This window comes from Streptomyces sp. MCA2 (assembly GCF_023544705.1).
Lineage (GTDB): Bacteria > Actinomycetota > Actinomycetes > Streptomycetales > Streptomycetaceae > Streptomyces > Streptomyces decoyicus.
On record NZ_JAMJFM010000005.1, the window covers coordinates 115343 to 172337 of the forward strand.

50 protein-coding genes and 5 tRNA genes (2 of these 55 cut by a window edge) are annotated in these 56995 nt (G+C 70.6%); 37 read left to right on the forward strand and 18 right to left on the reverse strand.

Annotation, left to right across the window (positions count from 1 at the left end; all coding sequences use genetic code 11):
- From ilvN to M8I34_RS05930, 5 genes are all read left to right on the forward strand, one after another.
- Positions 1-52, forward strand: the 3' portion of a protein-coding gene (gene ilvN, locus M8I34_RS05910) for an acetolactate synthase small subunit (RefSeq protein ID WP_030087741.1). Its footprint begins 473 nt before the window's first position; the window shows 52 of its 525 coding nt (coding positions 474-525); its start codon lies beyond the left edge, outside the window; its stop codon occupies positions 50-52.
- Between the two features lie 101 nt (positions 53-153).
- Positions 154-1152, forward strand: a complete 999-nt coding sequence (gene ilvC / locus M8I34_RS05915) for a ketol-acid reductoisomerase (RefSeq protein ID WP_030087743.1) — start codon at positions 154-156, stop codon at positions 1150-1152.
- A gap of 270 nt (positions 1153-1422) precedes the next feature.
- Entirely contained in the window at positions 1423-3015 is a 1593-nt protein-coding gene (gene serA, locus M8I34_RS05920) for a phosphoglycerate dehydrogenase (protein ID WP_030982180.1), read from the forward strand.
- 300 nt (positions 3016-3315) lie between these two features.
- Positions 3316-3768 (forward strand): PRC-barrel domain-containing protein, encoded by a 453-nt coding sequence (locus M8I34_RS05925; RefSeq protein ID WP_250048230.1) that lies wholly within the window; start codon positions 3316-3318, stop codon positions 3766-3768.
- Positions 3769-3856: 88 nt separating this feature from the next.
- Positions 3857-4456, forward strand: coding sequence for a TetR/AcrR family transcriptional regulator (locus M8I34_RS05930; protein ID WP_250048231.1), 600 nt, complete (start codon positions 3857-3859; stop codon positions 4454-4456).
- 60 nt (positions 4457-4516) lie between these two features.
- Here M8I34_RS05930 and M8I34_RS05935 read toward each other — a convergent pair whose 3' ends face one another.
- Complete coding sequence (locus M8I34_RS05935) at positions 4517-5866, reverse strand: CdaR family transcriptional regulator (RefSeq protein WP_250048232.1); 1350 nt, start codon at positions 5864-5866, stop codon at positions 4517-4519.
- A gap of 262 nt (positions 5867-6128) precedes the next feature.
- Between M8I34_RS05935 and M8I34_RS05940 the strand changes: the two genes are divergently transcribed.
- Together M8I34_RS05940 and pruA are read left to right on the forward strand one after the other, a co-directional pair.
- Entirely contained in the window at positions 6129-7055 is a 927-nt protein-coding gene (locus tag M8I34_RS05940) for a proline dehydrogenase family protein (protein WP_250048233.1), read from the forward strand.
- A gap of 148 nt (positions 7056-7203) precedes the next feature.
- Positions 7204-8835, forward strand: coding sequence for an L-glutamate gamma-semialdehyde dehydrogenase (pruA, locus tag M8I34_RS05945; RefSeq protein WP_030982188.1), 1632 nt, complete (start codon positions 7204-7206; stop codon positions 8833-8835).
- Between the two features lie 65 nt (positions 8836-8900).
- On the opposite strand, the gene M8I34_RS05950 is transcribed toward pruA, so the two are convergent.
- Positions 8901-9584 carry a Uma2 family endonuclease gene (locus M8I34_RS05950; RefSeq protein WP_250048234.1) on the reverse strand — a complete coding sequence of 228 codons (684 nt, stop codon included), beginning with the start codon at positions 9582-9584 and terminating at the stop codon, positions 8901-8903.
- A gap of 364 nt (positions 9585-9948) precedes the next feature.
- On the opposite strand from M8I34_RS05950, the gene M8I34_RS41220 reads away from it, so the two are divergent.
- Positions 9949-10080, forward strand: a complete 132-nt coding sequence (locus tag M8I34_RS41220; RefSeq protein WP_088800221.1) for a hypothetical protein — start codon at positions 9949-9951, stop codon at positions 10078-10080.
- Positions 10081-10241: 161 nt separating this feature from the next.
- On the opposite strand, the gene M8I34_RS05955 is transcribed toward M8I34_RS41220, so the two are convergent.
- The gene (locus M8I34_RS05955) at positions 10242-11849 is read right to left on the reverse strand and encodes a metallophosphoesterase family protein (protein ID WP_250048235.1); all 1608 of its coding nucleotides are present in this window, start codon (positions 11847-11849) and stop codon (positions 10242-10244) included.
- A 129-nt stretch (positions 11850-11978) separates the two neighbouring features.
- On the opposite strand from M8I34_RS05955, the gene M8I34_RS05960 reads away from it, so the two are divergent.
- Both M8I34_RS05960 and M8I34_RS05965 read left to right on the forward strand, forming a co-directional pair.
- Positions 11979-13019 (forward strand): 3-isopropylmalate dehydrogenase, encoded by a 1041-nt coding sequence (locus M8I34_RS05960; RefSeq protein ID WP_250048236.1) that lies wholly within the window; start codon positions 11979-11981, stop codon positions 13017-13019.
- A 374-nt stretch (positions 13020-13393) separates the two neighbouring features.
- A complete protein-coding gene (locus M8I34_RS05965) occupies positions 13394-14482 on the forward strand; it encodes a branched-chain amino acid aminotransferase (RefSeq protein WP_250048237.1) in 1089 nt (362 codons plus the stop codon).
- A 74-nt stretch (positions 14483-14556) separates the two neighbouring features.
- Here the strand turns inward: M8I34_RS05965 and M8I34_RS05970 are convergent, their stop codons facing one another.
- Entirely contained in the window at positions 14557-16002 is a 1446-nt protein-coding gene (locus tag M8I34_RS05970) for a cytosine permease (protein WP_250048238.1), read from the reverse strand.
- Positions 16003-16267: 265 nt separating this feature from the next.
- Between M8I34_RS05970 and ureA the strand changes: the two genes are divergently transcribed.
- From ureA to M8I34_RS05990, 4 genes are all read left to right on the forward strand, one after another.
- Positions 16268-16972: an urease subunit gamma gene (gene ureA, locus M8I34_RS05975; RefSeq protein WP_250048239.1), complete on the forward strand. Its 705-nt coding sequence runs from the start codon at positions 16268-16270 to the stop codon at positions 16970-16972.
- Positions 16969-18663 (forward strand): urease subunit alpha, encoded by a 1695-nt coding sequence (locus M8I34_RS05980; protein ID WP_250048240.1) that lies wholly within the window; start codon positions 16969-16971, stop codon positions 18661-18663. Before ureA ends, M8I34_RS05980 begins: the two co-directional genes overlap by 4 nt.
- Before the next feature lie 91 nt (positions 18664-18754).
- A complete protein-coding gene (locus tag M8I34_RS05985; RefSeq protein ID WP_250048241.1) occupies positions 18755-19795 on the forward strand; it encodes an agmatine/peptidylarginine deiminase in 1041 nt (346 codons plus the stop codon).
- A 35-nt stretch (positions 19796-19830) separates the two neighbouring features.
- Positions 19831-20448, forward strand: a complete 618-nt coding sequence (locus tag M8I34_RS05990; RefSeq protein ID WP_250048242.1) for a TetR/AcrR family transcriptional regulator — start codon at positions 19831-19833, stop codon at positions 20446-20448.
- A gap of 62 nt (positions 20449-20510) precedes the next feature.
- Here the strand turns inward: M8I34_RS05990 and M8I34_RS05995 are convergent, their stop codons facing one another.
- On the reverse strand, positions 20511-20858 hold the full coding sequence (locus M8I34_RS05995; protein WP_250048243.1) for a hypothetical protein: 348 nt from the start codon (positions 20856-20858) through the stop codon (positions 20511-20513).
- Between the two features lie 192 nt (positions 20859-21050).
- Between M8I34_RS05995 and M8I34_RS06000 the strand changes: the two genes are divergently transcribed.
- The 3 genes from M8I34_RS06000 to cimA all read left to right on the forward strand — a co-directional run bounded on the left by M8I34_RS06000 (position 21051) and on the right by cimA (position 25802).
- A complete protein-coding gene (locus M8I34_RS06000; protein WP_250048244.1) occupies positions 21051-22382 on the forward strand; it encodes an MFS transporter in 1332 nt (443 codons plus the stop codon).
- Between the two features lie 99 nt (positions 22383-22481).
- Positions 22482-23879 (forward strand): S28 family serine protease, encoded by a 1398-nt coding sequence (locus M8I34_RS06005; protein ID WP_250048245.1) that lies wholly within the window; start codon positions 22482-22484, stop codon positions 23877-23879.
- A 282-nt stretch (positions 23880-24161) separates the two neighbouring features.
- On the forward strand, positions 24162-25802 hold the full coding sequence (cimA, locus tag M8I34_RS06010; protein ID WP_244418554.1) for a citramalate synthase: 1641 nt from the start codon (positions 24162-24164) through the stop codon (positions 25800-25802).
- An 88-nt stretch (positions 25803-25890) separates the two neighbouring features.
- Here the strand turns inward: cimA and M8I34_RS06015 are convergent, their stop codons facing one another.
- Positions 25891-26529 carry a YceI family protein gene (locus M8I34_RS06015; protein ID WP_250048246.1) on the reverse strand — a complete coding sequence of 213 codons (639 nt, stop codon included), beginning with the start codon at positions 26527-26529 and terminating at the stop codon, positions 25891-25893.
- Positions 26530-26771: 242 nt separating this feature from the next.
- Between M8I34_RS06015 and M8I34_RS06020 the strand changes: the two genes are divergently transcribed.
- The 4 genes from M8I34_RS06020 (at position 26772) to M8I34_RS06035 (ending at position 32283) form a co-directional block, all read left to right on the forward strand.
- Positions 26772-29225: a polysaccharide lyase 8 family protein gene (locus M8I34_RS06020; protein WP_250048247.1), complete on the forward strand. Its 2454-nt coding sequence runs from the start codon at positions 26772-26774 to the stop codon at positions 29223-29225.
- A 215-nt stretch (positions 29226-29440) separates the two neighbouring features.
- Positions 29441-31024, forward strand: coding sequence for an acyl-CoA carboxylase subunit beta (locus M8I34_RS06025; RefSeq protein WP_244418551.1), 1584 nt, complete (start codon positions 29441-29443; stop codon positions 31022-31024).
- A 55-nt stretch (positions 31025-31079) separates the two neighbouring features.
- Positions 31080-31286 (forward strand): acyl-CoA carboxylase epsilon subunit, encoded by a 207-nt coding sequence (locus M8I34_RS06030; RefSeq protein WP_018087208.1) that lies wholly within the window; start codon positions 31080-31082, stop codon positions 31284-31286.
- A 340-nt stretch (positions 31287-31626) separates the two neighbouring features.
- A complete protein-coding gene (locus tag M8I34_RS06035) occupies positions 31627-32283 on the forward strand; it encodes a DUF4360 domain-containing protein (protein ID WP_030084166.1) in 657 nt (218 codons plus the stop codon).
- A gap of 49 nt (positions 32284-32332) precedes the next feature.
- On the opposite strand, the gene M8I34_RS06040 is transcribed toward M8I34_RS06035, so the two are convergent.
- The gene (locus tag M8I34_RS06040) at positions 32333-33622 is read right to left on the reverse strand and encodes an MFS transporter (RefSeq protein ID WP_250048248.1); all 1290 of its coding nucleotides are present in this window, start codon (positions 33620-33622) and stop codon (positions 32333-32335) included.
- Positions 33623-33860: 238 nt separating this feature from the next.
- Here M8I34_RS06040 and M8I34_RS06045 point away from each other — a divergent pair, with 238 nt between their 5' ends.
- Positions 33861-35633 (forward strand): dihydroxyacetone kinase family protein, encoded by a 1773-nt coding sequence (locus M8I34_RS06045; RefSeq protein WP_250048249.1) that lies wholly within the window; start codon positions 33861-33863, stop codon positions 35631-35633.
- Between the two features lie 110 nt (positions 35634-35743).
- Here the strand turns inward: M8I34_RS06045 and M8I34_RS06050 are convergent, their stop codons facing one another.
- From M8I34_RS06050 to M8I34_RS06085, 8 genes are all read right to left on the reverse strand, one after another.
- On the reverse strand, positions 35744-36322 hold the full coding sequence (locus M8I34_RS06050; RefSeq protein WP_159469791.1) for an ATP/GTP-binding protein: 579 nt from the start codon (positions 36320-36322) through the stop codon (positions 35744-35746).
- Positions 36303-36893: a DUF742 domain-containing protein gene (locus M8I34_RS06055; RefSeq protein WP_374210859.1), complete on the reverse strand. Its 591-nt coding sequence runs from the start codon at positions 36891-36893 to the stop codon at positions 36303-36305. Before M8I34_RS06055 ends, M8I34_RS06050 begins: the two co-directional genes overlap by 20 nt.
- An 84-nt stretch (positions 36894-36977) precedes the next feature.
- Positions 36978-37391 carry a roadblock/LC7 domain-containing protein gene (locus tag M8I34_RS06060; RefSeq protein WP_018087204.1) on the reverse strand — a complete coding sequence of 138 codons (414 nt, stop codon included), beginning with the start codon at positions 37389-37391 and terminating at the stop codon, positions 36978-36980.
- Between the two features lie 10 nt (positions 37392-37401).
- Positions 37402-40353 carry a nitrate- and nitrite sensing domain-containing protein gene (locus tag M8I34_RS06065; RefSeq protein ID WP_374210860.1) on the reverse strand — a complete coding sequence of 984 codons (2952 nt, stop codon included), beginning with the start codon at positions 40351-40353 and terminating at the stop codon, positions 37402-37404.
- 557 nt (positions 40354-40910) lie between these two features.
- Positions 40911-41504 carry an ATP/GTP-binding protein gene (locus tag M8I34_RS06070; RefSeq protein ID WP_244418547.1) on the reverse strand — a complete coding sequence of 198 codons (594 nt, stop codon included), beginning with the start codon at positions 41502-41504 and terminating at the stop codon, positions 40911-40913.
- Positions 41485-41895, reverse strand: coding sequence for a DUF742 domain-containing protein (locus M8I34_RS06075; protein WP_030087818.1), 411 nt, complete (start codon positions 41893-41895; stop codon positions 41485-41487). The genes M8I34_RS06070 and M8I34_RS06075 overlap by 20 nt, the downstream gene beginning before the upstream one ends.
- 103 nt (positions 41896-41998) lie before the next feature.
- Positions 41999-42412 carry a roadblock/LC7 domain-containing protein gene (locus M8I34_RS06080; protein WP_018087200.1) on the reverse strand — a complete coding sequence of 138 codons (414 nt, stop codon included), beginning with the start codon at positions 42410-42412 and terminating at the stop codon, positions 41999-42001.
- A gap of 9 nt (positions 42413-42421) precedes the next feature.
- Positions 42422-46168 (reverse strand): nitrate- and nitrite sensing domain-containing protein, encoded by a 3747-nt coding sequence (locus M8I34_RS06085; RefSeq protein WP_250048251.1) that lies wholly within the window; start codon positions 46166-46168, stop codon positions 42422-42424.
- Between the two features lie 591 nt (positions 46169-46759).
- Between M8I34_RS06085 and M8I34_RS06090 the strand changes: the two genes are divergently transcribed.
- The 9 genes from M8I34_RS06090 to M8I34_RS06130 all read left to right on the forward strand — a co-directional run bounded on the left by M8I34_RS06090 (position 46760) and on the right by M8I34_RS06130 (position 50757).
- A complete protein-coding gene (locus tag M8I34_RS06090; protein WP_250048252.1) occupies positions 46760-46951 on the forward strand; it encodes a hypothetical protein in 192 nt (63 codons plus the stop codon).
- An 82-nt stretch (positions 46952-47033) separates the two neighbouring features.
- Positions 47034-47807 (forward strand): fumarylacetoacetate hydrolase family protein, encoded by a 774-nt coding sequence (locus M8I34_RS06095; RefSeq protein ID WP_030982232.1) that lies wholly within the window; start codon positions 47034-47036, stop codon positions 47805-47807.
- A complete protein-coding gene (gene gltX, locus M8I34_RS06100) occupies positions 47800-49281 on the forward strand; it encodes a glutamate--tRNA ligase (RefSeq protein WP_250048253.1) in 1482 nt (493 codons plus the stop codon). The genes M8I34_RS06095 and gltX overlap by 8 nt, the downstream gene beginning before the upstream one ends.
- 83 nt (positions 49282-49364) lie before the next feature.
- Positions 49365-50105, forward strand: a complete 741-nt coding sequence (locus M8I34_RS06105; RefSeq protein ID WP_250048254.1) for an HAD family hydrolase — start codon at positions 49365-49367, stop codon at positions 50103-50105.
- A gap of 87 nt (positions 50106-50192) precedes the next feature.
- Positions 50193-50264: transfer RNA gene (locus M8I34_RS06110), tRNA-Gln, on the forward strand.
- Between the two features lie 57 nt (positions 50265-50321).
- Positions 50322-50394, forward strand: a tRNA-Glu gene (locus M8I34_RS06115).
- Between the two features lie 89 nt (positions 50395-50483).
- Positions 50484-50556, forward strand: a tRNA-Glu gene (locus M8I34_RS06120).
- 16 nt (positions 50557-50572) lie between these two features.
- Positions 50573-50644: transfer RNA gene (locus tag M8I34_RS06125), tRNA-Gln, on the forward strand.
- A gap of 40 nt (positions 50645-50684) precedes the next feature.
- Positions 50685-50757, forward strand: a tRNA-Glu gene (locus M8I34_RS06130).
- A gap of 44 nt (positions 50758-50801) precedes the next feature.
- On the opposite strand, the gene M8I34_RS06135 is transcribed toward M8I34_RS06130, so the two are convergent.
- Entirely contained in the window at positions 50802-51449 is a 648-nt protein-coding gene (locus M8I34_RS06135) for a MerR family transcriptional regulator (protein WP_250048255.1), read from the reverse strand.
- Positions 51450-51528: 79 nt separating this feature from the next.
- Here M8I34_RS06135 and M8I34_RS06140 point away from each other — a divergent pair, with 79 nt between their 5' ends.
- The gene (locus M8I34_RS06140) at positions 51529-52011 is read left to right on the forward strand and encodes a DUF4188 domain-containing protein (protein WP_250048256.1); all 483 of its coding nucleotides are present in this window, start codon (positions 51529-51531) and stop codon (positions 52009-52011) included.
- A 63-nt stretch (positions 52012-52074) separates the two neighbouring features.
- Here M8I34_RS06140 and ndgR read toward each other — a convergent pair whose 3' ends face one another.
- Positions 52075-52791 (reverse strand): IclR family transcriptional regulator NdgR, encoded by a 717-nt coding sequence (gene ndgR, locus M8I34_RS06145; protein WP_030982239.1) that lies wholly within the window; start codon positions 52789-52791, stop codon positions 52075-52077.
- Positions 52792-52965: 174 nt separating this feature from the next.
- On the opposite strand from ndgR, the gene leuC reads away from it, so the two are divergent.
- The 5 genes from leuC to M8I34_RS06170 all read left to right on the forward strand — a co-directional run bounded on the left by leuC (position 52966) and on the right by M8I34_RS06170 (position 56449).
- Positions 52966-54396: a 3-isopropylmalate dehydratase large subunit gene (gene leuC, locus M8I34_RS06150; RefSeq protein ID WP_250048257.1), complete on the forward strand. Its 1431-nt coding sequence runs from the start codon at positions 52966-52968 to the stop codon at positions 54394-54396.
- A 5-nt stretch (positions 54397-54401) separates the two neighbouring features.
- On the forward strand, positions 54402-54995 hold the full coding sequence (gene leuD, locus M8I34_RS06155) for a 3-isopropylmalate dehydratase small subunit (RefSeq protein ID WP_250048296.1): 594 nt from the start codon (positions 54402-54404) through the stop codon (positions 54993-54995).
- Positions 54996-55131: 136 nt separating this feature from the next.
- A complete protein-coding gene (locus tag M8I34_RS06160; RefSeq protein WP_244418538.1) occupies positions 55132-55377 on the forward strand; it encodes a hypothetical protein in 246 nt (81 codons plus the stop codon).
- Positions 55378-55502: 125 nt separating this feature from the next.
- A complete protein-coding gene (locus tag M8I34_RS06165; protein ID WP_250048258.1) occupies positions 55503-56153 on the forward strand; it encodes an HU family DNA-binding protein in 651 nt (216 codons plus the stop codon).
- Positions 56154-56245: 92 nt separating this feature from the next.
- On the forward strand, positions 56246-56449 hold the full coding sequence (locus M8I34_RS06170) for a hypothetical protein (RefSeq protein ID WP_250048259.1): 204 nt from the start codon (positions 56246-56248) through the stop codon (positions 56447-56449).
- On the opposite strand, the gene cofC is transcribed toward M8I34_RS06170, so the two are convergent.
- Positions 56430-56995: the 3' portion of a 2-phospho-L-lactate guanylyltransferase gene (cofC, locus tag M8I34_RS06175; protein WP_250048260.1), read on the reverse strand. 172 nt of this gene lie beyond the right edge of the window; only the last 566 of its 738 coding nucleotides appear in the window; its start codon lies beyond the right edge, outside the window; its stop codon occupies positions 56430-56432. The genes M8I34_RS06170 and cofC overlap by 20 nt on opposite strands.

A 56995-nucleotide genomic window follows, 5' to 3' on the forward strand; every position in this document is an offset into this window, starting at 1 on the left:
CGCCCGCTCCATCACGGACCGCTCGCTGCGGGCCCTGGACCGTTCGGCCTGACCTCGCGTTCCATCCGGACCGCATGGCGAGACCCCCCGACTTTTCCCGCCCCGCCCGACGTACTGTGTGGGCACCCCGCTAGATCCAAGGAGATACCCGAAGTGGCCGAGCTGTTCTACGACGACGATGCCGACCTGTCCATCATCCAGAACCGCAAGGTCGCGGTCATCGGCTACGGGAGCCAGGGCCACGCCCACGCGCTGTCCCTGCGCGACTCGGGTGTCGACGTGCGCGTCGGTCTGCACGAGGGCTCCAAGTCCAAGGCCAAGGCCGAGGAACAGGGCCTGCGCGTGGTGACCCCCGCGGAGGCGGCGGCCGAGGCCGACGTCATCATGATCCTGGTGCCGGACCCGATCCAGGCCAAGGTCTACGAGGAGTCCATCAAGGACCACCTGAAGGACGGCGACGCGCTGTTCTTCGGCCACGGCCTGAACATCCGCTACGGCTTCATCAAGCCCCCGGCCGGCGTGGACGTCGCCCTCGTCGCCCCCAAGGGCCCGGGTCACCTGGTCCGCCGCCAGTACGAGGAAGGCCGCGGCGTCCCGTGCATCGCGGGCGTCGAGCAGGACGCGACCGGCAACGCCTTCGCGCTCGCGCTCTCCTACGCCAAGGGCATCGGCGGCACCCGCGCCGGCGTCATCAAGACCACCTTCACCGAGGAGACCGAGACCGACCTGTTCGGTGAGCAGGCCGTCCTGTGCGGTGGCGCCTCGGCGCTGGTCAAGGCCGGCTTCGAGACCCTGGTCGAGGCGGGCTACCAGCCCGAGATCGCGTACTTCGAGTGCCTCCACGAGCTGAAGCTGATCGTGGACCTGATGTACGAGGGCGGCCTGGAGAAGATGCGCTGGTCGGTCTCCGAGACCGCCGAGTGGGGCGACTACATCACCGGCCCGCGGATCATCAACGAGAACACCAAGGCCGAGATGAAGAAGGTGCTCGCCGAGATCCAGGACGGCACCTTCGCCAACAACTGGATGGCGGAGTACAACGCCGGCCTGCCGAAGTACAACGAGTACAAGAAGGCCGACGAGGACCACCTGCTGGAGACCACCGGCAAGCAGCTGCGCAAGCTGATGAGCTGGGTGGACGACGAGGCGTAAGCCGAACGGACAGGGGGTCGCGAAGCCACTCGCGGCCCCCTCGTCCATGCCCCCGGCCACGGCCGCCGGGGCGCCTTGTCCACCGCGTAGAACCACGCACGGGTGATCCTTCCGCACTGGCACAGGACGCGCCCCCCACCGCCACTACACTGCCAATCACAAGCGCGTCAGGCTCACAGCGTCGTGCGTCTTCCACGCGGCTTTCCCCCTTCACCGCCTTCGGCCGTCGGGACGGCCGTCCGCGAAGGACTAGTGAGGACTGAAGACCACGTGAGCCCGAAACCTGTCGTACTGATCGCCGAAGAGCTGTCGCCCGCCACCGTCGACGCCCTCGGTCCGGACTTCGAGATCCGGCACTGCAACGGCGCGGACCGCGCCGAGCTGCTGCCCGCGATCGCCGATGTCGACGCCGTCCTCGTGCGCAGCGCGACGAAGATCGACGCTGAGGCCATCGCCGCCGCCAAGAAGCTGAGGGTCGTCGCCCGTGCGGGCGTGGGCCTGGACAATGTCGATGTCTCCGCCGCCACCAAGGCCGGCGTGATGGTCGTCAACGCCCCGACCTCCAACATCGTCACCGCCGCCGAGCTCGCCTGCGGTCTGCTGGTCGCCACGGCCCGCAACATCCCGCAGGCGAACACCGCCCTGAAGAACGGCGAGTGGAAGCGCAGCAAGTACACCGGCGTCGAGCTCAGCGAGAAGACCCTCGGTGTGGTCGGCCTCGGCCGGATCGGCGTTCTGGTCGCCCAGCGGATGTCGGCCTTCGGCATGAAGGTCGTCGCCTACGACCCCTACGTCCAGCCGGCCCGTGCCGCGCAGATGGGCGTCAAGCTGCTGACCCTGGACGAGCTGCTGGAGGTCTCGGACTTCATCACCGTGCACCTCCCCAAGACGCCCGAGACCGTCGGTCTCATCGGCGACGAGGCGCTGCACAAGGTCAAGCCGTCGGTCCGGATCGTCAACGCCGCGCGTGGCGGGATCGTCGACGAGGCGGCGCTGGCCACCGCGCTGAAGGAGGGCCGGGTGGCCGGCGCGGGCCTCGACGTCTACGCGACCGAGCCCTGCACCGACTCGCCGCTCTTCGAGTACGACCAGGTCGTCGCCACCCCGCACCTCGGTGCGTCGACGGGTGAGGCGCAGGAGAAGGCCGGTATCTCGGTCGCCAAGTCGGTGCGGCTGGCGCTGGCCGGCGAGCTGGTGCCGGACGCGGTCAACGTGCAGGGCGGTGTGATCGCCGAGGACGTCAAGCCGGGTCTGCCGCTGGCCGAGCGCCTCGGCCGGATCTTCACCGCGCTGGCCGGCGAGGTCGCCCTGCGCCTCGACGTCGAGGTGTACGGCGAGATCACCCAGCACGACGTCAAGGTGCTCGAACTCTCCGCGCTCAAGGGCGTGTTCGAGGACGTCGTGGACGAGACGGTGTCCTATGTCAACGCCCCGCTGTTCGCGCAGGAGCGCGGCGTGGAGGTGCGGCTGACGACCAGCAGCGAGTCGCCCGAGCACCGCAATGTGGTGACCGTGCGCGGCACCCTCGCGGGCGGCGACGAGGTGTCGATCTCCGGCACGCTGTCGGGCCACAAGAACACCCAGAAGATCGTCGCGGTCGGTGACCACTCCATCGACCTGTCGCTCGCGGACCACATGGCCTTCATGCGCTACAGCGACCGCCCCGGTGTCGTCGGCACCGTCGGCCGGATCCTGGGCGAGGCCGGCATCAACATCGGCGGGATGCAGGTTTCCCGGGCCGATGTCGGTGGCGAGGCGCTGGTTGCGCTGACCGTCGACGACACGATTCCGCCGAACGTGCTCGCCGAGATCGCCGAGGAGATCGGCGCGACCTCGGTGCGTGCGGTGAACCTCGGCGACTGAGTCGCAGGATTCGCAGGTCAACGGGCCCGGACCCCGCCTCGGCGGAGTCCGGGCCCGTTCGCGTGCCCGCATCGTACGCACGCCGTCGCGGTCCGCGACTCCGCGTCCGGGGAGGTCTCACGCGTCCGCCGTTCACCCGAATGGCGTATCGGGTGGTGAGGTCGTGGGGGCCGTCGGCACCGCCGTGGGACCGCCGGAGCCGCCCGCTGCCGGTCGTCCCGAGTCGCTGGGGAGATGCCCGCGTCGCGCAATGGGAACTGTGCGTGCCCCCCGCCGGTGCGTGCGGAAGGAGAAGTCGCCATGAATGCACCCCTGGGTGAGCCCCCGCGGAGCCTGACCGGTCTGTATGTGGTCGATGCGGACGGCGCGAAGGTGGGCAGGGTCCAGCAGGTCTACCGGGACGATGCCACCAACGACCCCGAGTGGATCACGGTGCGCACCGGGCTGTTCGGGATGAAGGAGACGTTCATTCCGCTCGCCGGGGTCCGTCGGACCGGCGACGAACTGCATGTTCCGCACGACAAGGAGACCATCAAGGCGGCGCCGCGGATCGACGCCGACGGCCATCTCGACCCCTCCGAGGAAACCGAGCTCTACCGCCACTACGGGATGGCCCGGCCGGGTGCGCCGCACCCCGGGGAGGCACCGGACCCCGGCGGGGAGTCCGGCACCGGCGGTACGCCTCACCCCGGCTCCGGAGGTACGCCGGGCCCCGGAGGCACGTCCGGCACCGGAGGGATGCCGCTCGGATAGGGCCAGGGGCACCCGGGCCGTCGGAAGGTGTACGCCCGTCTAATACGGATGTCTGGTACGAGCGTATGTGCGGAGATAGGCTGCCCCCATGGGACACCGTGAAGACCTTCTGGAGGGCGCCAAGCGCTGCCTCCTGGAGAAGGGGTATGCGCGCACCACCGCTCGCGACATCGTGGCCGCATCCGGCGCCAACCTCGCCTCCATCGGATACCACTACGGCTCCAAGGACGCCCTGATGCGCCAGGCGATCATCGCGTCCAGCGAGGAGTGGGGCGCGAGTGTGGCCCAGGTGCCGGCCGCCGGCGGCGGGGCGGAGGCGGGCGACGCGGATCCGCTGGAGCGGTTCGCCGCGGTCTGGGACGCGGTCCTCCAGCGGATCGCCGCGGAACGGGAGTTCATCGCCGCGCAGGTCGAGGTGCTGGGGCTGCTGCCGCGCGACGCGGCACTGCGCGAGGCGATCGGCGAGGTGCTCCCGGAGGGCGGCGAGGGGCTCGTCGCGGTCTTCGAAGGGGTGCCGGACACCGAGGTCGACCCGGAGGCGGCGCGCATCGTCGGCTCCTTCTACCAGGCCCTGCTCACCGGCCTGATGGTCCAGTCGCTGCTCACGCCGGACGCCATGCCCTCCGGCCGGGACCTGGCGACCGCACTGCGCCGGGTCACCGCGGGCGAGGTGCTGGACGCGAAGTAGCGGCCGTGCCCGCGCGCGGAGCCGGACACTCCGCCGCCGGGAGCGGTGCGCCCGACTCCCTCACAGCCGCGCCGCCTTGAGCGCCATGTGCAGCAGCAGCCGGTGCTCGCCGTCGGCGAGGTCGAGGCCGGTCAGCTTCTCCACCCGGCCCAGGCGGTAGTAGAGCGTCTGGCGGTGGATGCCCAGGGCCTGTGCGGTGCGGCTCGCCTGGCCCGCGCAGTCCAGGAACACCTCCGCGGTGCGCGCGAGTTCGGCGTGCGCGGGGGCGAGCAGCGGGCCGACGGCCGGGTCGGGTGCGGTGCCCGGCAGAGCGGTCAGCATGCGGTACGGGCCGAGGGCGTCCCACTGGGTGATCGGGCCCAGCCGGGGCTCGGCGCGGGCCGCGCGGGCCGCGTCCAGCGCTTCTCGCCAGGTGGCCGGGAGGTCGGTCAACTCCGTGGTGCCGACGCCGATTCCGGCGGCGCCCGGCCGCAGCGGCGAGGGGTGCCCGCGCGAGGCGCCGCGCGGGACGCGGCCCTCGGCCGGCGCCGCGCCCGCACGCGGGGAGCGCAGCAGATGCTCGGCCACCGCATGGGCCGGGGTGAGCGCACCGGCCGAGCGCAGCCGCACCAGCGCGGCCAGGGCGGGCACGGCGGCGGACGACGGACGGCCGCCGGCCCCGGAGCGGCCCTGGTGTCCGTTGCCGTGCTGCGCGGCGTTGTCCGCCTCGTCCGCCCCCTCCGCCGGGGGCGCCGGAGAGCCCGCCGGCAGTGCGCACGCCGCCAGCAGGCCCGGCAGGCTGGGCAGCGGCGCCACGTCGGTGTCCGAGGTGTCCCAGGGCAGCACCGCGACCACGGTGAGCGGGACGCCCGGGGTGAAGCGCAGGGTGTCCCGCAGCGCCTCGTGCAGCGCGGCCGCCGTGGCCGCCCGCCCGGCGGGCTGCGAGACCAGCAACTCCCGCAGCAGATCGCCGAGTTCGGACCCGGCACGGGCCTCGTCGGCGAGCAGCGCGCCGATCCGGGCGGCGGTCTCCATCGCCTGTGCGATCCGCGGGTCGGCCGGCGCGCCGCGGCCGCCCAGTTCGAGGTCGGTCAGATGCCCGTCGTCCAGCAGCCAGACATAGCCGTGCACGATGCCCCGGTGGCGTACGGGCAGGCAGATGCGGCCCTTGAAGACCCCCGCCGCCGGGTCCGGGGGAATGCGCAGCGCCGTCCTGGCGCGGGCGATCCCGAACGCCTCGAACCAGGCCCGTACCGCCGCCGACGAGCGGCGCTGGAGGATCGAGCGGGTCCGCACGGGGTCCATGACCTCGTCGTCGTCGCCCTCGTGCGCGCCGAAGGCAATCAGTCCGAAATCCCGGTCCTCCAGCGTCGCCGGTGCGCCGAGCGCCGCCGAGATCTCGTCCACGAGCTGTTGGTAATCGCCCCGCATCCGCCGCCCGGCTCCTCTCCTGTCGTCACACCACCGGCACCGTCAGTACCTCGGGCACCTCTCACACCACTGTCACCACTGGCACGGTCGTCACTCCCTCATTCTCATACATCTGTCTGAGATCCCGACCACGAAGGCGTGACAGCTGTCGATGGCCGGGAAGTGGCGCGATCCTTAAGTTTCAGGTGGCTCAATATTGCCGACGCGTTCGCCCCGTCCGGCGTCCGCCCGGTACTTGTCACCCTGAATCGTGGAGGTGCCCATGCTGGGTCCCGTGCTTCTCGCCGCAGCGCGCAGCGACAGCATCCGCCGCCTCGTCGCGGCCGCGCCGGTCACCCGCCCCGTGGTGAACCGGTTCGTCGCCGGCGAGCGCCTGGACGAGTCCATGGCGGCCGTACGGTCCCTTGCCGCGCGTGGCCTGGAGGTCACCCTCGACCATCTCGGCGAGGACATCACCGACCCGGCCGAAGCGCTGCGCAACCGCGATGCCTATCTCCAGCTGGCCGCGGCACTCAAGGAGCACGGGCTCGGCGTCAAGGCCGAGATGTCGGTCAAGCTGTCCGCTTTCGGGCAGGCACTGGCCGGCGGCCACGAGCTGGCGCTGAAGAACGTCACTCCGGTGGTCGAAGCCGCCGCCGAGGCCGGTACGACCGTGACCCTCGACATGGAGGACCACACCACGGTCGACTCCACCCTCGCCATCCTCGCCGACCTGCGGGAGCGTTTCCCCCAGACGGGCGCGGTGCTCCAGTCCTACCTCTTCCGTACCGAGGACGACTGCCGTGCGCTCGCCGGGGAAGGCTCCCGGGTGCGGCTGGTCAAGGGTGCGTACAAGGAGCCCGCGACCGTCGCCTTCCAGGACAAGCAGGAGGTCGACAAGGCCTATGTGCGCTGCCTGAAGATCCTGATGGGCGGCGAGGGCTACCCCATGATCGGGTCGCACGACCCGCGGATGGTGGCCATCGCCCAGGAGCTGGCGCACCGCAACGGGCGCAAGCCGGCCGACTACGAATTCCAGATGCTGTACGGCATCCGGGAGGCCGAGCAGGAGCGTCTGGTGGCGGATGGGCACCGTATGCGGGTGTACATCCCCTATGGCACCGACTGGTACGGATACTTCATGCGCCGGCTCGCCGAGCGCCCCGCGAACCTCGGGTTCTTCCTGAGGTCGCTGGCGACCCGCGGCTGATCGCCCCCGTGGGGGCGGACACGGGTGGATGCTGGAAGCCCGGGACGCGTCCCGGACGGCACCGCCCGCGGCCGCCCACCCGACGCGGCCGCGGCCGCACCACCGACGTACGAAAACGACGATCGAGATCGAAGGAGACACGGCCGCTATGGACGCTGTGACCCAGGTCCCCGTGCCGGTGAACGAGCCGGTCCACACCTACGCCCCCGGCAGCCCGGAGCGTTCCCGCCTGGAGGCCAAGCTCAAGGAGCTGGCCGGCAACCCGATCGAGCTGCCGATGACCATCGGCGGCGAGCGCCGGATGGGCGGCGGCGAGCGTTTCGACGTCGTGCAGCCGCACAACCACGCCTCCCGGCTCGGTACGTACGCCAACGCCACGGTCAAGGACGGCCAGGACGCGGTCGACGCCGCGCTGGCCGCCGCCCCGGCCTGGCGCGCGCTGTCCTTCGACGACCGCGCCGCGATCATCCTCAAGGCCGCCGACCTGCTCTCCGGCCCCTGGCGCGAGACGCTGGCCGCCGCCACCATGCTCGGCCAGTCCAAGACCGCCCAGCAGGCCGAGATCGACACTCCCTGTGAGCTCATCGACTTCTGGCGCTTCAATGTGCACTTCGCGCGCCAGATCCTCGCCGAGCAGCCCCCGGCGAACTCCCCGGGCGTGTGGAACCGCTCGGACCACCGCCCCCTAGAGGGCTTCGTCTACGCGATCACGCCCTTCAACTTCACCGCGATCGCCGGCAACCTCCCGACCGCTCCCGCCCTCATGGGCAACGTGGTCGTCTGGAAGCCGTCCCCGACGCAGACCCTCGCCGCCGTGCTGCTGATGGAGCTGCTGGAGGAGGCCGGGCTGCCCAAGGGCGTCATCAACCTGGTCACCGGTGACGGCAAGGACGTCTCCGAGGTGGCGCTGACCCACCCCGACCTGGCGGGCATCCACTTCACCGGTTCGACCAAGACCTTCCAGCACCTGTGGAAGACGGTCGGCATCAACATCGAGAACTACAAGACCTACCCCCGGCTCGTCGGCGAGACCGGTGGCAAGGACTTCATCGTCGCCCACCCGTCGGCCGACCGCGCCGTGCTGAAGACCGCCATGACCCGTGGCGCCTTCGAGTTCCAGGGCCAGAAGTGCTCCGCGGCCTCCCGCGCGTACGTCCCGGCCTCGCTGTGGAACAGCGGCCTCAAGGAGGAGTTCGCCGCCGAGGTCGACTCCCTGTCCGTGGGCGACGTCTCGGACCTGTCGAACTTCATGTCCGCCGTCATCGACGAGCGCTCCTTCGCCAAGAACAAGGCGGCGATCGACCGCGCCAAGGCCGACCCGACCGTCGAGGTCGTGGCCGGCGGCACGTACGACGACAGCGAGGGCTACTTCGTCCGCCCGACGGTCCTGGTCTCCACCGACCCGGAGAACGAGATCTTCAAGGACGAGTACTTCGGCCCGATCCTCGGCGTCTACGTGTACGACGACGCCGACTACGACGCGATGCTCACCCAGATGGAGTCCGCCTCGGCGTACGGCCTGACCGGCTGTGTCATCGCCCAGGACCGTGCCGAGGCGGCCCGCACCTGCGAGCTGCTGCGCTTCGCGGCCGGCAACTTCTACATCAATGACAAGCCGACCGGCGCCGTCGTCGGCCAGCAGCCCTTCGGCGGCGGCCGCGCGTCCGGCACCAACGACAAGGCCGGCGCCAAGCAGAACCTGATGCGCTGGACCTCGACCCGCTCCATCAAGGAGACCCTGGTCCCGCCGACGGACTACCGCTACCCGCACATGGGCTGACGGCCCGCGCGTACACCGACGGCCCGGCTCCCCTCTCCCCAGGGGCGCCGGGCCGTCGGCGTTCTTCAGGCGCCCCGCGTGGGGCCGGTGATGGCCTCGCCGATGGTGAAGCCCTTGGCGGGGCCGTCGGGGATGATCACTTCCGTGCCGTACGGCACGCGGTGGCTCTCGGCGTAGACCGCCTTGTCGGGCAGGGGCGATGCCAGCACGGTGACGGTGCCCTGACCGTCGTAGTCGTCGAGGATGACGTAGACGGGGATTCCGGCCTCGGCGTGGGCGCGGCGCTTACGGACGCGGTCGCGCTTCTTGCAGTCATGACCGGGGGAGACCACCTCGGCGACGAGTGCCACGCAGCGGACATCGAGGCCGATGCCGTCCTCTGCGACGAATTCGGTGTCGTCCGCCGAGGCGATGATGGCGTCTTCGAGGGCGACGACGACGTCCGGAATCCAGACCTTGCGGCCGTGGATGATGTTCGTGTCATTGGTAACGGCATAGGCACTCGACTGCTTGTCGAGGTACTGGGTCAGTAGCCGGCGCAGTTGAAAGCTGATGCGGCTGTGACTGTGGCGACCGGTGGGCGACACCTCGATGGACCCCTCGATGATCTCGGCGTGGAAGCCCTCGGGGAGTTCCATGGCTTTCCATGCCTGCCACAGGACTTCGTCCAGCTCGGGTCCGGGGGTCGTGTCCTCCGGGGTCGTGATCTCCGGCATCGTCACGGGCGCCTCCTGCGCGAGCGCGGTCATGGTGCAGCACCTCCTCCTAAGTGTGGGCGGGCTTGGCCTCGTGGCACAAGCGACACCGCCACGCTAGGGAGCGCCGAGGGGCCCATGACCGGGCAGATATCCGGGGATCACTCGTTCGAGCACACGCCCGCCGCCTGCCCGCCGTCTCAGATAGTAGGAAGCCCAAGTAATTGTGCAGACATCACGGCCGAGCTGTCCTAGCGTTGTAGGAGCCGAACGTAACGCTCCATCGAGCGCTTGCGGACGCGGCCCGGTGCGCAAGCGCAGGTGACCCCTGCCGTGCCGAGGCCCCCGCTCTTTCCGGCCGCTTCTGGATCGACGCATCCCATTTCTTCTCGGGGCTCTGGCATAGGAGACGTGAATCATGGCTGAGACTGCCGTCCGCAGGACCCGTCACTCCGCCCGTACGACCAGCGACGCCGACCGCAGGAACGCCGCCGCCGCCCTCCAGCGCGCCCTCGACCGCCGTGACAACGGCGGCTCCACCGGGCACTGAGATGATGCGCGCGCGAGCCGGGTCGGTGCTGTCGCGGCCGGTGTCCATGTCCTGCCGCTGCTGCTGGCGGATCCGGCTGTCCGTGGCCCGGTGGATCTATCTCCCGTAAGCGTCCAGGGGCGCCCGGAGTCCGGGCGCCCTTGAAGTGATCGTCCCCTGGCTCACTGCTCGGGCGAGCGGGTCACCTCGAAGTGGTCGATGCGCTCACCGGACTCGGCGAGGGCGGTGACCTTCATCCGCGGGCGGTGGCCCGGCGCGACCTCGACGGCGATGAACGAGTAACCGGTGTAGCGGACCCGGGACCACTCCACGGTGTCCTTGGCCTTCGCCTTGCCCTTGGTCCAGTGGTAGGTCTCGACATGGTCGAGGTCCTTGACGTGGCCCTCGTAGCTGTCCGGTACGGGGAAGTCGTAGAGGGCCCGGCCCGCGCCGCCGGCGGTCACGTACACGATGCCCTCGCGCGTGGTGTCGACGCTCTCGCCGATCGGCATCTTCTTGCTGACCCGCCCGCTCTTGAGGGCGTCGGTCCGCTCGTAGACGTGGTTGTGGCCGTTGATGACCAGGTCCACCTGGTGCTTCTCGAACAGCGGCAGCCAGGCGTCGCGCACCCCGCCGTCGGAAGCGTGCGAGTTGGTGGTGGAGAAGGCGCAGTGGTGGAAGAAGACGACGAGGAAGTCGATGCCCTCGGCGGCGCGCAGCTCCCCCAGCCTGCGGTCCAGCCAACGGGTCTGCTTGCCGCCCGTGTAGCCCTGGTTGGCGGGGATCTCGTACGAGACGTCGTTGGCGTCCAGCGCGACGACCGCGACATTGCCGTAGGTGAACGAGTAGACGCCGGGGGCGTTTTGGGCGTCCGGGCCGTTCCCGGGCAGCGTCCAGCGGGCGTTCTGGCCGCCGTAGCCGTTGGGGGAGTACCAGGCCTCCATATCGTGGTTGCCGGTGGTCACCATCCACGGCACGGACTTGGCCACCGACTCGGTCTGCGCGAGGAACTGGTCCCAGACGCGGGCGTCGTAGGCGTCGTGCTCGGAGCCGTCGCCATCGGTGTCCGCGTAGCAGATGTCGCCCGCGTGCAGGTGGAACGACGGGTTCTGGCCCAGGATCAACTGGTCGTTGGCCAGGGCGTGGTAGCTCACGCCCTGGTCGCCGAAGGCGGTGAAGACGAACTTCTCGGCGCGGGCCGGGGCGGTACGGAAGGTGCCGAGGGTGGAGAAGTGGCGCGGGTCGGCCGGGTCGAAGCCGTCGTGGCCGACGCCGTAGTAGTACGTCGTCCCCGGGCGCAGCCCGTCCAGCGCGGCGTGCAGGTAGTACTGCTGCACGGCCGGCAGCTTCGCGGACAGCGACGGGGTGTGCAGATCGCGGACCTCGGCCTCGATCTTGCGCCCCAGGTCCCACGGCTTGAGGCCCACCCTCAGATACGGCCGCCGGACCGCGAACGGCACCTGCCAGCTCACCCGCATCTGGCGCTTCGGGTCGGCGCCGAAGGCCAGATGGCGGCCGAACGGCGCGACCAGCGCACCGTCGACGGTGGCAGCGGCGGACGAGGCCAGCAGGGTGGGGGAGGCGGCCTGGCCCGAACCGGCCAGCAGTCCGGAGCCCGCGACCACGCCCGCGGTCGCGGCCGAGGTGCGCAGCAGACCGCGGCGGCTCAGCTTCGTACGGAGGTAGTCATGCTGCTCGGGCATGCTCATCCGGGCCGCCAGCTGCTCCGGTATGCCGACGCGCGGGGTGTGGGAGGACTGGGGGACGTCCCCCCGGCTGTTTCCAGTCATGCCGCCGAATGTCGCAGCACCACCCGACCGCGGCGGGGACACCGGGTGAACGGCAGCTGACCGGCTTCCCATGTGTCCGTATGGCGGACGTTACGTGTCAATCAATGGGACGGAGAGTAGGGTCCAACCATGTCTCGCAGCATTCGCCTCGCAGTGATCCCCGGTGACGGTATCGGCCAGGAAGTCGTGGCCCAGGGCCTCAAGGTCCTGACCGCGGTCCTCCCGCAGGACGTCAAGCTGGAAACCAAGGAGTACGACCTCGGTGCCCGGCGATGGCATGCGACCGGTGAGACCCTGCCCGACGAGGAGCTGGAGTCGCTCAAGCAGCACGACGCGATCCTGCTCGGCGCGATCGGCGACCCGTCCGTACCCTCCGGTGTGCTGGAGCGCGGTCTGCTGCTCAAGCTCCGCTTCGCCTTCGACCACTTCGTGAACCTTCGCCCGTCGAAGCTCTTCCCGAACACCGCCACGCCGCTCGCCGGCCGCCCGGACATCGACTTCCTCGTCGTCCGCGAGGGCACCGAGGGCCCGTACACCGGCAACGGCGGCAGCCTGCGCACCGGCACCCCCGCCGAGGTCGCCACCGAGGTCAGCCTCAACACCGCCTATGGTGTCGAGCGCGTGGTCCGGGACGCGTACGAGCGGGCCAACGCCCGCCCGCGCAAGAAGCTGACGCTGGTGCACAAGAACAATGTGCTGGTGTACGCGGGCCACATGTGGAAGAACATCTTCGACAAGGTCGGCCAGGAGTACCCCGAGGTCACCACCGACTACCTGCACGTCGACGCCGCGACGATCTTCTTCGTCACCCAGCCCGAGCGGTTCGACGTGATCGTCACCGACAACCTCTTCGGCGACATCCTCACCGACCTCGCCGCGGCCGTCACCGGCGGTATCGGCCTGGCCGCCTCCGGGAACATCAACCCGACCGGCGCGTTCCCCTCGATGTTCGAGCCGGTGCACGGCTCCGCACCGGACATCGCGGGCACCGGCAAGGCCGACCCGACGGCGACGATCCTCTCCGTGGCCCTGCTGCTGCGCCACCTCGGCTTCGAGCCGCAGGCCGCCCGTATCGAGCAGGCCGCCGCCGCCGACCTGGAGGCCAGGGACGGCTCGGCGCGCAGCACGGACGAGATCGGCGACGCGCTCGCCGCACGCGTAGCGGGCTGACGCCCAGCAGCCGTACCCACACCACGGACAGCGCCGGGCCACTCCAGGCCCGGCGCTGTCCTTGTCGGTCCGCTCTGGGCCCGGCACCCGGTGAGGTGCGACCATCGGGCACGGACCGCGTACGCGGTTTCCGGCAGTGGAGGGCCACAAGCGATAATCGGACGTGGCATCGCCGCCCGCGAGGAAACTCGGACGTCCCAGTAACGACCGGTACGTTCAAGAAATCGTGCGCGGTCGCCACAAACCGCACCGGTGCCGCATGGTGGGGGCCGACCCCATACCCCCGGCCGGAGGGCTGGGCCGGTGAACGCTCTCCCAGCAAGCGCTGGGAGGGTGCCCCAGGTCTCGGAACACGCAGTGAAGGACACGGATTCATGACGACGCCAACGATCGAGCTCAAGCCCTCCTCGCATCCGCTCTCCGACGCGGAGCGGGAGCAGATCCTGGCCGCCCCCGGCTTCGGCCGCCACTTCACCGACCACATGGTGACGGTCAAGTGGACGGAGGGCCGCGGCTGGCACGACGGCCAGCTGGTGCCGTACGGGCCGCTCTCCCTCGACCCGGCGACCAACGTCCTGCACTACGCGCAGGAGATCTTCGAGGGCCTCAAGGCCTACCGGCAGCCCGACGGCTCCGTCGCCTCGTTCCGCCCCGACGCCAACGCCCGGCGCTTCCAGGCCTCCGCCCGCCGGCTGGCCATGCCCGAGCTGCCCGTCGAGACCTTCATCGAGGCGTGCGACCTGCTGGTCCAGCAGGACAAGGACTGGGTGCCCGCGCACGGCGGCGAGGAGTCGCTCTACCTGCGCCCGTTCATGATCGCGACCGAGGTCGGCCTGGGTGTGAAGCCCGCCAACGAGTACCTCTTCGTGGTCATCGCCTCGCCCGCCGGCGCGTACTTCGCCGGTGGCGTCAAGCCCGTCTCCATCTGGCTGTCCGAGGACCGGGTGCGCGCCGTTCCCGGCGGTATGGGCGACGCCAAGACCGGCGGCAACTACGCCGCGTCGCTGCTCGCGCAGGCCGAGGCCGCCGCGCACGGCTGCGACCAGGTCGCCTACCTCGACGCCGTGGAGCACAAGTGGGTCGAGGAGCTCGGCGGCATGAACCTGTACTTCGTGTACGGGGACAAGATCGTCACCCCCACGCTGACCGGCTCGCTGCTGGCCGGCGTCACCCGTGACTCCCTGCTGTCGGTCGCCCGCGACCTGGGCTACGAGTCGGAGGAGGCCCGGGTCTCCATCGACCAGTGGAAGACCGACACGGAGAACGGCACGCTCACCGAGGTCTTCGCCTGCGGCACGGCCGCCGTGATCACCCCGGTCGGCACGGTCAAGAGCGCGGGCGGCGAGTGGGCCCAGTCCGGCGGCGAGCCCGGCAAGGTCACGCTGAAGCTGCGGGACGCGCTGCTCGACATCCAGCGCGGCATCGCCGAGGACCAGCACGGCTGGATGCACCCGCTGGGCTGACCCGGGCTCCCGGTATCTGACCGAGGCCGCCACCGACGCGCTGTCGGGGCGGCCTCGGCCGTGTCCGGGCGGGCTCAGCCGACCTCCGCGGGAGCCTCCGCCGGGGGAGCGGGCGGTGCGGCGCGCAGGGCCGCGACCGGGCGCGGGTCCCGGGCGGTGAGGGCCAGGTAGGTGACGCCGCCGACGGCCGCCGCGAGCAGGAAGCTGACGTCGATGCCGCCGGTCACAGGGAGCAGCGGCCCCCGGTAGAAGGGCGTGTCCACGCCCAGCAGGCCGACCACCGAACCCAGTGCCCAGGCGACGGCGGCCTGGACGTTCCAGCCCGACCGGTACCAGTACACGCCGCCGCGGGTGCCGCGGTTGTAGACCTGGAGGGACTCCGGGTCGTACGCGCCGCGGCAACGGGCGAAGCCGATCACGGTGATCACTGCCCAGGGCGTGCCGACGGCCGTCATCAGCAGCACGAACGAGGTCATCGCGTCCTGCGCGGCCCACAGGAAGTGGCCGGCGTAGACCAGCGTGGTCGCGAGCCCGGCGACGACGTAGGTGGCCTGGGTACGGGTGGCGCGCGGCAGGATCGCGTCCAGGTCGAGGCCCATGCTGTAGAGCATCAGGCCGGCGTTGCCGACCGAGCCGGCCGAGGCGTTGAGCAGCAGCAGCGCCAGGTACCAGAACGGGGCGCCGGCCACCAGCGGGCCCGCGTAGTCCTCGCCCGCGCCGACGGCGAGCGCGGTGAACGTGCCGAAGAGCTGCGGCACCAGGAGGCCGACGACCAGGCCCAGACAGGTCGCGCCGAAGACCTTCCTGGAGCTGTGCCGGTGCGGGGAGATGTAGCGGCTGTAGTCGCCGAGCAGGGTGATGAACGCGATGGGGCCGCTGAGGCCCGCGGAGACGGCGGCCAGCAGCCAGGTCTGCCAGAAGCCGCCGAGCAGGTAGCTGCTGCCGTGCGGCGGGGCCGTGGTGAAGGTGCCCGCGTACGCGACGATGCCGACGGCCAGCAGGAGGGTCAGGCCGACGGCGAGCACTTTGCTCAGCCGCAGCAGCACCCGGTAGCCGTAGACCGCGCCGAGGGCGGTGGTGCCCGCCAGCAGGGCGTAGACCAGCGCGTACGTCCCACCGTTCGACGGCAGTCCGGTCAGGCGGTGCAGGCAGCCGACGACCGCGTCGCCGCCGACCCACAGGGTCAGCGCGGTGTAGCCCAGCGACAGCAGCAGGCCGATGACCGAGCCGATCAGTCGGCCGCGCACGCCGAAGTGGGCGCCGCTGCTGGTGGAGAGGTTGGTGGCGCTGCGCAGCGAGACCAGCGCGAGCGGCGCGGTCAGCAGCGTGCCGACGGCGGTGCCCGCCACCAGGGAGGTCACCGAGGGCCAGAAGCCGAGCCCGAAGGAGACCGGGAGCCAGCCGAAGATCACCACGCCGAGGGCGAGGTTCGACCCGAGCAGGATCGAGATCAGGTCGCGAGGGCCGCTGGTGCGTTCCTCGTCCGGGATGGTGTCGACTCCGCGTTGTTCGATCGGCATGAGGGCTCCCCTGAGAGGCCGGACAACAGTGTGTGAGCAGCGCTCCGTGTGCAGTGCTCCGTGCTGTGGTGGGTGCGCTTCGCGTGGTGCTCGCGTGGTGCTCGCGTGGTGCTCGCGAGGCGAGATCATTTAGAGCGGCGTTCTATTCGCCGCATATTTAGAGCAGCGCTCAATGTCGCTCATCCCCCTGGCCCTGGTCAATGCTTTCCTCTCGACCATTTTCATGGTTAGAGTGGCGCTCTAATCGACCTGGAGGAGTGGCGGGATGCGGTTGACCCCGACGGAACGCGACCGGCTGCTGCTGTTCGGCGCGGCCGAGCTGGCGCGGACGCGCCGGGCCCGCGGACTGAAGCTGAATGTGCCCGAAGCGACCGCGTTGATCGCGGACACAGTCTGCGAGGCGGCGCGGGACGGGCGCCGCCTCGCTCAGGCCATCGAGGCGGCCCGCGGTGTGCTCGGCCCGGACGACGTGCTGCCGGGCGTGGCCGAGGTCGTGACCGAGGTGCACGTGGAAGCCGTCTTCGACGACGGCTCCCGGCTCGCGGTGGTCACCGACCCGATCGGCGCCGGCCCGTCGGCCGCCGGGGACGACGCGACACCCGCGCCCGGCGCGGTGCTCCCGGGCCCGGCCGGCCCGGAGCCCGCGCCCACGGTCCGCCTGACCGTGCGCAACACCGCGACGGTGCCGGTCAGCGTCACCTCGCACTTCCACTTCTTCGAGGTCAACCCCCGGCTGGACTTCGACCGCGCCGCCGCGTACGGCATGCGGCTGTGTGTCCCGGCCGGCTCGTCGGTGCGGTTCGACCCCGGCGGCGCCTCGGAGATCGGTCTGGTCCCGATCGGCGGCGACCGGATCGCGATCGGCTTCGCCGGTCTGGTGGACGGCCCGCTGGACGCACCGGGCGCGAAGACCGAAGCGCTGCGGCGGGCCGCCGCCTGCGGCTACCTGGGAGCGGAGGAACAGGCATGACAGGGAGCATCGACCCCCACGAGTACGCGTCGGTGCACGGCCCGCGGGCCGGCGACCGGGTCGTCCTCGGCGACTCGGGCCTGGTCGTCCGGGTCGAGTCCGACGCCCAGAAGCCCGGCGACGAATTCCTGGCCGGCTTCGGCAAGACCGCCCGGGACGGGCTGCACCTCAAGGCCGCCGCGGTCCGGGAGACCTGCGACGTGGTGATCAGCAACGTCCTTGTCATCGACGCCGTCCAGGGCATCCGCAAGGTGTCCGTCGGCATCCGCGAGGGCCGTATCCACGCCATAGGGCGGGCCGGCAACCCCGACACCCTCGACGGCGTCGATGTCGTCGTCGGCACGGGGACGTCGATCGTCTCCGGTGAGGGCATGATCGCCACCGCGGGCGCCGTCGACACCCATGTCCATCTGCTCTCGCCGCGTGTCATGGAGGCCTCGCTGGCCTCCGGCGTGACCACGATCATCGGCCAGGAATTCGGGCCGGTCTGGGGCGTCGGCGTCAACTCCCCCTGGGCGCTGCGGCATGCCTTCAGCGCCTTCGACGCCTGGCCGGTCAACATCGGCTTCCTGGGCCGCGGTTCCTCGTCGGGCGAGGCCCCGCTGGTGGAGGCGCTCGCCGAGGGCGGCGCCTGCGGCTTCAAGGTGCACGAGGACATGGGCGCGCACGCCCGCGCCCTGGACACCGCGCTGCGGGTCGCCGAGGACCACGACGTCCAGGTCGCGCTGCACAGCGACGGCCTCAACGAATGCCTCAGCGTCGAGGACACCCTGCGCGTGCTGGACGGCCGGACCATCCACGCCTTCCACATCGAGGGCTGCGGCGGCGGACACGTCCCCAACGTCCTCAAGATGGCCGGCGTCCCCAACGTCATCGGCTCCTCCACCAACCCCACCCTCCCCTTCGGGCGGGACGCGGTCGCCGAGCACTACGGCATGATCGTCTCGGTCCACGACCTGAAGACCGACCTGCCGGGCGACGCCGCCATGGCCCGTGACCGCATCCGGGCCGGCACGATGGGCGCCGAGGACGTGCTGCACGACCTCGGGGCGATCGGCATCACCTCGTCCGACGCCCAGGGCATGGGCCGCGCGGGCGAGACCGTACGCCGTACCTTCGCGATGGCGGGCAAGATGAAGGCCGAGCTCGGCCCGATGGAAGGCGACGGGGCGCACGACGACAACGCACGGGTGCTGCGCTACGTCGCCAAGCTCACCATCAACCCCGCCATCGCCCACGGCCTCTCGCACGAGATCGGGTCGATCGAGGTCGGCAAGATGGCCGACATCGTGCTGTGGAAGCCGCAGTACTTCGGCGCCAAGCCGCAGCTGGTGCTGAAGTCCGGCTTCCCCGCCTACGGCGTCACCGGCGACCCGAACGCCGCCACCGACACCTGTGAACCCCTGGTGCTCGGACCGCAGTTCGGGGCCCATGGGGCGACCCCCGCCGAGATCTCCGTCGCCTTCGTCGCGCGCGCCGCGGCCGAACAGGGCGGCGACGGGATGCCCACCCGCCGGCGCCGGGTCGCCGTCCGCGGCACCCGCGGCATCGGCCCCGGCAACCTCGTCCACAACTCCCGGGTCGGGCAGGTGCAGGTCGACGGGAGCAGCGGCCTGGTCACCCTCGACGGCGACCCGATGCGCTCGGAACCGGCCGACACCGTCTCGCTGTCCCGCCTCTATTTCCTGTAGCCCGCACCGCACCGCACCGCACCGCATCGCCCCGCGCCCCGCCACCCCGTGACGGCCCACCACCGTCACCGCGAACCCTGAGGACCCCCGCATGAACACCCCAGTCGCCGACGGCTTCCGCATGCCCCCGGAGTGGGCCCGTCACGAGCGCACCTGGATGGCCTGGCCCGGCCCCAACTTCACCTTCGGCCAGGAGGGCGGCGAGACGCTGGCCGAAGCCCGCCGCGCCTGGGCCGCCGTCGCCCGCGCGGTCCGCCGCTTCGAGCCGGTCACCGTCGTCGCGGGACCGGGACAGTCCGAGGGCGCCCGCGCCCTCCTCGGCGACGACATCGACCTCGTCGAACGGCCCCTGAACGACGCCTGGATGCGCGACATCGGCCCCACCTTCCTCACCGACGGCACGGGCCGGCTCGCCGCCGCCGACTGGGTGTTCAACGGCTGGGGCGCCCAGGACTGGGCCCGCTGGGACCTCGACGAGAAGATCGCCGAACAGGTCTCGACACTGGCAGGTGCCCACCGCTACGCCACGCCCCTGGTCAACGAGGGCGGCGGCATCCACGTCGACGGCGAGGGCACCGTGCTGCTCACCGAGACCGTGCAGCTCGACCCGGGCCGCAACCGCGGCCGTACGCAGGAGGAGGTCGAGGCCGAGATCCACGCCCACCTCGGCACCACGAAGGCGATCTGGCTGCCCCGTGGCCTCGCCGCCGACTACGGCCGGTTCGGCACCCGCGGCCATGTCGACATCGTCGCCGCCTTCGCCCGCCCCGGCGTCGTCCTCCTGCACACCCAGCCCGACCCCGACCACCCCGACCACGCGATCTGCAACGAGCTCGGCAAGCTGCTGCGCTCCTCGACGGACGCCAGGGGGCGGCAGCTGGAGGTCGTCGAGGTGCCCGCGCCGACCGTCATCGAGGAGGACGGCGAGCTGGTCGACTACTCCTACATCAACCACTACCTCTGCAACGATGGTGTGGTGCTGTGCGGCTTCGACGACCCGCGCGACGAGGAGGCGGCCGCGATCTTCCGCCGGCTCTTCCCCGGGCGGACGGTGACCCTGGTGGACGCCCGTACGATCTTCGCAGCGGGTGGCGGTATCCACTGCATCACCCAGCAGCAGCCCGAGGTCTGATCCGCAGACCCCGGCCGGCCGACCCGGAGGTCCCCGTGCCCGGTCCCGTGCGCCGCCCCCGGCGCCGGCTCAGCCAGCCCCGCGAGCAGGTCCTCGCCGCGGCGATGACGACCATCGCCGCGGAGGGCCTGGACCGGCTGACCATGGCCGGTCTGGGCCGCGAGGTCGGCATGAGCAGCGGCCACATCCTCTACTACTTCGGTACGAAGGACGAGCTGCTGCTCCAGACCCTCCAGTGGAGCGAGGAGCAGCTCGGCGTCGAACGCCGGGCCGCCCTCTCCCGCCGCGTCACCGCCCGCGAACGGCTGGACGCGCTGGTCGACCTGTACCTCCCGCAAGGCCACCGCGACCCGCGCTGGACGCTGTGGCTGGAAGTGTGGAACCGCTCCCAGAACGCCGACGACGAGACCCGCGAACGCCAGCTCGACCTCGAACTCGCCTGGCACCGCGACCTGGTGGCCCTCCTCGTCGAAGGCATCTCGAAGGGCGAGTTCCGCCCCGTCGACCCCGAACGCTTCGCCACCCGCACCCGCGCCCTCCTCGACGGCTTCGGCTCCCAGCTCGTCGTCGGGCTCCCCGGCACGGACCGGGAACAAGTACGCGGCCATATACGGGAATTCCTGGACGAGTCGCTGGCCGTCCCGGAGAGCTGACGGGGGCACTGCCCTCACGCCGAACCGTCCCCACCGGAATCACCGCTGCCCCGCGAGGGGCGTCACGCCTCCCGGTGGAAGTGGCGGCGGTACAGCTCGACCGCCTGCTCCGGCGGGTAGTTGGGCAGCGCGCTCACCTCGCCGTCCGCCTTGGAGATCACGATGTGGGAGCCTCCCGGATCCCGCGGATAGGCGGTGGGGTCCTCCCTGGGAGGAAATACGGGGTAGATGAGATACCCGATGTCGAATTCATGCACATGCAGCGTCGGCTCTTCCCCGCCCGGCCAGACGCCCGGGAAATGACCCCGCCCGATCGCCAGCGCCTCCTCGGCGGTGGCGGGAACGGGCCGTAGCCGTCCTTGCGGATGTGGCTGCGGTTGCGGTGGTGGTTGTGATTGTGGTTCGGGCATGTCGCTTCCTTCACTGTTCTCGCCTCACCCGGACAGGAACGGACTCGGGCGGGGGCGCGCCTCCGGCGGTCGTGGTGGTGGGGTCGGGTTCCGGACCCCGGTCTCCCCATGACCACAACGTACGTAAGTACCCGCGATCGTTGCGGCCCGTGCTCTTGCCCAGGGCCTTCGGGTCCGAGACCGTAACCGGCTATGGGACGAGAGCAATGGAAGAAGATCTGGGTCGGGTCGGCCGGCAACATGGTCGAGTGGTTCGACTGGTTCGTTTATGCCAGTTTTGCGGTTTATTTTGCGGATTCGTTCTTCCCGAAGGGGAATGACACCGCGAACCTCATGAACACCATGGGGATCTTCGCCGTCGGCTTCTTCATGCGTCCGGTGGGCGGCTGGGTGCTCGGCCGGGTCGGGGACCGCAAGGGCCGGAAGGCCGCGCTGACGCTGACCGTCACGCTGATGTCCGCCTCGGCGATCCTGATCGCCATCGCGCCCACCTACGAGGTCGCGGGCTACGGCGGTGTGGCCGTGCTGCTCCTCGCCCGGATGCTCCAGGGGCTGTCGGTCGGCGGGGAGTACGCGGCCAGCGCCACCTACCTCACCGAGGCGTCGGCGCCCGGCCAGCGCGGCTTCGCCTCCAGCTTCCAGTACGTGTCGATGACCGCGGGCCAGCTGCTCGGCCTCGGCCTGCAAATCCTGTTGCAGCGCACCATGTCCGAGGACGCGCTGCACAGCTGGGCCTGGCGGATCCCGTTCATCGTCGGTGCGCTGGGCGCGGGCATCGTCTTCTACCTGCGCCGCAACATGCTGGAGACCGAGGTCTACGCCGAGGACGAGGGCGCCAACGCCGATCCCTCGCGCGGCACGATCAAGGCGCTGCTGGCGCACAAGCGCGAGGCGTTCCTGGTCATCGCGCTCACCATGGGCGGCACGGTCGCGTACTACACGTACACGACCTACCTCACCAAGTACCTCTCGGGCAGCGCCGGGCTGTCCAAGCCGACCGCTTCCCTGGTCAGCTTCTGCGCCCTCTTCATCTTCATGTGCATCCAGCCGCTCGCCGGAAAGCTGTCCGACCGCATCGGGCGGCGTCCGCTGCTGATCACCTTCGCGGTGGGCTCGACGTTCCTGACCGTGCCGATCATGACGATGCTCAAGCACGCCGGCAGCTTCTGGCCGGCCCTCGGACTCGCCCTGCTGGCGCTCGTCGTGGTCACCGGCTACACCTCGATCAACGCCTGTGTGAAGGCCGAGCTGTTCCCGACCGGCATCCGTGCGCTGGGCGTGGCCCTGCCGTACGCCATCGCCAACGCGCTGTTCGGCGGGACCGCGGAATATGTCGCGCTGTGGTTCAAGGAGGGCGGCATCGAGTCCGGCTACTACTGGTACGTCGCCGGCTGCGCCGCCGTCTCGCTGATCGTCTACATCACGATGCGCGAGACCCGCACCATCGATCTGCACCGCGTCGGCAAGCAGGACGAGGATGCGGGAGCCGGCAAGGCGCGAGTGGGGGAACCCGTCGCCGACTGAGCGTTCGCCCCGGCCGGGAGCGGCCTCCCCCACGCGGGGGAGGCCGTTTGCCGTTCCCGGGGGATCCGCGTCCGGCGCCGTGCGGCTTGGCTGGACGGCATGAAGAACACCAGGCACTTACTCCTGCCGCTGCTGCTGACGGGCCTGCTGGCCCCGGGCGTCGCGGCGCCGTCCGTGGCGACCGCCCGGACCGGCGGGACGCCCCCGGCCATGTCGCCGGCGGCCGTGTCCCGCCCGGCCGCCGACGACATCCGCGCCAGGATCGCGGCCGTACCGGGGATGCGGGTCGTCAAGGAGAACCCGGCCCCGGCCGGCTACCGCTCCTTCGCGCTGGCCTACCGCCAGCCCGTCGACCACCGGCACCCCGGCAAGGGCAGCTTCGAGCAGCGGCTGTCGCTGCTCCACCGGTCCACCGCCCGGCCGATGGTCCTCTATACGAACGGCTACGACCTCACCTACCAGGACCCCGCCTTCCGTGCCGAGCCGACCCGGATCCTGGAGGGCAACCAGCTCGGCGTCGAGCAGCGGTACTTCGGCACGTCCCGCCCCCGCCCCACCGACTGGTCGAAACTCGACATCCGGCAGGCGGCGAGCGATCACCACCGGCTGATCCGGGCCCTCAAGACGGTCTACCGTGCCGCCTGGATCTCCACCGGCGGCAGCAAGGGCGGTATGGCCACCGTCTACCACCGGCGCTTCTACCCGCACGATGTGGCCGGCTCCGTCGCGTACTCGGCGCCCCACAACACCGACGACCGGGACGACACCGCCGAGGACCGCTTCCTGCGGCGGGTGGGCTCTCCCGCCTGCCGGAGCGCGCTCATGGCGGTGCAGCGCGCGATGCTCGGGGCCCGGCGAGCGGAGATGACGGGCCGCCTCACCCGCTGGGCCGCGGGCCAGGGCTACACGTTCCGCACCATCGGCGGCGCCGACCGGGTACTGGAACTCACCGCGCTCCAGTTGCCCATGGTCTTCTGGATGCAGAAGGAAGAGGCGGACGGCTGCGGCGGCATTCCCCGGCCGTCGGCCGACGGCGACGCGCTGTTCGCCTGGTTCGAAGGCGTGACCCGTCTCCCGGCCTACTCCGACCGCCACCTGGCCCCGGTCACCGCGTCCTACTACCAGCTGGGCACCCAGCTCGGCTTTGTCTCGCTCGCCGCCCCGCACCTGGCCGGAATGCTGCGTTACCCCGGAATCCAGGAGATGCGCACCTATGTGCCGCGCGGCATTCCGCTGCGCTTCCAGCCGGACGCCATGCCCGACATCGACCGCTGGGTACGGCAGCACGGCAGCGAGCTGCTCTTCGTGTACGGCGAGAACGACCCCGCCCGGGCCGAGCCCTTCCGTACGGGCCGGGGCAGCCGGGACGCGCACGTCTACCTGGCCCCGCACACCAACCACCTCGCGAGCATCGACAAGCTGGCGCCCCGGGACCGCGCACGGGCCACCGCCGCGCTCCGCCGCTGGGCGGCGGTGGACAGTCCGACCGCATCGTGAGACTTCCGTGTGTCCGGCCCGGGGGTGTGGCACACTCCGGACCGTGCTCTCGTTCGCCATGATTATTGGCAGCAGGCGCGCCGGTCCGCAGTGACCACCCCGTACGAACCGAGTACGGCGTGGCCGCCGTCGTCCCAGACCCGCGCGCAGACCTCTCGCACCCGCGAGAGGTTTTTTCGTTTCCGGTCCACACCTCACCGGAGGCGGAGCGCGAGGGATCATGGAGGGACGGTGGAACCGGTTATTCCGGTAGACCGAGATCCCGACAGGAGCCAGACCAGCATGACGGACGCACAAGAACCCGCCCCCCGGCCCGCCGGCGCGGTGTCCGACGACTTCCACGTCTTCGACACCACGCTCCGCGACGGTGCACAGCGCGAGGGCATCAACCTCACCGTCGCCGACAAGCTGACCATCGCGCGGCACCTCGACGAGTTCGGGGTGGGCTTCATCGAGGGCGGCTGGCCCGGGGCCAACCCGCGGGACACCGAGTTCTTCCAGCGCGCCCGCGAGGAGATCGACTTCCGGCACGCCCAGCTGGTCGCGTTCGGCGCCACCCGCAAGGCCGGCGTCCGGGTCGAGGACGACCAGCAGGTCGCCGCGCTCCTGGAGTCCGGGGCCCCGGTCATCACGCTGGTCGCCAAGTCGCATGTCGGGCATGTGGAGCTGGCGCTGCGGACCACGCCGGAGGAGAACCTCGCGATGGTGCGGGACACCGTCGCCTACCTGCGCGCCCAGGGCCGCCGGGTCTTCCTCGACTGTGAGCACTTCTTCGACGGCTATGCGCTGGACGCGGTCTACGCCAAGCAGGTGGTGCGCACCGCGAGCGAGGCGGGCGCCGATGTCGTGGTGCTCTGCGACACCAACGGCGGCATGCTCCCGGCGCAGGTCACCGCCGTCGTACGGACCGTCGTCGCGGACACCGGCGCGCGGCTGGGCATCCACGCCCAGGACGACACGGGCTGTGCCGTCGCCAACACCCTGGCCGCGGTGGACGCGGGTGCCACGCACGTCCAGTGCACCGCCAACGGCTACGGCGAGCGGGTCGGCAACTCCAACCTCTTCCCGGTCGTCGCCGCCCTGGAGCTCAAGTACGGGCGCCCGGTGCTGCCCGAGGGCAAGCTCGCCGAGACCACCCGGATCTCGCACGCCATCGCCGAGGTCGTCAACCTCACGCCCTCCACCCACCAGCCCTATGTGGGTGTCTCCGCCTTCGCCCACAAGGCCGGACTGCACGCCTCCGCGATCAAGGTCGACCCCGACCTCTACCAGCACATCGACCCGGCACTGGTCGGCAACACCATGCGGATGCTGGTCTCCGACATGGCCGGGCGGGCCTCCATCGAGCTCAAGGGCAAGGAGCTGGGCATCGACCTCAGCGACGACCGCGAGCTGGTCGGCCGGGTCGTCGCGCGGGTCAAGGAGCGGGAGCTGGCGGGCTACACCTACGAGGCCGCCGACGCCTCCTTCGAGCTGCTGCTGCGGGAGGAGCTCCAGCGGGCGGAAGGGGGCCGGCCGCGCAGTTACTTCCGGGTCGAGTCCTGGCGGGCGATCGTCGAGGACCGCCCGGACGGTACGCACGCCAACGAGGCGACCGTGAAGCTGTGGGCCAAGGGCGAGCGGATCGTCGCCACCGCCGAGGGCAACGGCCCGGTCAACGCGCTGGACCGGGCGCTGCGGGTGGGCCTGGAGCGGATCTATCCGCAGCTGGCCCACATGGAGCTGGTGGACTACAAGGTCCGCATCCTGGAGGGCGCCCTGGGCACCGGCTCCATCACCCGGGTCCTGGTCTCCACCAGCGACGGCCGGGGCGAGTGGTCCACGGTCGGTGTCGCGGAGAACGTCATCGCCGCGTCCTGGCAGGCGCTGGACGACGCCTATGCGTACGGGCTGCTGCGGGCCGGGGTCGAGCCGCAGGAGTGAGCGCCGCGCCGGCGGCATGACCGCGGCCCCGCAAGGCCCCCGGGGGAGGGGTCGTGCGGGGCCGCGGTCATGTGACGGGCCGGGCGGGTCAGGCCTGCGGGGCGGCCTTGACGGCGGAGATGTCGAAGGTGAGCTTGACCTTGTCGCTGACCATCACCCCGCCGGTCTCCAGCGCGGCGTTCCAGGTCAGGCCCCAGTCGGAGCGCAGGATCTCGGCGCTGCCCTCGAAGCCGACCCGCTCGGCGCCGTAGACGTCGGTGGCCGAGCCGTGGAACTCCAGGTCGATGGTGAGCGGCTTGGTGACGTCGCGGAGGGTCAGGTCGCCGGTGATCCGGTAGCGGTCGTCCGACACCCGCTCGGCGGCGGTGCTGCGGAAGGTCATCAGCGGGAACGTCTCGGCGTCGAAGAAGTCGGCGCTGCGCAGATGGCCGTCGCGGTCCGCGATCCCGGTGTCGATGCTGGCGATCTTGACATCGAGGGACGCGGTGGAGCGGGACGGGTCGGCGCCGTCGAGGTGGAGCGCGCCCTCGTACTCGCCGAACGCGCCGCGGACGTTGGTGACCATGGCGTGCCGGACGGTGAAGCCGATGCTGCTGTGTGCCGGGTCGATGGTGTAGTCGCCGGTCAGCGCCGCGAGCGCGGGGTCCGCGTCGAGGACGGCAGCACGGGCGGCGGGGGCGGTGGTGTCGCCGGTGTCGGCGGTGCGCTTGCGGTGGAACAGAGCCATGGCTCCTCCTCGAAGACGGCGCACCGGGTGGGTGCGCAGGATTTGTTTAAGCTTCAACGAGATTCACCGTAACGGCATCTGGTTCAACATTCAACCTCTCTGGGCGGGTGAGCTCCGCCGGACGGGTGGCGGGCGGCGTTCCGGCGCGGTCATTGCCGCTGGACGACGGCTCGTGCTAGACCATCGGGAACTCCCAAGTGCGCAGCGCCACAGCCCAGTTGACGCCATGGAGAGGACCGACCGTGCCGCCTGTCTCCGCCACGTCCGTCTGGTCACGCCGAGGATTTCTCGCCACCGCCACCGCGAGTGCGCTCGGCCTCGCCGCCCGCCCCGCCCACGCCACCCCCGGGCCGGCCGCCGCTGCCGCGGACGAGTTCGCCACCCTCCGCGGCCGCTGGTGCGAGCTCACCCTCGGCAGCGGCTTCGACCCCGCCGCCCCGCCGTACGCCGCCGCCCTCCAGGAGACCGGCGCCCTCGCGAGCACCTTCCAGGCGGGCATGCGCCCGGCCGCCGGCTCCCTCTGGCCGGACTGCCGCTACGACCCGCCGTCCGGCATCACCCAGAGCTACAGCCGGCTCGCCACCATGGCCCAGGCCTACGTCCAGCCCGGCACCGGCCGCACCGGCGACCCCGGCCTCGCCGCCGCCCTCGTCGCGGGACTCGGTCACCTCGACGACACCGTCTACCACACCGCCACCACCCGCTACGGCAACTGGTGGGAGTGGCAGATCGGCAGCCCCAGACTCCTCCTCGACACCCTCGCCCTCCTCGACGAGCACCTGCCCGACGGCGGCCCCGGTGACGAGCTGCGCGCCCGCTGCCTGGCCGCCGTCGACCACTTCGTCCCCGACACCATGCTCGGCGACTACACCGGGACCAGCACCGGAGCCAACCGTGTCGACCTGTGCCGGGTGGTGGCACTGCGCGGCATCCTCGGCCGCGCCCCCGCCAAGATCGCGCTGGCCCGTGACGCCCTCTCACCGGTCTTCCCCTACGTCACCAAGGGCGACGGCCTCTACGCCGACGGCTCCTTCGTCCAGCACACCTGGGTCGCCTACTCCGGCACCTACGGCTATGTCCTGCTGGACGGTCTGGGCCGGCTGTTCACCCTGCTCGGCGGCTCGTCCTGGCAGGTCACCGATCCGGCACGGCAGATCGTCCTCCACAGCGTCGAGCGGGCCTACGCCCCGCTGCTCCACAACGGCCTGATGATGGACCTCGTCAACGGCCGCGCCGTCAGCCGCGGCTATCTGCGCAGCGACGAGCGGCACGTCCTGCGCAGCGACCACTACCACGGCCATGCGCTGATCGCCGCCATCGCGCTCCTCGCCCAGGGCGCGAGCGACGCCGAGCGGGACCGCTGGCACGCCATGATCAAGGGCTGGATCGCCCGCGACCGTACACTGCCGGTCCTCACCGACCGGCAGTACACGGTCGCCGACCTCGCCCGCCTCCGGAAGATCGCCGACGGCCCCACGGCCGCCGCCCCCGAGCCCGTTGGCCACCGGCTCTTCCCGGCCATGGACCGCGCCGTGCACCGCGGCCCCGGCTGGGCCGCCGGCCTGGCCATGGCCTCCGACCGCATCACGTACTACGAGAACGGCAACGGCGAGAACCCGCACGGCTGGCACACCGGCGCCGGGATGCTCTATTGGTGGGGCGCCGACTCCGGGGGCGACTCCGGGGGCGACCAGTACACCGACGCCTTCTGGCCCACCGTCGACCCCTACCGGCTCCCCGGCACGACCGTCTCCACCAAACGGCTGGCCGATAACGAAGGCGGCGGCTGGGGCGAGCCGAAGCCCGCCGCGCGCTGGGTCGGCGGCACCACCGACGGCGCATTCGCCGCGATCGGCCAGGACCTCCGCGGCCTCGCCTCGACCCTCACCGCCAGGAAATCCTGGTTCGCCCTCGCGGACTGCGTCGTCTGCCTGGGCGCCGGTATCACCTCCCGCGACGGGGTGCCCGCCGAGACGGTCGTCGACAACCGCCGCCTGGGCGGGTCCGGCACCGCACAGCTCACCGTCGACGGCGTACGACAGCCCGGCACACCCGGCACGACCACCTCCTTCTCCCGCGCCCACTGGGCTCACCTCGCCGGACACGGCGGCTACGTCTTCCCCGGCGGCGCCCCCCTGAAGGCGCTGCGCGAGGACCGCACCGGCTCCTGGCACGACATCAACACCACCTCCTCCCCGCAGCCCTTCACCCGCCGCTACCTCACGCTCTGGCACGACCACGGCACCGACCCGGCCGACGCCGGCTACGCCTACCTCCTCATGCCGGGCGCCACCGCCCGCACCCTCGCCGCCCGCGCCGCCGACCGGCGCTGGCTGACCGTGCTCGCCAACGACTCCGGGCGGCAGGCGATCGCCGTCGACCCGCTCGGCGTAACGGCCGCCAACTTCTGGCGGGCCGGCAGCGCGGGCCCGCTCACCAGCAGCGGCCCGGCGAGCGTGCTGGTCCGTGAGCGGCGCGGGCGGCGGCCGGACGGGCGCGGCCGCACGGCGCGGCTGTGCGCCGCCGCCCCGGAACGCACCGGCGACACGCTGGAGATCTCCTGGTCACGGCCGGTACGCGCGGTGCTCGCCCAGGACCCGGCGATCGAGGTGCTCGCCACCGGGCGCGCCCTGCGGCTGCGCGTGAACCCCGGCACCGGCTGCGCCACCCACACCTGCACGGTGCGGCTGGGCTGACCGGGCCGTCCGCGCCCGATCAGCCGGTCGCGACAACATCACTCCGCCGTTGTTTGTCGACCCCATACAGACGCGGGGCGGCGCCGCCACCCGAACGGACGCCGGGACGCGGGGCCCGTACAGCACGGTTCTGTACTGCCTGCCCACCAAATCGCATGCGACGTTGTACGAAACCGACATCGGTGTGCGGCGCCTCCCCCACGTACCGTCGATACATGACCACTGTCGAAGATGTGCCCGCCGGCGCCAACGACGCCCGCGGGCGCGTCGCCGAACTGCACGCCATCCGTGAGCAGGTCCGGCGAGGCCCCAGCGAGCGTGCCACCGAAGCGCAGCGTGCCAAGGGCAAGCTGACGGCCCGCGAGCGGATCGAGCTGCTGCTGGACGAGGGTTCGTTCAACGAGGTCGAGCCGCTGCGGCGGCACCGGGCGACGGGCTTCGGCCTGGAGGCGAAGAAGCCCTACACGGACGGTGTGATCACCGGCTGGGGCACCGTGCACGGCCGGACCGTGTTCACCTACGCGCACGACTTCCGGATCTTCGGCGGCGCGCTGGGCGAGGCCCACGCCACCAAGATCCACAAGATCATGGACATGGCCATCCAGGCCGGTGCCCCGCTGGTGTCGCTGAACGACGGCGCAGGTGCCCGTATCCAGGAGGGCGTCTCCGCGCTCGCCGGCTACGGCGGCATCTTCCAGCGCAACACCAAGGCCTCGGGTGTCATCCCGCAGATCTCCGTCATGCTCGGCCCCTGCGCCGGCGGCGCCGCCTACTCCCCGGCCCTGACGGACTTCGTCTTCATGGTCCGCGAGACCTCGCAGATGTTCATCACCGGCCCCGACGTGGTGCGCGCGGTGACCGGCGAGGAGATCACCCAGAACGGCCTGGGCGGCGCCGATGTGCACGCCGAGACGTCGGGCGTGGCCCACTTCGCGTACGACGACGAGACCACCTGCCTGGAAGAGGTCCGCTACCTCCTCTCCCTGCTGCCGGCGAACAACCGGGAGAACCCGCCGTCGGTGCCCTGCGAGGACCCCGCCGACCGCTCCGGTGACGCCCTGCTGGACCTGGTCCCGGCCGACGGCAACCGCCCGTACGACATGCGCAAGGTCATCGAGGAGATCGTCGACGACGGCGAGTTCCTGGAGGTCCACGAGCGCTGGGCGACCAACATCATCTGCGCGCTGTCCCGGCTCGACGGGCGGGTCGTGGGCATCATCGCCAACCAGCCGCAGTCGCTGGCCGGTGTGCTGGACATCGAGGCGTCCGAGAAGTCCGCCCGCTTCGTCCAGATGTGCGACGCGTTCAACATCCCGATCGTCACCCTGCTCGACGTCCCCGGCTTCCTGCCGGGCGTCTCCCAGGAGCACGGCGGCATCATCCGGCACGGCGCCAAGCTGCTCTACGCCTACTGCAATGCCACCGTCCCGCGGATCTCGCTCGTGCTGCGCAAGGCGTACGGCGGCGCCTACATCGTCATGGACTCGCAGTCCATCGGTGCCGACCTGACCTACGCCTGGCCCACCAACGAGATCGCGGTGATGGGCGCCGAGGGCGCCGCCAACGTCATCTTCCGCAAGCAGATCGCCGAGGCGGACGACTCCGAGGCCATGCGGGTGCGCATGGTCAAGGAGTACAAGTCCGAGCTGATGCACCCCTATTACGCGGCCGAGCGCGGCCTGGTCGACGACGTCATCGACCCGGCCGAAACCCGCCACACGCTCATCCGTGCCCTGGAGATGCTGCGCACCAAGCACGCGGATCTGCCCGCCCGTAAGCACGGCAACCCGCCCCAGTAGCCACGCCCCGCACCCGCACCCGGCACGACGCCACCGCGACGACGGAGAAGACACCGTGAATCCTGCCCACCGAACCGACCCGATCCGCGTGGAGAAGGGCCAGGCCAGCGAGGAAGAGCTCGCCGCCCTGACCGCCGTGCTGCTGGCCCGCGCCGCCCACCAGCCGGCCGCCGCCCCGGCCCGCCCGCACGCCACGGCCGCCCGCTGGCGCCGCCTCGAGCGCCAGAACGGCTTCCACGGAGCGACCAGCTGGCAGCGCTGAGCGCTTAACCGAACGGCGAGGGGCCCGCAGATGCGGGCCCCTCGCCGTTTTGTGGTGGAGGGCCGGTTCGGGCACGGCGACCGCGGCCTGGTGCCCGGCCGCGGCAGCCGGGTAAGGGATATGCCGCCCAACAGCCGCACAAGCAACGGGATATGAGGCCTCATCGGTTTTCGGACGCGGTGTTCCGGTTTGGCATGTGGCGTCCGGATCAAGGCGTAGGTTCGCCCCAACCCTGGGGAGCAGAGCTGTTCAAGCCGCCACCGCCGTGCTGGCATGCGCTCGTCATCCCACTCCTGGTGTTCCCGCACCGCGGGCCCTAGGACCACCGGAAGGAAAGCCCATGCTCAGCACGCTCAGTGCTGGTGCCGCAGTGGCATCGTTGCTCCTCGCCGGATCGGCATCCCCCACCACCACCGCACGGTTCGGCGACGACCCGCCGACCGGAAAGATCACCATAACCGTCGCCACGGTCAACGGATCGGGTTGCAGACCCGGCAGCGCCGCCGTGGCCATCGCCCCCGACAACACCGCCTTCACCGTCACCTACAGCGAGTACCTCGCCCAGGCGGGCGCCGGCAGCAAGCCGACCGACTCCCGCAAGAACTGCCAGATCGCGCTGAACGTCCATGTCCCGCAGGGCTTCACCTACGCGGTCGCCCGGGCCGACTACCGGGGCTACGCGTCCCTGGCGCCGGGCGCCCGGGGGCTGGAGCAGGCGGGCTACTACTTCCAGGGCCAGCAGCAGACGGCCCGTAAGAGCCACACCTTCACCGGCCCGTACGACTCCAACTGGCAGACCTCGGACGAGACCGACGTCGACGCGCTCGTGTACGCACCCTGCGGCGAGGAGCGCTACTTCAACATCAACACCGAGATGAGGGTGGACGCCAAGTCGGCGGACCCCAAGGCCACCAGCTACATGGCCATGGACTCCACCGACGGCAGCATCAACACCCTGTACCACTTCGCATGGAAGCAGTGCCCCGCGCGCAAGTGAGGCCCGGGTGACGAAGGGGGCCCGTACGCACCGGCGTACGGGCCCCCGGTCAGGCGCGCAGGGCCGTCTGTCCGACCGGCGGCGCGGCCGGGGGAGCGGGCGCCGCCGGCTCGTCCGGCAGCGTCAGGCAGAGGGTCAGCAGCGCGGACACGACATACAGCCCGGCGAAGATCAGCACCACGCCGCCCGGTCCCAGCGGGCCGAGGAAGAGACTGACGACGGCCGGGCCGACGAAGGCGGCGCCGCCCGCACCGAGGTTGAGGAGCGCCATCGCGCCGCCCTTGTTCTCGGGTGCCAGGGCCGGCACCAGGGCGGAGATCGGGACGAACCCGGCCAGTGTGATGCCGTAGAGCATGCCGACCACGATCGCGACCCAGTAGTGGCCGCCGACGACCTTGGGGACGAAGTACAGGGCCAGGGTCGTCACCGCGCAGCCCAGGCCGCCGAAGGTGGCGATCGTACGGCGCCAGCCGATCGTGTCGCCGATGACGCCGAACAGCAGATTGCACAGGACGTTGGTGCCGTAGATGACGGCGAGCAGGGTCAGCCAGCGGCCCTCGCCGAAGCCCAGCTCCTTGGAGAAGAAGCTGGGCAGAAAGACCAGGAAGCCGAACTCCGGCGCGGTGTTGATGATGCGGACGACGCAGCCGACGGCGACCTTGGGGTGGGTCCAGGCGATCGAGAGGCTGGAGAGCAGCGACTGCACGGGCCGGACCCCGGCCGGGGCGAGGCGGGCGAAGCCGGTGCGCTCGCGCACGCCCAGCAGACAGCACGCCCCGCCGATCGCGATGATGCCGAGCGCGACCCACAGGGTGCCGAAGCGGCCGAACCAGGGGTTGGTGACCCCGGCGACCAGCGAGCCGAGGGTCGGCAGTCCGCCGGTGAAGGCGACGTAGAACCAGCCGACGGCGGTGCCCATCCGGGCCGCGGGCGCGGTCGCGGTGATCCAGACGAGGAAGCCGAACGCGAAGAGCGGATAGCCGAAGCCGCGCAGGCCGTAGAAGACCAGCATCAGCGGGTAGTTGTGCGGCGCCAGCGCCAGCGTCAGGAAGAGCAGGTCGAAGACGATCCATACGGCCAGGCCCAGTTGCATCACCCGGCGCGGGCCCCACAGGTCGGAGAGTGCGCCGGACAGCCAGGAGGCGAGCATCACGGTGACGCCGTACGCGGTGATCACATACGAGGCATGGATCTCGGTCCCGGCGCCGTGGTCGGCCATGTACGGCGCGATGAATCCCGACTCCACGCCGTCGCCGACCATGAACAGCAGCACGCCGAGATAGCCGAGGACCAGGGCCTTGGGGATGCCGAGCCGGTCGGGGAGGGTGGATGGTGCCATGTCGCGCCTCCGTTGGAGCGGGATCTGCGAGGCCGGAAAAAAGGGGAGGGGGAGGGGGTGGGGGGAGAGGGTGTGATGCGAGCAGCATGAATCCTGAGAACTTCACATGCAAGATGTGATGCTGGACTTTCTAGGCCGTCATTCTCACAAGATTGGCGAGGATCTCCGCCCTCAGGGGTGACGTATCTGTGATGTAGGTGTTAAATCCAACAGGGAGAGAACAAAGGAGTGCGCCCTGATGACCACCACCCCCGCCGGCCTCGGACACCACCCCGAAACCTTCCGTGAGGACTGGATCGAAGGACTGGCCGACGCCTACGCACGCACCCTCCGCCGGGTCCCGGGCGCCTACGGCGTGGTCGGCCGCCACGCACCGCGGCCCGGCCGGGTCGCGGTCGTCATCGGCGGCGGCTCCGGCCACTACCCCGCCTTCGCCGGACTGGTCGGCCCCGGCCTCGCCGCTGCCGCCGCGATCGGCGACGTCTTCGCCAGCCCCAGCGCCGAACAGGTCTACCGCACCGCCAAGGCCGCGGACGGCGGGGCCGGCGTCCTGTTCAGCTACGGCAACTACGCAGGAGACGTACTGCACTTCGGCCTCGCCGCCCGCCGGCTCGCCGCCGAGGGCATCGAGACCCGTACGGTGCTGGTCACCGACGATGTCGCCAGCGGTCCGCCGCCCGTGGAGGGCCAGGAGACCGACCCGTCCCGCGACCGCCGCGGAGTGGCCGGCGACTTCTTCGTCTTCAAGGTGGCCGGCGCCGCCGCCGAACGCGGTGACGGCCTCGACACCGTCGCCCGCCTCGCGGCCCGCGCCAACGCCATGACCCGTACCTTCGGCGCCGCGTTCGCCGGCTGCACCCTGCCCGGCGCGAGCGAGCCGCTGTTCTCCGTCGGCGCCGGTACCACCGAGCTGGGCATGGGCATCCACGGCGAGCCGGGCCTGCGCACCACCCGCCACCTCACCGCCGCCGAACTGGCCGACGAGCTGGTCGACAACCTGCTGCCGGAGCTGCCCCCGGGCGGCGACGGCCGGGTGGCGGTGCTCCTCAACGGGCTCGGCCGCACCAAGTACGAGGAGATGTTCGTGGTCTACCGGCGGGTGAACGAGCGGCTGCGGGCGGCGGGCCTGCGTCCGTACCGGCCCGAAGTGGGGGAGTTCGTCACCTCGTTCGACATGGCCGGGGTCTCCCTGTCCCTGATGCCGCTGGACGAGGAGCTGGGCGAGCTCTACGACGCCCCCTGCGACACCCCGGCCTTCCGCAGCCTGCCGGGCACCCACACCGCCGAGGATGACACACGGGCCGAGGTGCCCGGGCCCGTACGGGACGAGGCGGCCGGTCCCGTAGGGGGCGGCCGCGCCCCCGGTGAAGACCTGCCCGTGACGAAGGCGCTGCAAGCGGCCCTGGACCTGGTCGCCGCGGACGAGGACGAACTGGGCCGGCTGGACGCGGTGGCCGGAGACGGCGACCACGGCATCGGCATCGTCCGCGGGCTGCGTGCCGCCGTCGCCGCCGCCCGCGCCGCCGAGCCGGGGCCGGCCCGCGACCCGCACTCGGCCGGCACCGCGCTGCTCACCGCCGGCCTCGCCCTGGCGGACGCCTCGGGCGGCGCGTCCGGGGCCCTGTACGGCGCTCTGCTGGCCGAAACCGGCGCCGTACTGAGCAAGGCCCCGGCGGGCCGCGGCGGTTCCCCGAGCGCGCTGTTCGCCGACGCCGCCGACGCCGCCCAGCGGGCCGTCGGCGAACTCGGCGGCGCCGCCGTGGGGGAGAAGACGATGCTGGACGCCCTGGACCCCTTCCGCCGCGCACTGCGTGCCCGCGCGGGGCAGGCGCTGCCCACGGCGTGGCAGGCGGCCGCCGAGGCCGCCACCCGGGCCGCCGCCGACACCGCACAGCTCGTCCCGGCCCGCGGCCGCGCCGCCCGGATGGGCGCGCTGGGCCACGGCCACCCGGACGCCGGGGCGGTCTCCCTCGCGCTGATCCTCACGGCCGTCGGCACCACCCTGCGCTGAGCCCCACCGGCGGCCGGACACGACGAAGGCCCCCGCACCTGACCGGTGTGGGGGCCTTTCGTCATACGCGGCGTGCGGGCACGGGGAGCCCGTCCGCGGTCCGGCGCCTTTTAGCGCAGGCGCGCCATCAGCGCGTGCTCCACGAGCGTGATGAGCGCGCTCTTGGCCTCGCTGCGGTGCCGGGCGTCCGTCACGATGATCGGCGCGTCCGGGCCGATCTGAAGCGCCTCACGTACCTCGTCGGGCGTGTAGGGCTGGTGTCCGTCGAAGCCGTTGAGGGCGATGACGAACGGCAGACCGCTGTTCTCGAAGTAGTCGACCGCGGGGAAGCAGTCGGCGAGACGGCGGGTATCGACCAGCACCACCGCGCCGATGGCACCACGGACCAGGTCGTCCCACATGAACCAGAAACGGTCCTGGCCCGGCGTACCGAAGAGGTACAGGATCAGGTCCTGGTCCAGCGTGATCCGGCCGAAGTCCATCGCCACGGTCGTGGTCGTCTTGTCCGGCGCGTGCGTGAGGTCGTCGATCCCCGCCGAGGCGGAAGTCATCACGGCTTCGGTACGCAGCGGATTGATCTCTGAGACGGCCCCGACGAACGTGGTCTTGCCCACGCCGAAGCCGCCCGCCACCACGATTTTCGCGGAGGTGGTGGAGCGGGCTGCACCGCTAGAGCTTGCGAAGTCCACTGAGCACCCTTTCGAGCAGTGTCACATCTGGCTGTCCGCCGGCGGTCTCGTCCCCGCCGGGCTGATGGATGGCGACGAGTCCGGCCTCCGCCAGGTCGGCGACGAGGATCCGGGCGACGCCGAGGGGGATGGAGAGAAGCGCGGAGATCTCGGCAACTGACTTGATCTCACGGCAGAGGTGGCAGATGCGCTGGTGCTCCGGCAGCTGGCCCTGCATCTTCGCGGGGTCGGCGGTCGTGCTGACCAGCGCCTCGATGGCGAGCTGGTAGCGCGGCCTGGTCCGGCCTCCGGTCATGGCGTACGGGCGCACGAGCGGGTTGTTCGCACCCGTGGGAGCGGGCTCGGGCGCGCGCCGCTGCGGCTGTACCGGCTGGATGCGCGGTGCCTGCGGCTGGTCGTACACCGACGGCTCGTACGGCTGGGAGTCGTACGGCCGGGGCTGCTGCTGCGGGGGCCGCTGCGGCCGGCGGCTCGGCGCAGACGGGAAGTTGAAGCGGTTGTTATGGGTCTCGCCCACAGGCCCGGACTCCTGTCCGGAACCATACGGGTATCCGCTCGGGGGCGTTGCCACGTCTCCTCCTCCAACTTGCCTGTCTGACGCCGGTCGCGCCACCGAACCATAAGGCGCGGTGGCGGGAAACGCACTGCCTGTTTGTTAGTTGAGAAGGCTGCCCTGGAGTTCGGCGCGCAGATCCGGCGTCAGCACCGTGCCCGCGCGGTCGACCAGCAGGGCCATCTCGTAACCGACCAGGCCGATGTCGCACTCGGGGTGTGCGAGCACGGCCAGCGACGATCCGTCCGAAACGGACATGATGAAGAGGAAACCGCGCTCCATCTCCACCACGGTCTGGTTGACGCTCCCGCCCTCGAAGATGCGGGAAGCGCCGGAGGTCAGCGAGGTGAGGCCGGAGGCCACCGCCGCCAACTGATCGGCTCTGTCACGAGGGAAACCCTCGGACATGGCGAGGAGCAGCCCGTCCGCGGAGACCACGACCGTGTGGGACACCCCAGGGGTGTTGTCCACGAAGTTGGTGATCAACCAGTTCAGATTCTGCGCCGCCTGGCTCATCGGGCTCACACTAACGCTCCTGATCGTAGGTGCTGCCGGGGCCGTAGCCCTGTTGGTCATTCTGGGGGACCCCGTTGGGGTCCGTTCCGACGTTGCGTCCCTGCTGGACTCCGCGGCGCAGGTTACTCAGCCTGCCGCGGACGTCCTCCGGGGCACGGGAGACCTGGGGGCCGCCCTGCGGCGTCTGCTCCGCGGCACCTTCGACCAGGTTGGCCTTGGGCACCCGCCGGGGGAGGCCGGAAGAGGTGACTCCGCCCGCCTTCGGCTCGCGCAGCTGCTCCGCCCGCTCCCAGCGATCATCGTTGGAGCTGCGCCAGTCGGAGCCGTCCTGGCCGGTCTCCGGCGCGCTCCGTTGCTGCTGCACCTGCGGTGCCTGCTGGTCGCGGCCTCCGCGGCGCGGAAGGCCGGCGTCCGTCAGCGACGGGGCGTCGCTCGGTGTGGGGCCCGGACGCTCGAATGGTACGCGCTCGGGCGCGTCAGCGGGAGCGGCAGTTGTATTCCGGTCAGATTCCGCTTCGGTCCCGAAGTAGCCCTCGAATGCGGGGCGTTCGGCCCATTCGTCCGGCTGTGCCGCTTCGTGGGAGACGAAAGGCTGCTGGCCGGTGGTCTCCGAGAAGCTCGGCTGGCCGAAGGCCTGGTTGCCGTGCGACCGGTCGTCGTAGAGCGGTTGATCGGCTTCCGCATATGCCTGGGAGGGGTAGTCCTGGTAGGCACCGCCGGACGGCGCCTCGTCCCGGAAGAGCGGACGCTCGCCCTCCTGGTACTCGGCTTCCTGCTCACCGGCCGTCTGCGACTCCAGGGCGGCCCGGCGCTCCTCGCGGAGCAGCGAGCGGCCCACCATATCCATGTCCCCGGCGTCCGCGCGGCCGTAGCGGGTGTCGTCGAAGCCCAGCTCGGCGGCGGTGCGCTGGTGGTTCTCGTACGACGCCTGCTGGTGCTCGTACGGCGCCTGCTGGTGCTCGGGAACGATACGGGAGACCGTGAAGTCGTCCTCGTACTGCTCCTCGCCGCCACCACCGTGGGTGATCGCCTCGGGCAGCATGACCAGGGACGTGGTGCCCGCCTGCTCGCCGGAGGGGCGCAGCTGCACCCGGATCCCGTGCCGGTCGGCCAGCCGGCCGACCACGAACAGGCCCATGCGCTGGGAGATCGCGGCATCCACGCTCGGCGGGTTGGCCAGCTTGTGGTTGATGTCCGCGAAGTCCTCGGGGGTGAGCCCGATGCCCTTGTCGTGGATCTCGATCATGACCCGGCCGTCGGGCAGCCGGGTCGCGGCCACCCGCACCTTGGTCTGCGGGGAGGAGAACGTGGTGGCGTTCTCCAGCAGCTCGGACAAAAGGTGCACGAGGTCGGTCACGGCGGTGCCGTGGATCTCGCTCTCGGGGACGCCGGTGAGCTCGATCCGCTCGTACGACTCGACCTCGGAGGTCGCCGCCCGCACGACGTCGATCAGCGGCACCGGCTGGTTCCAGCGGCGGCCGGGCTCCTCGCCCGCGAGGATGAGGAGGTTCTCGCCGTTGCGCCGCATACGGGTGGCGAGGTGGTCGAGCCGGAAGAGGCTCTCCAGCTGGTCCGGGTCCGCCTCGTTGTTCTCCAGGTCGGTGATCAGCTCCAGCTGGCGCTCGATCAGGCCCTGGTTACGGCTCGAGAGGTTGGTGAAGATCGCGTTGACGTTGCCCCGCAGCAGCGCCTGCTCGGCGGCGAGCCGGACGGCCTCGCGGTGCACCTGGTCGAAGGCGCGGGCGACCTCGCCGATCTCGTCGGTGGTGGAGATCGGGATGGGCTGCACACGGGTGTCGACCCGGCCCGGGTCCGTCCGCGAGAGCTGGTCGACCAGCATCGGCAGCCGCTGCTCGGCGATGCCGAAGGCGGCGGTACGCAGCTGGCGCATGTTGCGGCTCATCCGGCGCGCCATCAGACCGGCCACGACGAACGCGATGATCAGCGCGGCCAGCACGATGCCGGAGTCGACGAAGGTGGACTGCCGGGCGTCCTCGGAGATCTGGGCCGCTTCGTTCACGGCCTTGTCCGCCAGGTCCTTCTCGATGGACCGGTACATGTCGAACTTGCCGGTCGCCGCAGCGAAGTAGGTGTCGGAGGTGATGCCCCGCACGCTCAGCGTCTCCGGCGCCGCGCCGGTGGCGATGAGGGTGCCCATCTGGTCGATCGACGGCGGGGTGCGGAACGGCTGTCCTGCGGCCTGCGCCTGCGCCTTCGCCCGTGCGATCTTCTGCCGCGCGGCCTGCTTGAGCGCGCCGGCGTCCTTGTTCAGCCGCTCGACGTCCTCGGGCGTACCGCCGGAGGTGTACTCGCCGATGGCGATGCCCTCCAGGTAGCGGTACGACGCGAAGGCGGTCAGCTGGAGCTTGTGCTCCTTGCCGCCCTGCGGGGTCGCCGGGTCGACCAGGAGGTGGGTGCCGATGGAGCGCTGGAGCGACTCGGCGGCCTTGGCCAGCGCGATGGCGTAGACCGTACGGCCGTAGGAGGTGATGTTGCCGGTGCCCAGGCCGAGCTCGTTGGCGAACTCCATCAGCGGGTGCTGGACCTCGACATAGCCCTCTTCGGTCTGCACACCGCGCAGCTTGGAGGTGTAGGCGGCCTGGCGCAGCTTCTGGAGCTTGGGCTCGACCTTCTCGAACACGGCGAGACGGCGCTTGAGGCCCGGCTTGTCCGGTATGGCCTTGGCGGCCTCGTGGAAGGTGTCGGCGGCGCTGTCGGTGGCGTCCCGCGCCTGCTGGACGACCGGGTCGTCCTTCTTGCCCTTCAGCAGCGGTGCCGCGGTGCGGTCCCGCTCATCGATCAGGGCGGTGCTGTAGGAAGCTGCGGCGCGCACCAGCTTCGCGGTGTTCTCCGCGTCCTGCGCTTCCTGCCAGGTGCCGAACGAGCTGTCCACCCGCAGACCGCCGAAGACCAGGGCGACCAGTACGGGGATCAGCAGAATGGCGTTCAGGCGGGTCGCCACGCGCCAGTTGCGCGGGGAGTACTTGCCGCCACTTACCGGAGGCTTCGCGACCGTATTTTCGGGCGCGTCGGAAGCCGGTAGGCCACCTCTGGGTGGCGGGGTGAAGTTGCCCCGCCGCGTTTCCTGCGGCTCGGGGCTCGCCTTGCTTCGCCTCACTCGACCAACAACCTCTCGGCGCCGGCACTTATTTGCTGTGCCGTTTCTTCTGGGCGTTCCTACTCCGGAGTTCAGCGAATTTCAGCACGTCAGGGCGGTGCGTTCCAAACACTGGGTAAAGCTGGAGCAGGGGCGAAAGGCCCTTAGATAAAAGGGGCGTTAAGGGCGAGCCGCGCCAAAGTGCAAGAGATTTGTGAGCGCAGCGAAGCCGGGCATGCGCACGGGGTGTCGAAAGCCCGCTGATTCACTGTCGAAACGTTATGAAGCAAATTTGTGGGCGTGTCGAAGGACACAGATCCACTCACGGATGCCGGGAACCCGCCCAGGGCAGGGGGGTGCGCCCCCGCCGGTGACAATTGCCGTACGGCCCGCACCCGGTGCGGGGCGGGCCGCCGGTGGTCCTACTGGAGCCGCGCCATCAGCGCGTGCTCCACGAGCGTGATGAGCGCGCTCTTGGCCTCGCCCCGGTGGCGGGCGTCGGTCATGATGATCGGGGCCCCCGGGCCGATCTGAAGTGCCTCACGCACCTCGTCCGGAGTATGGGGCTGGTAGCCCTCAAAACCGTTGAGGGCGATGACGAACGGCAGACCGCTGTTCTCGAAGTAGTCGACCGCCGCAAAGCAGTCGGCGAGACGGCGGGTATCGACCAGCACCACCGCGCCGATGGCACCACGGACCAGGTCGTCCCACATGAACCAGAAACGGTCCTGGCCCGGCGTACCGAAGAGGTACAGGATCAGGTCCTGGTCCAGCGTGATCCGGCCGAAGTCCATCGCCACGGTCGTCGTGGTCTTGTCCTGGACGTGGCTGAGATCGTCGATGCCCGCCGAGGCGGAGGTCATCACGGCCTCCGTGCGCAGCGGATCGATCTCCGAGACGGCTCCGACGAACGTGGTCTTGCCCACGCCGAAGCCGCCCGCCACCACGATCTTGGCGGAGGTCGTGGCGGGGGCTCTGTTCCCGTCGGATCCGCTGTCAGAGCTTGCGAAGTCCACTGAGCACCCTCTCGAGCAAGGTCACATCCGGCGTGCCGCCGGCCTCACCACTGCCACCGGGCTGGTGGATCGCCACCATCCCGGCCTCTGCCAGGTCCGCGACCAGAATCCGCGCCACACCCAGCGGGATGTGCAACAGCGCGGAGACCTCGGCAACCGACTTCACCTCACGGCACAGGTGGCAGATCCGCTGGTGCTCGGGCAGCAGCCCGGGCAGCTGAGAGGGGTCGGCGGTCGTGCTGACCAGCGCCTCGATGGCGAGCTGGTAGCGCGGCCTGGTCCGGCCTCCGGTCATGGCGTACGGGCGCACCAGCGGCTGGTCACCTTCGCTCCCGTACGGCGCTTGGCTGTACGCGCCGTACGGGCCGGAAGTGGCAGGTGGCGGGGTCATGGGTCCTCCGGGCGGGACAACTGACTGTCGTCGGGTTGGGCCGGTGGGGGGTGCGGCTCATGGATGTGGTGGTGCTGAACGGTGCGGCGCTGCGGGCGCCGCGTCAGTGCAGCAGACTGCCTTGCAGTTCGGCGCGGAGGTCGGGCGTCAGGACCGTGCCTGCGCGGTCGACCAGCAGCGCCATCTCGTAGCCGACCAGACCGATGTCGCACTCGGGGTGTGCGAGCACGGCCAGCGACGATCCGTCCGAGACCGACATGATGAAGAGGAACCCCCGCTCCATCTCCACGACGGTCTGGTTGACCGTTCCCCCTTCGAAGATGCGGGAGGCGCCGGAGGTCAGCGAGGTCAGGCCGGAGGCCACCGCCGCCAACTGATCGGCACGGTCGCGAGGGAAGCCCTCGGACATCGCGAGGAGCAGCCCGTCCGCGGAGACCACCACCGTGTGCGACACCCCAGGGGTGTTGTCCACGAAGTTGGTGATCAACCAGTTCAGATTCTGCGCCGCCTGGCTCATCGGACTCAACTAACGCTCCTGCTGGTGAGTGGGATCGACAACGCCGTGGGTGCCGGTGGACGACGACCCGGCCTGCCGGCCTTGCTGGATACCCCGACGGAGATTGGTCAGCCGCCCCCGCACCTCATTGGGCGCACGCGAGACCTGCGGACCGCTCTGGTTGGACTGCTGCTGCGCGGTGCCCGCGACGAGGTTCGCGCGCGGGACCCGGCGGGGCAGCCCGGAGGTGGTGATACCACCCGCGGCGGGCTGGCGGATCTGCTCCGCCTGCCGCCAGGTCTCGTCGTTCGGCGAACTGCGCCACTGGGAGGACTCGGCGGGCGCCGCGTTGCGCGCACCGTTGACCGGTGCGTCGTTGCGGGCGCCGCCGCGTGCGTCGTTGCGGGCGTCGCCGTCCTGAGCGGACCCGCGGCGGGGCAGCCGGGGGGCCTCGGGCTCGGCGGCATCCTGGGGCGGCACACCGGCCGCGGCGGCCGCAGGGGTGTTGAACCAGTTGGACTCGATGGTGTCGAAGATCGGCGTACGGCCGTCCCCGGGACCGGCGTCCGCGCCGCCGAGCACATCGGCGGACGGCGCACCGCTGTCCTGCGGCTGCTGCACCGGGAACTGCCCGGTGCCCTGCGACTCGTCGGCGTACCCGCCGCGGTCGCTGTTCGGCCGCTGGTACTGACCGGTCTCGCTGCCGGGCCGCTGGTACTGACCCGCGTCGCTGCCGGGCCGCTCGTACTGCCCGGTCTCGCTGTTCGGCCGCTCGTACTGGCCGGTGTCGCTGTCGGCCTGCGGGGACCGGGGCGTCTCGTACTGGCCGGTGTCGTACCGACCCGTGTCGTACTGCCCGGTCTCGTACCGACCGGTGTCGTACTGACCCGTGTCGCTGTCCGGAAGGGCGAACTGCCCGGTGTCGCCGGGCCCGTTGCCCGCACCCCGGCCGGCCGGACGCGCACCCTGCGGGCCACGCCCGCCCTGGGAGCCGTCCGCGGCGGGCGGCGGACCGTTGAAGTCGGGACGGGCGAACGCCGCGGTGTCACCGGGGCCGCCGCTCGGCGCGGGCCGCTCGAAGCTGCCGGTGCTCTCCGGCTCCTCGTGGCCGCGCGGCCGGTCCTGCGCCTCGCGGGGCGCCAGCGGCCAGTCGTCGGAGCCGCCGCGCTCACGGCGCGCGCCCCAGCTGGTGCCGCCGGGCTGCTGAGCACCCTGGCCGCCCTGACCGCCCTGGCCGGCGGGCGAACCGCCGGGCAGCTCGGCCGCGGGACCCCGCGCCGGCAGCTGCGGACGCTCCTCGCGGCGCGGTGCGCCGGTGGGCGGTGCCACGGTGGGCGCCGGGCCGTTGTCCGCGCCGCGGGTGGGCAGCGAGGGACGCGAGCCGGTGGGGCGTCCCGCGGCCGGACGGGCCTCGCCGCCCTGCGCCGGGGCGCCGGGGGAGCCTGCGCCGGGAGGCGCCGTACGGCCGGCCGGCGCCGAGGCACCGAAGGCGTTCGGGGCACCGCCGCCGGGGCCGCCGCGGCCGGGCAGCGCGGGGCGCCCGCCGGCCGAGGGGCCGGAACCGACCTGGCCGCGCGGCTGGAGCCCGGCGAGCCGGCTGGCGGGCGCGCCGCCGACGTCGCCGCCGCTCTTCGCGTTGCTCGGTACCGGCTTCTTGCCGCCCTGGGCGAGGTCCACCGGCAGCATGACCAGCGCGGTGGTGCCGCCGGAGTCGGAGGGCCGCAGCTGGATACGGATGCCGTGCCGCAGCGACAGGCGGCCGACCACGAACAGACCCATGCGCCGGGACACCGAGACGTCCACGGTCGGCGGGCTGGCGAGCCGCTCGTTGATGGACGACAGGTCCTCGGGCGACAGACCGATACCGGTGTCGTGGATCTCGACCAGGACCCGGCCGTCGGGCAGCGCGTGACCGGTGACCTTGACCTTGGTCTGTGGCGAGGAGAACGAGGTGGCGTTCTCCAGCAGCTCGGCGAGGAGGTGCACGAGGTCGTTGACGACCCGGCCGGCGACCTCGGTCTGCGGAACGGCGTTGAGTTCGATCCGCTCGTACTGCTCCACCTCGGAGGCGGCGGCACGCAGCACGTCGACCAGCGGGACGGGCCGCGTCCACCGGCGCCCCGGCTCCTCACCGGCGAGGACCAGGAGGTTCTCACCGTTACGGCGCATACGGGTGGCGAGGTGGTCGAGCTTGAAGAGGGAGGACAGCTGGTCCGGGTCGGCCTCGCGGGACTCCAGTTCGGAGATCAGCGAGAGCTGACGCTGGATCAGACCCTGCGAACGGCGCGAGAGGTTGGTGAACATCGCGTTGACGTTGCCCCGCAGCAGCGCCTGCTCGGAGGCGAGGCGGACCGCCTCGCGGTGCACGTCGTCGAAGGCCGCGGCCACCCGGCCGATCTCGTCCCGGCTGTGCACACCGACCGACTCGACGGAGGTGTCCACGTCCTGCGGGTCCGACTCGGACAGCTGCTTGACCAGCTCGGGCAGGCGGTCCTGGGCGACCTTCTGCGCGGTGTCCTGGAGCCGGCGCAGCGAGCGGACCATGGACCGCGCCACGACGAACGCGCCGACCAGCGAGACACCGAGGACGAGCAGGATCAGCGCACCGCTGAGGATGGCCTCCTGCGTGGCCTGGTTGCGCAGCTCGCGGGACTTCTGCTCCATCTCGGAGAGCAGCGTGGTCTCGATCCGCGACATCTCGTCGATCTTGACGGTGTCGGAGTCGTACCAGTCGAGGTAGCGGTAGTCCTGGCTGCGGATGCCGGAGCCGCTGGCGAAGGCCCGGTGCGCGAAGGCGACCGCGGCCTTGATCTCGTCGTTGTTGCCGTCCAGGCCGCGGGTGAGCGCGCCGGCGTTGTTGGTGTAGATCTGCGAGAAGCGGTCACGGGCCGCCTTCTCGCTGTCCTCGGCGTTACGGCCGGCCAGCCGGTCGTTGGTGGACAGCTGCGGGCCGCCCTTGTGGGCGAGGCCGGCACTGACCAGGGCCCGCTGGATCGACGCGTACTCCTTGGCCGACGAGAACGCCGCCAGCGCACGGGTACTGCGGATCATCTCCGGGTTGCTGGTCGCCTGCGCCATGTCCTGGGACAGGTCCAGCAGCGACTTGATCAGCTGGTTGTAGCTGGTGACGGTCCGCGCGGAGTTGTCGCCGTCCTGGTAGGCGTTGCCGCGGATCTCGTTGAGGGTGTTGAGCTGGCGGCCGATCTCCAGGACGGTCGCCCGGACACCGGCCATCGTGGCGTCCTGGCCCTGGATGTCGCCGGTGGCCTGGTTGAACGACAGCTTGGCGCGGTCGGTCGCCTCACGGGGCGCGACGACGTTCGCATCGTCCTTGGAGTTGCCGCTGCCGGCCAGCGGACCGGCAGACTTGTCCCGCTCCACCTGCAACGCGTCGGCGAGCTCGGTCGCCTGCCGCGTCATCTCGGTGAGCAGCTGCATCTTGTCGAGCTGGTCGATGTTCTCCAGCGACGTGCCGATGCGCATGCCGCCCAGCGTGGTCGCGGCGACCACGGGGAGCGCGAGCAGGGAGACCAGGCGGGTACTGATGCGCCAGTTGCGCAGCGCTATTCGCGAACCGGGGCCACTGGCGCCCTTCGACGCCTTGGGCTTGCTGTCCGCGGCGTCATTGCCCGGCGCCTGACCGCCCCCGTCGACGGGCAGAGTGCCCCCGGCGGAACCGCTGCTCTGGGCGCGCTGGGGCGAGGAGGCGCGGTCTGTCCCGCCGCGCAGCTCCGGGTCCGCCGCAGCGCTGCCATCCCTCTTGAAACGTCCCTGCACTAGCGTCGCAACCTCTGGACCAGGCGTCCCACCTCGGCGGGACGGTGTCGAGTCTTATGGGGGACCGCTGAGTCCCCCATGGCGGTCGTGAAATGACCGGCGGGCTGCTCTCTCTGGCCGAGAGAACGGCACCACCGCGCGGCGCTACGTTGCGCCCTGCGCGCCGGCTGAAACGTGCGGCGGTCCGTGGAATTCCAGCACAGTGCAGGATCTCCAACAAGAGCGGAGCCGCGCACTGTGACTTGGGTGACGCAATGTACGGAGCACGTCACGACTTGTAGAACGTTCCCCCGTCGATAACGGACTTTTGCCCGCGAGTCGTTCGCCTGTGCTGGCTGCCCCAGGTGCGGTGATCGGGAGTGGAACGTGCACTTCAATCCGCCATTGTCCGATTCGCCCAGGGATGTTGATCATGGGAAATGCGGCATTTGTCGCACAGTTCGTGAGCAAACTCACAAGAAGATCGTGGAGATTCCCCGGACGTCGCAGGGAATAGGCTGCATAGCCTGACGCTTTACACAGTTGCCCTGTGTGACAAGGCAGCTTTCCTCAGGCCCTTTCCCGACCTTTGATGACGCGAGGCATGCAGCAGTGAAGACGACGATGATGTTCCGCAACATAGCCAACCCGCGGCGCACCACCCTGGCCCACCTCAACGACGCCGACGAGCTCGGCACCGAGGTCATCCAGGCGCCGGAGCACACCATCGACCTGCCGGCCCAGACCGCCAATCCCCGCCGCACCGTCCTGATGGACGCCCCCGTGCAGAACGTCCCGGCGTAGGACGTCGCCGGATCGGCAGCAGCCCCGCGATAGCCTGGAGTGTCAACTCCGGCCAGTGATCAATGAGGGGCAGCGGCAACCCGTGCGCATCGCCAGATTCTCCATCGACGGCAACGTCGGCTTCGGCGTCCTCGAAGGCGACGAACTCGACGTCATCAAGGGGCATCCCTTCGCAGAATTCGAGCGCTCGGGGCAGAAGGTCCCCCTGGACAAGGTCCGGCTGCTGCCGCCGGTCCTGCCCAACAAGGTGGTGGCGATCGGCCGCAACTACGCCGAACACGCCGCCGAGCTGGGCAACGCCGTCCCGGACGTACCGGTCACCTTCTTCAAGCCGTCCACCTCGGTGATCGGCCCCGGCGACCCCATCGCGTACCCCTCCTTCTCCCAGGAGGTGCACCACGAGGCGGAGCTCGCCGTCGTCATCGGCCGTATGTGCCGTGAGGTGCCCCGCGAGCGCGCCAAGGACGTCATCCTCGGCTACACCTGCGCCAACGACATCACCGCACGCGATGTCCAGCAGCGCGAGAAGCAGTGGGCCAGGGCCAAGGGCTTCGACAGCTCCTGCCCGCTCGGCCCCTGGGTCGAGACCGGCCTCACCCCCGAGGACATCGCCGCGGGCCTCGCCGTCCAGTGCACGGTCAACGGCGAACAACGGCAGCTCGGCCGCACCAGCGACATGGTCCGCCCGGTCGAGGACCTGATCGTCCACATCACCGAGGCCATGACCCTGCTCCCCGGCGACGTCATCCTCACGGGCACCCCGGCCGGGGTGGGCCCCCTCAACGTCGGCGACGAGGTCGCCGTCACCATCGAAGGCATCGGCACTCTCACCAACAAGGTGATCAAGCGTGGCTAACGCGACCCCCGTCCGCGTCCGTTTCTGTCCCTCCCCGACCGGTAACCCCCACGTCGGCCTGATCCGTACCGCCCTGTTCAACTGGGCCTACGCACGGCACAACAAGGGCTCCCTGGTCTTCCGGATCGAGGACACCGACGCGGCCCGCGACTCCGAAGAGTCCTACAACCAGCTGCTGGACTCCTTCCACTGGCTCGGTTTCGACTGGGACGAGGGCCCCGAGGTCGGCGGCCCGAACGCGCCGTACCGCCAGTCGCAGCGCATGGACATCTACCAGGACGTCGCCGACAAGCTCCTCGCCGCCGGCCACGCGTACCACTGCTACTGCACCACCGAAGAGCTGGACGCCCGCCGCGACGCGGCCCGCAAGGCCGGCCGGCCCTCCGGTTACGACGGCACCTGCCGCACGCTGACCGACGAGCAGAAGGCGGCGTACGAGGCCGAGGGCCGTACCTCCATCGTCCGCTTCCGGATGCCCGACGAGCCGGTCACCTTCACCGACCTGGTGCGCGGCGAGCTGACCTTCACCCCGGAGAACGTTCCGGACTACGGCATCGTCCGCGCCAATGGTGCGCCCCTCTACACCCTCGTCAACCCCGTCGACGACGCCCTGATGGAGATCACCCACGTCCTGCGCGGCGAGGACCTGCTCTCCTCCACCCCCCGCCAGATCGCCCTGTACAAGGCGCTGATCGAGCTGGGCGTCGCCAAGACCGTCCCGGCCTTCGGCCATCTGCCCTACGTCATGGGCGAGGGCAACAAGAAGCTCTCCAAGCGTGACCCGCAGGCGAACCTCAACCTCTACCGCGAGCGCGGCTTCCTCCCCGAGGGCCTGCTCAACTACCTTGCGCTGCTCGGCTGGTCCTTCTCGGCGGATCAGGACATCTTCTCCATCCCCGAGCTGATCGAGAAGTTCGACATCGCGGACGTCAACGCCAACCCGGCCCGCTTCGACCTGAAGAAGGCCGAGGCGATCAACGCCGACCACATCAGGCAGCTGGACGTGAAGGACTTCATCGCGGCCTGCGAGCCCTGGCTGAAGGCCCCGCACGCCAACTGGGAGCCCGCGGACTTCGACGAGGCCGCCTGGCAGGCCATCGCCCCGCACGCCCAGACCCGCCTCACCGTCCTCTCCGACATCACCGCCAATGTCGACTTCCTGTTCCGCAAGGAGCCGGTCGAGGACGAGGCGTCCTGGACGAAGGCGATGAAGGGCGACCCAGTCGCCCTGCTCACCACCGCCCGCGCCACGCTCGAAGCCGCCGACTGGACGTCCGGCCCCGAGCCCCTCAAGGAGGCCGTCCTGGCCGCCGGCGAGCAGCACGGCCTCAAGCTCGGCAAGGCACAGGCCCCCGTCCGGGTGGCGGTCACCGGCCGCACGGTCGGCCTGCCGCTCTTCGAGTCCCTGGAGATCCTCGGCAAGGAGCGCACCCTCCAGCGCATCGACGCGGCCCTGGCCAAGCTGGCCGGCTGACCCCGCAGCAGTGCCCACGGGCCCGGAAGCCGTGCGGCTTCCGGGCCCGTGGCCTGTCCGGAGCGCTCCGCTACATTGCTGTCATGCCCCCGCGCGCCGTCCTGTGGGACCTCGACGACACCCTCTTCGACTACACGGGCTCGGACCGGGCCGGCGCGCTGCGCCACCTCCGGGCCGAGGGCCTCCTTGCCGCACACGGCGGCGAGGAGGCCGCACTGGAGCGCTGGCGGACAGTCATGGAGACCGAGTTCGCCCGCTTCCTCGCCGGTGAGGTGGGCTTCCTCGATCACCGCAGGGCCCGGGCCAGGACGTTCCTGGGGACCCCGCTCCTCCCCGACGCCGAGGCGGATGCCTGGTTCGCCCGGTACATCGCCCATTACGAGGCGTCCTGGACGCTCTTCCCGGATTCCGCGCCCGCACTGGCGGCGCTGGCGCCGCTGGTACGGCAGGCCGTGCTCTCCAACGCCACCACCGCCAACCAGGAGCGCAAGCTGGCCGTTCTCGGGATCCGCGGGTCCTTCGAGGCGGTGTTCTGCGCCGATGAACTGGGGTACGCCAAGCCCGCCGCGGAGGCATTCCACGGCGCCTGTAAGGCGCTTGGCCTAACGCCCGGCGAAGTGGTCTACGTCGGCGACAAGCTCGACATCGACGCGCTCGGCGCCCGGGACGCGGGGCTGCGGGCCGTATGGCTGGACCGTACGGGCACTGGGGAGAAGGCCGGGGAGGAGCTGCCGCCGGGGGTGCGGCGGATCGCGGGCCTGGCGGAGCTCCCCGAGCTCTTGCGCCGAGTTACCGGTTTTGGTGCGCCGTCCACGATCAGGTAATGTTCTTCCTGCGCCGCCCGAGAGGGCCGAAAGGCCCGGCCGGAAAGCGCAAACCAAACAAACCCCCTACGGGGGGTTGAGTTTTGGTGGGCTATGGTGTAATTGGCAGCACGACGGTTTCTGGTTCCGTTAGTCTAGGTTCGAGTCCTGGTAGCCCAGCAAGAGATCTTTCGGTCCACCGTGACCGTGCTGAAGGTTTCTTGATCGCAGTACCAGGCCCCCGTTGTGTAGCGGCCTAGCACGCCGCCCTCTCAAGGCGGTAGCGCCGGTTCGAATCCGGTCGGGGGTACAGATCCTTCCTCTCCGTCTCCTTCGGGTCGCTCCCGGATGCGACGATGCAGAGCCCACGCGACTCCGGTCGCGTGGAGGATCGCTAGGGCCCCCGTTGTGTAGCGGCCTAGCACGCCGCCCTCTCAAGGCGGTAGCGCCGGTTCGAATCCGGTCGGGGGTACTGGTCTAAACCACCATGGGCTATGGTGTAATTGGCAGCACGAGTGATTCTGGTTCATTTAGTCTAGGTTCGAGTCCTGGTAGCCCAGCGCAGTGTGTCCTCGGGACACGTCAACTGCAAGAAAACTTGCCCCCGTTGTGTAGCGGCCTAGCACGCCGCCCTCTCAAGGCGGTAGCGCCGGTTCGAATCCGGTCGGGGGTACAAGAAGGAAAGGCCCCCCGCATCATGCGGGGGGCCTTTTCGTGTCAACTGCCGCTGCCGAAGCGCCTGTTGGACTCCTCCGCCTCCGCCAGCCGGCGCAGGCTCAGCAGCACCGGCTCGTAGAGCACGGTCAGGGCCACCGCCGCCTCCACCTGCTCCGCCGGAGTCGTGAACTCCTCGACCAGATCCAGGTCGGCGACGGCGAGCTGCGCCGCCTGTTGTGCGTAGGGCAGCAGATGCGGGAGGTCGCAGGCGTAGCCGAGGCGGTGCAGTGCGGCGATGGCGCCCACGAGCATGCGGAAGGCGGGGAATTCGTCCGCGATGCCGAGGCTGAACCGCCAGCCGACCTGCCGCATCAGCGCGGTGGCGGTGCGTCGGCCGACGGCCGTGGAGGGGTCGCTCTCGTCGGGCTCCGGGCCGTGGGGGAGGGCCTCGACGGCCGTCCCCAGGCGGGAGAGCTGGTCCCGGGAATCGTCCTCGACGGCGGCCAGGACCTCCCGGGCGGTGCCCACGGGGATCCGGCCGACCTGGATCAGCGCCCGGACCAGACGCAGCCGCCGCAGATGCTCCTCGTCGTACTCGGACTGGGTCGCGGTGATCCGGCGGCCCGGAGGCAGCAGCCGCTCGCGCAGGTAGTACTTGATCGTGGCGGTCGATACCCCGCTGCGCTCGCTCAGCTCCGCCAGTCGCATACCCCTTGCACCTTCCCTTGGAGAGTGTCACTATCCAATCATGGATAGCGACGCTATCCAATGAGTCGAAGGGGGCGTCATGAGCGGTAAGCCGGTGCAAGGGCGGATGACGACGGACGGTGAGCGGGAGGTGGTGGTCTTCCTCATCGGGATGCGCTTCAACAGCTGGCGCGCGGTGCGCAGTTGGCTTCCGGTGTTCCTGGCCATGCCGCGCATGATCAAGGAGCTGGCCCGGGATCCGGACAGCGGGATGATCGGCTACCGGCTGCTGCCCGGGCTGCCGAGGCACTTCGCCGTCCTCCAGTACTGGGACTCGAAGGAGAAGCTGTTCGCGTACGCCACGGACCAGGGCGGCGAGCACCGGCCGGCCTGGGCGGCGTTCAACCGGCGGGCACGGGAGGGGCGGGACAAGGTCGGCTTCTGGCACGAGACCTACGTCGTCCCGGCGGGCTCGTACGAGAGCATCTACATCAATATGCCGTCGTTCGGGCTGGGGGAGGCCCTGGGGACGGTGCCGGTCGGGCGGCGCGGGGAGCGGGCCGCGGACCGGATGGCGGCCTGAGCGCAAAGGCACGCGGCCCCGCCCTGCCGGCCCCGAGGGGGCGCAGGGCGGGGCCGCGCCGCGTCAGCCGGTGCGCCGCAGCCCCTCGGAGAGGCGGGCCGCCGCGTCGATGACCGCCTGGGCGTGCATCCGGCCGGGGTGGCGGGTCAGCCGCTCGATCGGTCCGGAGACCGATACGGAGGCCACCACGCGGTTGGAGGGGCCCCGTACGGGCGCGGAGACCGAGGCCACGCCCGGCTCCCGCTCGCCGATCGACTGGGCCCAGCCGCGGCGCCGTACGCCGGACAGGGCGGTGGCCGTGAAGCGCGCGCCCTGAAGGCCGCGGTGCAGCCGCTCGGGCTCCTCCCAGGCCATCAGGATCTGGGCGGCCGAGCCCGCCTTCATGGGGAGCGTGGAGCCGACCGGGACGGTGTCCCGCAGTCCGGACAGCCGTTCCGCCGCCGCCACACAGATCCGCATATCGCCCTGCCGGCGATAGAGCTGGGCGCTCTCGCCCGTCACGTCGCGCAGATGCGTGAGCACCGGTCCTGCCGTGGCCAGCAGGCGGTCCTCGCCGGCCGCCGCGGCCAGCTCGGACAGGCGCGGGCCCAGGATGAACCGGCCCTGCATGTCCCTCGCCACCATCCGGTGGTGTTCCAGTGCCACGGCCAGCCGGTGGGCCGTGGGTCGTGCGAGCCCTGTCGCCGCGACCAGCCCGGCGAGGGTGGCCGGACCGGACTCCAGGGCACTCAAAACCAGAGCTGCCTTGTCGAGAACGCCGACGCCGCTAGAGTTGTCCATGCAACGATACTCGCGTCTCACACTGTGAAACGCAAGTTCAGTTTTCCAGGAAAGTCGTCAATCTGTAGGTGTGGCCCTGGACCAGGGCCCGGCGTAAGGCCCGGCAAGGGGAATTCTGCGGGCATCACGCACAGACGAGAAAGGCCGGCACTGCGGCCGGCCGGAGGGAAAGCGATGGGACGGACACTCGCGGAGAAGGTCTGGGACGACCATGTCGTCCGGCGCGCGGAAGGCGAGCCCGACCTTCTCTTCATCGATCTCCACCTGCTGCACGAGGTCACCAGCCCGCAGGCCTTCGACGGCCTCCGCAAGGCCGGCCGCCAGGTCCGTCGTACGGATCTGACCATCGCCACCGAGGACCACAACACCCCGACCCTCGACATCGACAAGCCGATCGCCGACCCGGTCTCGCGCACCCAGCTGGAGACGCTGCGCAAGAACTGTGCCGAGTTCGGCGTCCGGCTGCACCCGCTGGGCGATGTCGAGCAGGGCGTTGTCCACGTCGTGGGACCGCAGTTGGGACTGACCCAGCCCGGCACCACCGTGGTCTGCGGTGACAGCCACACCTCCACCCACGGCGCCTTCGGCGCGCTGGCGTTCGGCATCGGCACCAGCCAGGTCGAGCACGTCCTGGCCACCCAGACGCTGCCCCTGGCGCCCTTCAAGACCATGGCGATCACCGTGGACGGCGAGCTGCCCGACGGTGTGACGGCCAAGGACCTCATCCTGGCGATCATCGCCAGGATCGGCACCGGCGGCGGCCAGGGCTACGTCCTGGAATACCGCGGCTCGGCCATCGAGAAGCTGTCGATGGAAGCCCGGATGACCATCTGCAACATGTCGATCGAGGCGGGCGCGCGGGCCGGCATGATCGCCCCCGACGCGACCACCTTCGACTACCTGGAGGGCCGTGACCACGCCCCCCGGGGCGAGGACTGGGACGCCGCGGTCGCGTACTGGAAGACGCTGCGCACCGACGACGACGCGGTCTTCGACGCCGAGGTGCACATCGACGCCTCCGCGCTGGCCCCGTTCGTCACCTGGGGCACCAACCCCGGCCAGGGTGCACCGCTTTCGGCGAACGTCCCCGACCCGGCTTCGTACGAGGACGCCTCGGAGCGCTACGCCGCCGAAAAGGCCCTGGAGTACATGGGGTTGACGGCGGGCCAGCCGCTGCGCGAGATCAACGTGGACACCGTCTTCGTAGGTTCGTGCACCAACGGCCGGATCGAGGACCTGCGCTCCGCGGCCGACATCCTGGAGGGCCGCAAGGTCGCCGACGGCGTGCGGATGCTGGTCGTCCCCGGCTCGGTCCGGGTCTCCCTGGAGGCCGTGGCCGAGGGCCTGGACAAGGTCTTCACCGCGGCGGGGGCCGAATGGCGGCACGCGGGCTGCTCGATGTGCCTGGGCATGAACCCCGACCAGCTGGCACCCGGTGAGCGCTCCGCGTCCACCTCCAACCGCAACTTCGAGGGCCGGCAGGGCAAGGGCGGTCGTACGCACCTGGTCTCGCCGCAGGTCGCCGCCGCAACGGCGGTTCTCGGCCATCTGGCCTCTCCGGCCGATCTGTCCGACGCAGCCGTCGCCACGCCCGCGGGAGTCTGAGAATGATGGAAGCTTTCACCACCCACACCGGACGGGCCGTCCCGCTGCGCCGCAGCAATGTCGACACCGACCAGATCATCCCTGCTCACTGGCTCAAGAAGGTCACCCGCGACGGCTTTGAGGACGGGCTTTTCGAGGCCTGGCGCAAGGACCCGCAGTTCGTCCTCAACCAGGAGCGGTACAAGGGCGCCACGGTGCTGGTCGCGGGCCCCGACTTCGGTACCGGCTCCTCGCGGGAACACGCCGTCTGGGCGCTTCAGAACTACGGCTTCAAGGCCGTCATCTCCTCGCGGTTCGCCGACATCTTCCGTGGCAACTCCCTCAAGAACGGGCTGCTGACGGTGGTCCTGCCGCAGGAGACCGTCGACCGGCTCCAGCAGCTGCTGGAGGCCGACCCGACCGCCGAGGTGACGGTTGACCTGGTCGGCAGGCAGGTGCGCGCCGAGGGTGTCACCGCCGACTTCGAGCTGGACGAGAACGCCCGTTGGCGTCTGCTGGAGGGGCTGGACGACATCAGCCTCACCCTTCGGGAGGAGTCGTCCATCGTGGATTACGAGGCGAACAGGCCGTCGTTCAAGCCGCGTACTATCGAGGTCTGACCTCGGGTTTTATGGCTCAAAGCTATATTGCGTACGATGCGCCCCCTGTGCAGTTGGCAGGGGGCGCTTCTGCTTGTTCAGGCGGCTGTTGAGGCCCCGTGAAGCGACAACTCGCCGCAGATGGCACAATTAGCGCATGGAACGCGACGACCAACTCGAGCTCTACGGTCTCGTCGCCGACCGGCTCAAGGACGCACATACAAGAGTGCGCACACTGCAAGTCCCGGAGGGCGTACGGATGGCGCTGACCCGGAAGCTGCTCGTCATCACGGCCGCGGCTAAACACGATCTTGCGGACGCGGCAAGGCGTCTGGAGTGCTTCATGGAAGACCTCGACGAAGGTCGCTATCCCGAAGATGTGCGCGCCGACGGAAGTCCGTGAAGGTCGACTTCGTTGCGGCACAAGGGTGATTAGCCCGTTTCGTGTTTGATTTGCGGTATATATCTGCCTAACGTGCGAAAAAGCTTGGAATCTTTCGTTCCAGCAATGTCTCCGAAGGGGAAGACGTGAACAAGGCGCAGCTCGTAGAAGCCATTGCCGACAAGCTCGGCGGCCGCCAGAACGCCGCGGACGCGGTGGACGCCGTACTGGACGCAATCGTCCGTTCAGTTGTCACCGGCGACCGCGTTTCGGTCACCGGATTCGGCTCGTTCGAGAAGGTCGACCGCCCGGCCCGCTACGCCCGCAACCCGCAGACGGGTGAGCGCGTACGGGTCAAGAAGACCTCGGTGCCGCGCTTCCGCGCCGGTCAGGGGTTCAAGGACCTGGTGAGCGGCTCGAAGAAGCTCCCCAAGGGCGGAGAGGTCGCCGTCAAGAAGGCACCCAAGGGCAGCCTCTCCGGTGGCACCGCCATCAAGAAGGCCGCCGCCAAGAAGGCCACCGCCAAGAAGGCGACGGCGAAGAAGACGACGGCGAAGAAGGCCGCGGCGAAGAAGGCCACGCCGGCGAAGAAGACCACCGCCAAGAAGACAACGGCGAAGAAGACCGCCACGAAGGCCACCGCCAAGAAGGCGGCCCCGGCCAAGAAGACCACCGCCAAGAAGGCGACGGCGAAGAAGACCGCCCCGGCCAAGAAGGCCACGGCGAAGAAGGCCCCCGCGAAGAAGGCCACCGCACGCAAGACCACCGCCAAGAAGACCACCGCGCGCAAGCGTTGATTCAGCAGCAGCGGCGACGCCACGCGTCGGGCCGGTCTCCCTTCGGGGAGCCCGGCCCGCGGTGCGTCCGGGGGCCGTCTAGGCTCTCTTCCATGCAGGCCACCGCGTATACGTACGACTCCGAGACCCGCTCCGGCAGCGTGCTGCTGGACGACGGCACCCCGCTGCCCTTCGACGCGGCGGCCTTCGACGCCGGCGGCCTGTTGCTGCTGCGGCCCGGCCAGCGGGTCCGTATCGACGTCACCGGCGACGGGGCCGACCGGCATATCGCCCTGATCACGCTCCAGACGCTCTGACCTGCGGCGGCAGCAGCCGCTGTGGTCCGTCCGGCGCGACGGCCCCGGTTGCCGCGCCGCCCGCCAGATGCGGCGCCTGGAGCGCCGTGTGCGGGCCCACGCCCAGTGCCAGCGCGGCCAGCAGATCCTCGCCGGTGTCCACGTCCCGCCGTACCGAGGGCACCCCGGGCGCGGTGATCTCGTGCGCCCCGGATGCCAGGTGGCGGGCCCGTGACGCACTTCCGAATGCCGGTTCCAATTCCACTCCGGAAGTCGCGGTCAGAAGTGTTGTCCCGATATCCGCCGCATCCGCGAGAAATGCACGGGGAAATTGCGCAGCGGAATGGAGCACCAGTTCCAGCTCGGCGGGCCGCAGCGCGGGAAGGTCGGCGTTCAGCGCGGCGACCGCCGCGTCCGGGCGACGCGCCCGGACGGCGTGCGCTCCATGGACCAGTGCGGCGTTGAGCCCGCGGGCCGGTGTGTCGGGCACGATGCGCGCTCCCAGCGCCGCCAGGCGCTCGCCGGCCGTCCTGTCGTCCGTGACAACCGCCACATCCCGGACGTCCT

Coding starts and splice junctions, on each gene's coding strand:
- M8I34_RS05925 (WP_250048230.1), top strand. CDS start 3,316: ATGAATGCACCCCTGGGTGAGCCCCCGCGGAGCCTGACCGGTCTGTAT.
- M8I34_RS05930 (WP_250048231.1), top strand. CDS start 3,857: ATGGGACACCGTGAAGACCTTCTGGAGGGCGCCAAGCGCTGCCTCCTG.
- M8I34_RS05935 (WP_250048232.1), bottom strand. CDS start 5,866: ATGCGGGGCGATTACCAACAGCTCGTGGACGAGATCTCGGCGGCGCTC.
- M8I34_RS05940 (WP_250048233.1), top strand. CDS start 6,129: ATGCTGGGTCCCGTGCTTCTCGCCGCAGCGCGCAGCGACAGCATCCGC.
- pruA (WP_030982188.1), top strand. CDS start 7,204: ATGGACGCTGTGACCCAGGTCCCCGTGCCGGTGAACGAGCCGGTCCAC.
- M8I34_RS05950 (WP_250048234.1), bottom strand. CDS start 9,584: ATGACCGCGCTCGCGCAGGAGGCGCCCGTGACGATGCCGGAGATCACG.
- M8I34_RS41220 (WP_088800221.1), top strand. CDS start 9,949: ATGGCTGAGACTGCCGTCCGCAGGACCCGTCACTCCGCCCGTACGACC.
- M8I34_RS05955 (WP_250048235.1), bottom strand. CDS start 11,849: ATGACTGGAAACAGCCGGGGGGACGTCCCCCAGTCCTCCCACACCCCG.
- M8I34_RS05960 (WP_250048236.1), top strand. CDS start 11,979: ATGTCTCGCAGCATTCGCCTCGCAGTGATCCCCGGTGACGGTATCGGC.
- M8I34_RS05965 (WP_250048237.1), top strand. CDS start 13,394: ATGACGACGCCAACGATCGAGCTCAAGCCCTCCTCGCATCCGCTCTCC.
- M8I34_RS05970 (WP_250048238.1), bottom strand. CDS start 16,002: ATGCCGATCGAACAACGCGGAGTCGACACCATCCCGGACGAGGAACGC.
- ureA (WP_250048239.1), top strand. CDS start 16,268: ATGCGGTTGACCCCGACGGAACGCGACCGGCTGCTGCTGTTCGGCGCG.
- M8I34_RS05980 (WP_250048240.1), top strand. CDS start 16,969: ATGACAGGGAGCATCGACCCCCACGAGTACGCGTCGGTGCACGGCCCG.
- M8I34_RS05985 (WP_250048241.1), top strand. CDS start 18,755: ATGAACACCCCAGTCGCCGACGGCTTCCGCATGCCCCCGGAGTGGGCC.
- M8I34_RS05995 (WP_250048243.1), bottom strand. CDS start 20,858: ATGCCCGAACCACAATCACAACCACCACCGCAACCGCAGCCACATCCG.
- M8I34_RS06000 (WP_250048244.1), top strand. CDS start 21,051: ATGGGACGAGAGCAATGGAAGAAGATCTGGGTCGGGTCGGCCGGCAAC.
- M8I34_RS06005 (WP_250048245.1), top strand. CDS start 22,482: ATGAAGAACACCAGGCACTTACTCCTGCCGCTGCTGCTGACGGGCCTG.
- cimA (WP_244418554.1), top strand. CDS start 24,162: ATGACGGACGCACAAGAACCCGCCCCCCGGCCCGCCGGCGCGGTGTCC.
- M8I34_RS06015 (WP_250048246.1), bottom strand. CDS start 26,529: ATGGCTCTGTTCCACCGCAAGCGCACCGCCGACACCGGCGACACCACC.
- M8I34_RS06025 (WP_244418551.1), top strand. CDS start 29,441: ATGACCACTGTCGAAGATGTGCCCGCCGGCGCCAACGACGCCCGCGGG.
- M8I34_RS06035 (WP_030084166.1), top strand. CDS start 31,627: ATGCTCAGCACGCTCAGTGCTGGTGCCGCAGTGGCATCGTTGCTCCTC.
- M8I34_RS06040 (WP_250048248.1), bottom strand. CDS start 33,622: ATGGCACCATCCACCCTCCCCGACCGGCTCGGCATCCCCAAGGCCCTG.
- M8I34_RS06045 (WP_250048249.1), top strand. CDS start 33,861: ATGACCACCACCCCCGCCGGCCTCGGACACCACCCCGAAACCTTCCGT.
- M8I34_RS06060 (WP_018087204.1), bottom strand. CDS start 37,391: ATGAGCCAGGCGGCGCAGAATCTGAACTGGTTGATCACCAACTTCGTG.
- M8I34_RS06075 (WP_030087818.1), bottom strand. CDS start 41,895: ATGACCCCGCCACCTGCCACTTCCGGCCCGTACGGCGCGTACAGCCAA.
- M8I34_RS06080 (WP_018087200.1), bottom strand. CDS start 42,412: ATGAGCCAGGCGGCGCAGAATCTGAACTGGTTGATCACCAACTTCGTG.
- M8I34_RS06105 (WP_250048254.1), top strand. CDS start 49,365: ATGCCCCCGCGCGCCGTCCTGTGGGACCTCGACGACACCCTCTTCGAC.
- M8I34_RS06135 (WP_250048255.1), bottom strand. CDS start 51,449: ATGCGACTGGCGGAGCTGAGCGAGCGCAGCGGGGTATCGACCGCCACG.
- M8I34_RS06140 (WP_250048256.1), top strand. CDS start 51,529: ATGAGCGGTAAGCCGGTGCAAGGGCGGATGACGACGGACGGTGAGCGG.
- ndgR (WP_030982239.1), bottom strand. CDS start 52,791: ATGGACAACTCTAGCGGCGTCGGCGTTCTCGACAAGGCAGCTCTGGTT.
- leuC (WP_250048257.1), top strand. CDS start 52,966: ATGGGACGGACACTCGCGGAGAAGGTCTGGGACGACCATGTCGTCCGG.
- leuD (WP_250048296.1), top strand. CDS start 54,402: ATGGAAGCTTTCACCACCCACACCGGACGGGCCGTCCCGCTGCGCCGC.
- M8I34_RS06160 (WP_244418538.1), top strand. CDS start 55,132: ATGGAACGCGACGACCAACTCGAGCTCTACGGTCTCGTCGCCGACCGG.
- M8I34_RS06170 (WP_250048259.1), top strand. CDS start 56,246: ATGCAGGCCACCGCGTATACGTACGACTCCGAGACCCGCTCCGGCAGC.